Consider the following 55479-nt stretch of genomic DNA (forward strand, 5'->3'; position numbering starts at 1 on the left):
TCCCAGCTCCCAGCCATATCAACGCCGCGTGGGATTCCTATTCCAAACACATGCAGCAGAAGGGATTGACTGCCGACCCAATGGAGTTCACCTACCGATTTGTAGATACCAACCTGATCGCTAATTAAGACGTCCGCTTTTGGGCTGGCCTCGATCATCCGACCGGCCGCTTCGGGCCGATTCGTGCCCGTCACGACAGGCAGTAATCGGCCATAAGCAGCCAGTCGGAAATGTCCACGAAACCATGTGCGATTCACTCTGGGGCACACAGGCATTCAGCTTCCCTCCGCCCTCGGTTCCCGACTGGGAGCGCGGCGCCTACAAAGTTGCCATTATCATTTGTCGTCCATCTTTGTTGACGATTGTGGCCGGCGCTCAGTGCTCTCTTCGGCGTTGGGCGCTTCTGGAAAACTCCCTGGCGTGAACACATGGGTCTGCAAGTCGCTGGCATCGACTTCGGCGACACCATGAACCGAACGGGCCAGACCAATGGCCTGTTCACACTGTCTATGAGTGTTGACGCGGCCGCTTAACCCCACTATGCCCGCATGGGTTTTGACATTGATATGCAGGCTAAGGGTCGGATCGGAAAATGCCAGGGCCGACTTCACCTTGGCGGTAATCCATGCATCGTGAACGGCCATTTCCAGACCATGAGAGTAATGCTGGAAGGAGTGAATTTTCATGGCTGAACCCTCTCTCGCGTAATCAGACGTACTGTCCATCCCATTTGCTGCGCCGCCCTCTGCCTGTCAGGTGAACGCTATGGATACCTGATTCGTTTTGGAGCGCTCGCCACGCAAACATTGACAGAAATTAATTATAGTACGGCCGTTGCCTGCGGTCAGAGCGCTGTCCCCGTGAACGTCCGCCTTGGTCGCTCTGTGCCAGGCGCAACACCTACAGAGCACTCCAAACAGTCCTTATTGCGATCAGCCCTGATCAACCCATAGCTGCCGATCTCGACCGACAGAAAACGGCCGATTCTGTTGAAAAAGTCGGTTCGCCCAAACAGCCTGGTCATTGACTGGTTATAACGCCTTTTTTGCACACTGCTACGTGAAATCTGAGTCCGGAAGCCTCTGCCGAAAGTAAAGATTTCAATCTCGGACGCATACTTTTCTGCTGCGCAAACCATGGTCGACTTTTTCAACAGAATCGGTCGATAGCTACCGGTGAGCGTGGACGCTCGGTTGAGCCATTCCCCGCCCGGCGTATTGATCGAGCGCGGAACCTGATTGCTTTCGTAGGGCGGATAACGCGCCAGCGTTATCCGCCGTGGAGGGGCCGGCGTATTACCTATTCCGGGTTATGCGCCCTACGGTACTAGCGATGGTTGCGATATCGTTCGGTCAAGGACTGCACGAGGGTGACGTAGGATTGCGTCTCGGCGTAGGGAGGCACCCCGTTGTACTCGACCACAGACGCTTCGCCGGCGTTGTAACCTGCCAACGCCAGCACCTGGTTGCCGTTGAAGCGCTTGAGCAGCCAGGCCAGGTAGCGCACGCCGCCACGAATGTTCTGTCGTGCGTCGAACGGATCGTCCACGGCGAAGCGCTCGGCGGTGGCGGGCATCAACTGCATCAGCCCCTGGGCGCCGGCTTCGGAAATGGCATTGGGGCGAAACGCCGATTCGGCATGTATCACTGCGCGGACCAGCGCCCTGTCGACACCATAATGACCCGAAGCGGCTTCGATCTCCCGCCGATAGGAATGGGTGTCCAGGCGCAGTGAGGCGACCTTGAAATCCTTCGGCGCCATGCACAGATAGCAGCCCTTGATGTAATAGAGCTCAAGGACATCGACCCGTGCGGAGATCCCGGTGGGGCGCCGGCTCACAAATTGACGAATACCCTTGTGGATGAAGGTGTACACCCGAATCCGCACCGCGCCTGAGTCGTCGTCCCGCACAACTCGTGGCAGGGCCATTGCCTTGGCGCCGACACCGGCGCCCGCCATGCCATTCAGGCGAGTGCAGCGGGCGCTGGCGATGGCTTGGCTGGTGTAGCTGATGGCGCCGTCCCTGGCTTGGCACTTGAACATGGCGCTGGCGCACAGTGGAGCGACCAGCAAGGCCAGCTCGATGCAGCCAAGAAGGCTCTTGCGAGCCCATCGCCATGCTCTGGAACTCATCACATCGCTCCGCGCCGCAGGCGCCGATCAGGCCTGGGGCGCCTGGCCCGGGCGCTGCCTTTGGAGGGCCTATTCTGGGTGACCCGCCTTTTGTTCTGATAGTTATACCCCTTGTAACCGGCCTTGGAACTTGCGTTGACGTACGGGCTGCCGGCGTTCCCAGGCGAGGCGCAGGCCTGATTGCTCGCACGACGCGTCGTCCCGGCTTGCCAGGGCCGGGCGCAAGTCCGATCCGCGGGTGACGGACCCGGAGCCGGGGCGGGACAGGCCCAGGTAGGCGACGGCAAAGTTGTCATCGTTATCCGCCCGGGCCGAACTCATCCGGGAATGAAATACACCTTGCGCACCGGCGTGATGTTTTCCCAGGTTCCCTTGAACCCCGCCGCCACCACGAACGAATCCCCCGGCCCGAAGGTCTTCGCCACGCCGTCCGCATCGGTCAGGCGCACGGTGCCTTCGAGGATGTGGCACATCTCGTCGTAGTCGCACTCGCAACTCGGTCTACGCACTGACCGAAACACGGCTGCTTCCTGCGAAGACCCAGCGGTTCATCGAGTTCATACGCGACCATCTCAACAGTGCTTAATGCCTGACGACTGGATAGGGGGCATCCCGACGCAAACGAATGTCTCCTTCTGGCCCAGAGTGTGTAAAAACGCTTCACCAAAATTGAAGTACGCGCATCTACGTTAAATCTGAAATTTATCGGCACGTCAGCAGATGTGGATTTCGCGTAGAAACGCGATTTCCAGTCCGATTTTGAGTACCTGCCGCGCTCAAAACCGTTTTTACACAGCCTCGGCCGATGGCAGCCGTTCATGAATGTTCCCTGTTAGTCAGAAGCAATCAATAGCATGAGCACACTGACCATCGGCAAGGCATTGCAACATCCGCGGCACGATATGGGGGGTGGACATTTTCTTTAGCTGCAAAATGGCCATCTAACAAATTTCTTATTCAAACTTCCCCCGTAGGCGGCAACCGCTGCATAAGGGAATGACTTAGCGCATCACGCAATCCCGTCGGGATGTTCGGTGGCCCCTGCCGTAAAATCGGGCTCACCATCTGCCCATCAAACTCATTGCGAATGGTGTCGATGATGTCATCCGGTACCTTCGTCATATCGTATTGAACGATGGGGGTCGTGCCAGGGAACAATGTATGTATTGCCATGAGTTGTGCCAGCTCGGCCAGCTTCTGTTCATGCGTCGCCACAAAGGCTATTTCGACATGACCGCCACTCACTGGCGGCTTCAATAGCAGTTCCGGCGTTCTCAGCAGCAGCAAGTCCCACGCTGTAGCGGAAATGTTTCTGAGCGCCTTTTTACGTGAGGTGTTCTCCTTGATTCCGAGCAGAGAGCCTGCTTGTCCGCTGAAATAGTGCAATGCCAACTGGCTTTCCCGGGCAAGCGAAACATTCACCGTAGCGCTGATGAAGCGCTGATAAGCAATGTACTGGTCCGCAGCCGGCGCGCCTCGCATTTCAAATTCGCGTAACAGAACCATCTTCAGCAATGCGATCTCGGTGACTTCAACTGTCTCCAGAGCCTCACGCTGGGTATGGTTTGCGATAAATGAATGCACGTGCTGCTCGGCAATCTCATCAAGGGAATCTACGCCTTCCTTCGCAAGATAGTGCGCGACGGCGGCCGGGAGCAGGCGGACGTTGCCCGTCGCCAGAAAATAACCGGTGTCCATGGCTAGGAACCGATAAAGCAACCGTAAGCGCCGTGTGGCATGAAGTAAGAAATTCGCGCGCGTTGATTTTGCATACTGCTCGGTCAAAAAGAAGCCGGCGTTGATATCCCAGCCTTCGCGTGAGACGAACTCAATAAAGCCTCGCATGCCATCATCTATCTCCGCACCGGACATCAATGCTGCGATGCCGTCCAACAAATTGGAGTCGACCACGGCCTTGGCGCAGGCTGGATAACTCAACTCGCCCTCTTCCCAGTACTGTTGGTTAATCAGGTACGGTTGTTTACCGCCGAACTGATCGATCAACATGACGGGCTTATTGACCCCAAAAGTCTTCGTGCCGCGCAGCCAGGGCGACTCAATTGGGGAATCCTTCACCAGCCATTGGAATGCCGTCATAGTGCTGTCCCCTTTTCCCAAGAAAAATTTTGAACAACTGCATTCCGAGCTTCGTGCAGCGCGAAGTGAGCAATGATCAACCCGATACTAATGGCCATTAAGATGTCCATGTCCTACGACACGCGACTCTCTCCTGCGCAGCCGCTTCACCGCCTGCCTGCCAAGTCGAGAGCAGGTCCACGACCCGTCTGATGGGCAAGTTTCGACCCATAGCGGTCTTTGGCGGACCTCAAGAGTTAATCTCTGGCTGTCCGCATTTGGCTGCTGATCACGATTGGCTGTTCTCGAAGCCAAATGGTCCTTAACGGCGGCGAGTAAATGTTACGGAACTGAATCTGAGCTGCATCTCGTATTCATCGTGGCGATAAGACGTACAAATAACGCGCACGATCTTAGCTGCGCAAGGGGATGCTGGCTTATCGTGATCTACACTCCCTGGGCGTGTGAGTTGGCGCTTCGCCACAGGATTTACTCAGTCGCTAAGTAAAGAGACAGACCTGAATTTCAGTGGGTCGCGGTCTGGGTGGGGGCACGCCAGTCGATCAGCAAAAAACCTTGTCTGGCAATCGTGTATCAGGCGAGTTCGACAACACCTGGATTGAAGCCCTGATCGCCCACATGACCTGGCACTACTGAAAAAAGTCGGGAGGGTTTCAAGCATTCAAATTATTTCACCGTGGCCATGAACGCTCACGGTGCCAGCTTGCTCAAAACTAACGAGGTGGAAATGAACAGGAAGTCTAACCGGGGCTGGACAATGGCTGCGGCACTCGTCGTAGTGGGTTCAACGCTTTTTGCGGGGTGTGCGAGCAAGAACGATCCGATCACGCAGGCAGACAAGACGGATGCGACCAAGGGCGTACCCGCGCCGAGTCTCGAGCAGACCAAGGCGATCGCCGAGGAAGGCTTTATTTACGGCTTACCGCTAGTCATGAACTACGCCGTGATGAACGAATATGCTGTGGACAAGGGCGGCCCGCAATACAAGGCGCCGTTCAACCAGATCAAGAACGAGCCTCGCGTCTTCACCTACCAAGACACGGCCATCATCACTCCGAACAGCGACACCCCGTACTCGTTTGTCTGGCTGGACCTGCGCGCGGAGCCGATGGTGATCTCGGTGCCGGCAGTGGACAAGCGGCGTTACTACTCGGTGCAGATGATCGACGGCAACACTTACAACTACGGTTACATCGGCAGCCGTGCCACCGGCAGCGAGCCAGGCCAATACATGGTGGTCGGTCCCGATTGGAAAGGCGCGCCCCCTCCCGGTATCAAAAAAGTCTTCACCTCGACCACTCCCTTCGCCGTGAGCGCCATTCGGACTCAGCTCTACAATGCCAAGGACATGCCGAATGTCGAGAAGGTGCAAGCGGGCTACAAGGTCCAGCCGCTGTCCGCCTTCCTCCATCAACCCGCGCCGCCCACTGCGCCGAAGATTGATTTCGTGCCGGCTACGACGGAAGGCATCAAGGCCAACTTCTTCGAGTACCTGTCGGCCGCGATGGAGTATGTGCCGCCATCGGCTGACGACCAGGAGATCCGGGCCAAGCTGGCGAGCATTGGGGTGGGACCCGGTCGCACATTCGAATTTAAGGATCTCTCGCTCGAGCACAAGGCCGTGGTCCTGCTCGGGATGAAGGCCGGTGACGAGAAGGTCGACAAGTTCCTCGCGAGCGGGACGAAGATAATCAACGGCTGGAGCGTAGGCGCGTACTTCGGCGACCAAACGTTCTACAAGGCCGACTGGCTGAAGCGTGCTGGTGCCGCGAAAGGCGGCCTCTACGGCAACGACGCCGTCGAGGCGATGTATCCCAACACGCGCACCGACGGCACCGGCCAGACGCTGGATACCAGCAAGCGCAAGTACACGCTGACTTTCCCGGCCGGCAAACTGCCGCCAGTCAATGCCTTCTGGTCGGTGACCATGTACGACGGCAAGAGCCAGCTGCTGGTCAAGAATCCGCTCAACCGTTACCTGATCAATTCGCCGATGCTGTCGGCGATGAAGAAAAACACGGATGGTTCACTGACGCTGTACATCCAGAAAGACTCCCCCGGCAAGGCTAAGGAGGCAAACTGGTTGCCCGCGCCTGACGACACGGTCTTTCTGGTAATGCGCCTCTACTGGCCGAAGACCGCACCGCCTTCGATTCTTCCCGCTGGCGACGGCAGCTGGCAGCCACCGGCGCTGGTGGTCACGAAGTAAATCTTGCGGCCCATTGCTGACACTCGCCGTAGGTCGGTGTCGGCTTGTGCTGCCTTTTTGCCAATAGCAGCCAATCATCAAGGGCTGCTATTGGCCGGTTTCTGCCCTTCACGGAGGGCTGCTATGGTTCGTTTACCGCCGGTCATAGCCATAAAGCGCGGTAGTCAACTCCATACAAATGGTTGCTCAGGTCGAATGCAATCAGGTGAGCAAGTCTATGCAATTCCCCATCACGCCTTGACCCAACGCTGGCGACTCCAGCTGCTCAGGCCATCGACGGCAAACACCAGCAGCAACATGGCGAGGATAACCGTGCTGGCCTGGGCTTCCTGGAACAGGCTGAGGCTGACATAGAGCATCTGGCCCAAACCGCCGGCTCCGACAAATCCCAGCACGCTGGCCATGCGGATGTTGTTTTCCCAGCGGTACAGGATGTACGCCAACAGTTGTGGGAACAGGTTGGGCAGGGTGCCGTAGCAGAAGGCCCAGACGACGTTGCCGCCCTGCAAGCGGATGGCTTCGGCCGGTTGCGGCGGGGTGTTTTCCAGTGCTTCGGCGAACAATCGGCCCAGCACCCCGGTGGTGTGCATGGCCAGTGCCAGGGTCCCGGCGTTGGGGCCGAGCCCGGCTGCCAGCACCATCAGCGCGGCCCACACCAGTTCGGGAATCGCGCGCAGGGCGTTAAGCACGAGACGCGATGCACTCTGCAACGGCCAGCCGAAACGCCCGGCCGCCGGCAGTGCCAGCACCAGCCCGAACACCGCCGCGAGCAGGGTGCCGAGGGCCGACATGGCCATGGTTTCCACGGCGCCACGGCCGATGGCTTGCAGATGGCCGGCGCTCAGGTCCGGGTTGAGAAAACGCAGCACGTAGGCGCCCATCTGCTTCAGGTTAGCGCTGCCGGTCAGTTCGCCGAGATCGATGCCCAGATAGCGGAACGAAGCGACGACCGCCGCACCGATGCACAGGATCAGCAGCAGGTTGATCAGGCGATTCATGCGAACCTCCAGCGCAGCAGGCGGCTGATCTGATCGGCGAACAGCACCAGGACGAAAAAGGTCAGCAGCATGCTCGCCACTTCACCACCGGCGAACATGCGCAACGACAAGTCAATCTGCTGGCCCAGCCCGCCGGCACCGACGAAGCCCATCACCACCGACGCGCGGATCGCGCACTCCCAGCGGTACACCGTGTACGACAGCAACTCCGCCGCGACATTGGGCAGGATGCCGTAGCAGAACGCCGCCAACCGGCTGCTGCCGGCTTGCAGCAATGAGTGGGCGGGACGCTGGTCGACCGACTCGAAGATTTCCGCGTAGACCTTGCCCAGCATGCCGCTGTAGGTGATGGCAATCGCCAGCACCCCGGCTGTCGGGCCAAGGCCGACGGCGCGCACGAACAGCAAGGCCCAGACGATTTCCGGCACGCTGCGCAGGAAGATCAGCAGCCCGCGCACCGGCCAGCGCAACAGCCGCCCGAGTGCGCTCGGACGACCACTGCGAGAGGCTGCGGACAACGACAGCGCCCGGCTGGCCAACAAGCTGGCAGGCACGGCCAACAGCAAAGCCAAAGCCATGCCGGCGGTGGCGATGGCCAGTGTCTGCAACGTGGCTTGCCACAGCAACTGAAGGAACTCTTCGCCATGGGCCGGTGGCCAGAAGGCTGAGACAAACCGGCCCATCTCACTCTGGCTGTCAGCCTTGAGCAGGACACCCAGGTCCAATTCGCTGAAATGAATACCGGGCCACAGCAGGGCAAGCGCCAACAGACTGAGCAACAGGCGAGGCAGGGTGGCCGGGTCTCGTGTATCGCGCGTCAGCATCGTGGAATCTGCAGGCTCAAGGGCGCCACCGGAACGGGCGGCGATAGCAGTTGCTCGTTGGCATAGAGCTTGTCGAGCAATTCGTGGTCGATGTCGCTGGCGGGAAGGTCGAACAGGACCTGCCCTTCACGCAATCCGATGATGCGTGAAAAGTGTGTCAGGGCCAGTTCCACCGCATGCAGGCTGGCGACCAGCGTCACGTTGTGCTCCCGGGCGTGGCGGCAGAGGATCGACAGGGTGTGCCCGGCCAGTACGGGGTCCATCGCCGACACCGGCTCATCGGCCAGCAGCACTTCGGGCGCCTGGTACAGCACCCGGGCAATGCCCACGCGCTGCAGTTGGCCGCCGGACAATTGCTGGCACTGGGCGAACAGCTTGTCACCCAGGTCCAGCTTGACCAGTGCCGCCCGCGCGCCCGGAACATCCAACGGATGCAGCAGGCTCAGCAGGCTTTTGGCAAAACTCCATTGCCCCAGCTTTCCGGCCAGCACCGCCGTGACCACCCGCTGCCGCGGTGGCAGGGGTGGCGCCTGGTGCACTAGGCCGATGCGCGCCCGCAGCTGCTGACGCCGATGTGCGCCAAGCTGCCAGGCGTGCTCGCCGAGCACCTCGATTGCGCCGTTGTCCGGGCGCAGGGCGGTGGCCAGCACGTTGAGCAGACTCGACTTGCCGGCACCGGACGGACCGATGATTGCGACCTGCTCACCGGCAGCGATGTGCAGGTCGACCTCATGCAGCGCACGCACGCCATTGCCGTGGGTGAGGCTGACCCGGTTCAGATGCAAGGTCATTTCAGCAGGTCGGCAGCGCGCGCGGCTTCCTCGATGCCCTTGTAGTTCTCAGGCTTGGTCTCGATGAAGCGGCTGGCGGCTTGCAGGTCCAGAATCGCTTTTTGCTCCGGGTTGGCCGGGTCGAGCGCGAGGAAGGCCGCCTTGATTTTGTTGGCGAGGGCCGGGTCGAGGGTGCCGCGCACGGTCCAGTTGTAGTCGAAGTAGGCCGGCGTGGTGGCGAAGACCTTGACCTTGTCGGTGTCGACCTTGCCTGCCTTGACCAGTTTTTCCCAAACACTGGCATTCAGCACGCCGGCATCGACCTTGCCAGCCTGAACCCAGGCGACGGTGGCGTCGTGGGCGCCGGAGTAACCGACGCGGCTGAAATAGGTTTCCGGCTTGATGCCGTCCTTGAGCATGAAGTAACGCGGCATCAAGCTGCCGGACGTGGATGACACCGAACCGAAGGCAAAGGACTTGCCCTTGAGGTCGGCCAGCGACTTGACGGCCGGGTCGGCAGTGATGAATTTGCTGGTGAACTGCGCATCCTGCTCACGCTGTACCAATGGAATGGCATTGCCGGTTTTCAGTCGCGCCTGCACGAACGTGAAGCCGCCCAGCCAGGCCATGTCGATACGGTCTGTGGCCAGGGCCTCGACCACCGCCGGGTAGTCGGACACCGGTACGAACTCGACCTTCATGCCCAGTTGCTTCTCCAGATACTCGCCCAGGGGCGTGAACTTGCGCAGCAATTCGGTGGGGGCTTCATCGGGAATGGCGCTGACCTTGAGGGTCTCGGCGGCCTGTGCCAGCAGGGTGGAAAGGGACAGGGTCAGGCCAATGGCCATTGCCAGGGTACGTTTGAGCATGGAAGTTCTCCGGTTCAATAGCGGAAAAATGTCGATGCGCCCCGCACAAGCTGATTGCTGCACGACGCTTCGTGAGGGTAGACGAAAACGTCGCGATTATAGGGACTCCTGTTTGCTTGACCAGCCTTGCAACAAGACTTAAGGCCAAAAAAAGACCTGTGGGAGCGGGTTTTGCGGTGTCCCACAACTCCGGTGACTTACATCCTTGCCAACGCCTGCGCCAGATCCGCACGCAAATCCTCCACATCCTCAACCCCCACCGACAACCGCACCAATCCATCGCCGATACCCAGTTGCGCGCGGGTATCGGCCGGGATGGTGGCGTGGGTCATGATCGCCGGGTGTTCGATCAGGCTTTCCACGCCGCCCAGGCTTTCGGCCAGGGCGAAGATCTGCACGCTCTCAAGGAAGCGTTTGGTGCCAGCCAGGTCGCTGTTGAGGTCAAGGGAAATCATCCCGCCGAAACCGTGCATTTGCCGTTGGGCCAGTTCGTGTTGCGGGTGCGACGGCAGGCCGGGGTAGTAGACCCGTGAGACTTGCGGTTGGCGCTCCAGCCATTGCGCCAGCTCCAGCGCGTTGCTGCAATGCCGCTCCATGCGCAGCGCCAGGGTCTTCACCCCGCGCAGGGTGAGGAAGGCATCGAACGGGCCGGCGATGGCGCCGACGGCGTTTTGCAAGAAACCCAGGCGCTCGGCCAGTTCGGCGTTCTGCCCGACCACGGCGATGCCGCCGATCACGTCAGAGTGACCGTTGAGGTACTTGGTGGTCGAGTGCAGCACGATGTCGAAGCCCAGTTCCAGCGGGCGCTGGATCCACGGGCTGGCGAAGGTGTTGTCGGCCACGCAGATGATGCCGCGGGCGCGGCAGGTGCGGGCGATGGCGGCGAGGTCCGTAAGGCGCAACAGCGGATTGCTCGGTGTCTCGACCATGACCATGCGGGTGTCGTCTTGCAGGGAGGCCTCGAACGCCGCCAGGTCGGTCAGGTCGACGAAGCTGAAGCGGTGTCCGGCGCTGCGCTGGCGCACCTTGTCGAACAGGCGGAAGGTGCCGCCGTACAGGTCGTTGCCGGAGACGATGTGCGAGCCGGCGTCGAGCAGTTCGAGCACCGTGGAGATGGTCGCCAGCCCCGAGGCGAACGCAAAGCCTCGGGTGCCGCCCTCGAGGTCGGCCACGCAACGCTCCAGCGCCCAGCGCGTCGGGTTGTGCGAACGCCCGTAGTCCAGGCCTTTGTGCACCCCGGGGCTCTGCTGCAGGTAGGTGGAGTTGGCGTAGATCGGCGGCATCAAGGCCCCGGTGGATGGGTCCGGCGTTTGCCCGGCATGGATCACCCGGGTGGCGAAACCCCGTGGCGGGGCGTTTTCATCGTGCTGACTCATGGCAGGGATCTCCGCAAATGGTTGAGCATGTCGGTTCGGGTAATCAGGCCGTGGAAGCCCGAGGCATCCTGAATGATCGCCACCAGGCCACGGCCCAGTTCGGCTTCCAGATCCGCCAGTGAGGCGCCGGGGGACAGGGTTTGCAGTTTGTCGGTCATGGCGCTGGATACGGCCTTGCGAAAGTGCGCAACGTCTTCATGTACGCCCAGCAGGATGTCGGACTCGTCGATCACGCCGACCAGTTGTTTACCGTTCACCAGCACCGGTAGCTGCGAGACATCCGCCAGGCGCATGCGTTGAAAAGCCGTCAGTAGCGTGTCATCCGGGCCGACGCTGATCACCCGGCCATCCTCGAAACGCCGCGCGATCAGGTCGCGCAGGTCGCCGTAGTGCTTGCGTTGCAACAGGCCCTGATCGTTCATCCACTGGTCGTTGTAGACCTTCGACAGGTAACGCGTACCGGTGTCGCAGACGAAGCTCACCACCCGCTTCGGCTGGGTCTGTTCGCGGCAGTAACGCAACGCCGCTGCCAGCAAGGTGCCGGTGGACGAGCCGCCGAGTATGCCTTCGGCGCGCAGCAGTTGGCGGGCGTGATCAAAGCTTTCTTCGTCGCTGATCGAATAGGCGTGACGCACGCTGGACAGGTCGGCAATCGACGGAATGAAGTCTTCGCCGATGCCTTCCACCGCCCAGGAACCGGGGGTGGGGAGGGTGCCACCGCGGCTGTATTCAGCCATCACCGACCCCACCGGGTCGGCCAGGACCATTTCCAGGTCCGGCTGCACGCGTTTGAAGAAGCGGGTCAGGCCGGTGAGGGTACCGGCCGATCCGACGCCGACGACAATGGCGTCCACATCATGCTGGGTTTGCGCCCAGATCTCCGGCGCGGTGCTGCATTCGTGGGCCAGCGGGTTGGCCGGGTTGTTGAACTGGTCGGCGAAGAACGCATCGGGAATTTCCGCCGCCAGCCGTGCGGCGACGTCCTGGTAGTACTCGGGATGGCCCTTGCCGACGTCGGAGCGGGTGATGTGCACCTCGGCGCCCATGGCCTTGAGGTGCAAGACCTTCTCGGTGGACATCTTGTCCGGCACCACCAGCACCACGCGGTAGCCCTTGGCGCGGCCGACCAGGGCCAGGCCGAGGCCAGTATTGCCGGCGGTGGCTTCGACGATGGTGCCGCCGGGCCTGAGGCGACCATCGCGTTCGGCGGTATCGATCATCGCCAGACCGATGCGGTCCTTGATCGAACCGCCGGGGTTCTGTGATTCGAGTTTGAGAAACAGCGTACACGGGCCGGTATCGAATCGGCTGACGCGTACCAGAGGTGTATTGCCGATCAGTTCGAGCACGGCAGGACGGGAATTGTCGGGCATGTCATCACTCCTTGCGTGAATCCGCACTGGATGGACAGCAATCCGCGCCGGGTCTTCGCGCCGGTCGCGGTCATTGCATCGCTTGGACCATAGGCCGGGATCGGGTCGACCGCAACCTTGCACAGCCAACCGGTCGGCTCGACGCTTTTTCCTCGCCAGCGACCACAAAAAACATAATTTCGCTATTTCCCGACTCCGAACAGAATGCGGCCAACACCCTGACACCGATAGCCGCAGCAGAAGAACAACAGTGATCAGAATCGAGGCGGCAGCCATGACCGACCTGAATCAAACCACCTTTCAGAAGTGCACAGCCATGACAGTTGATAAAACCGCAATTGATACGCTTGTTGTTGGCGCCGGCCAGGCCGGCGTGGCCATGAGTGAACACCTGAGCAAGCTCGGTGTGCCTCACCTCGTTGTGGAGCGCAATCGTATCGCCGAAGCCTGGCGCACCGGTCGCTGGGATTCGCTGGTAGCCAACGGTCCGGCCTGGCACGATCGTTTCCCGGGGCTGGAATTCGACGGTCTGGACCCGGATGCCTTCGCCGGGAAAGAGCAGGTGGCTGAGTACTTCGAAGCCTATGCCAAGAAGTTCAACGCGCCGATCCGCACCGGCGTGGACGTGAAGAAAGTCGAACGCAATGCCGACCGTCCCGGTTTCACCATTGAAACCTCCGACGGCGTGATCGAGGCCCGGCATGTGGTGGTCGCCACCGGCCCGTTCCAGCGTCCGGCCATTCCGCCGATTGCTCCCGAAATCGCCGGCATCACCCAGATTCACTCCGCCCAATACTACAACCCGCAGCAACTGGCCGAAGGCGCGGTGCTGGTGGTGGGCGCCGGTTCCTCGGGCGTGCAGATCGCCGATGAACTGCAACGTTCCGGCAAACAGGTCTACCTGTCGGTGGGCGCCCACGATCGTCCGCCCCGTGCCTATCGCAACCGTGATTTCTGCTGGTGGCTGGGGGTGCTCGGCGAGTGGGATGCCGAGGCCATGCAGCCGGGCAAGGAACACGTGACGATCGCCGTGAGCGGCGCCCGTGGCGGCCACACCGTGGACTTCCGCCGCCTGGCCCATCAGGGCATGACGCTGGTCGGCCTGACCCAGGCGTTCAACGGCGCTGTGGTGAGTTTTGAAGACAACCTCGCCGACAACATTAAACGTGGCGATGAAAACTACCTGGCGCTGCTCGACAAGGCCGACGCCTACATCGAACGCAACGGCCTGGACCTGCCGCTGGAACCCGAAGCCCGGGCCATGCTGGCGGACCCGGACTGCGTGACAAATCCAATCCTGGAACTGGACCTGCTCGAGGCCGGCGTCACCACGATCATCTGGGCCACCGGTTACTCCACCGATTACAGCTGGCTGAAGGTCGATGCCTTCAAGGAAAACGGCAAACCGCAGCACCAGCGCGGCGTGTCGGCCGAGCCAGGGGTGTATTTCGTCGGTTTGCCGTGGCAGTCCCGTCGCGGCTCCGCATTTATCTGGGGCGTTTGGCACGACGCCAAGCACATCGCCAATCACATCGTTAAACAGCACACCTATCTCAACTATCGGGATGCGACCCAGCGTCAAGCCGAAGCCGCCCGTGCACCTATTCAGAAAGCCAGCCTCATGGGAGTTCGTTAATGCCTACTCATACCCGCATCCGCATGTTCAACACCAAAGACACCTACCCGAACCAGACGCTGGACAACGATTTGTGCCAGGCCGTGCGCGCCGGCAACACCGTGTATGTGCGTGGTCAGGTCGGCACCGATTTCAACGGCCAACTGGTGGGCCTCGGCGATCCGCGTGCCCAGGCCGAGCAGGCCATGCGCAACGTCAAGCAATTGCTGGAAGAGGCGGGCAGCGACCTGAGCCATATCGTCAAGACCACCACCTACCTGACCGACCCGCGCTATCGCGAGCCGGTGTACCAGGAGGTCGGCAAGTGGCTCAAGGGCGTGTTCCCGATTTCCACCGGCCTGGTGGTCAGCGCCCTCGGCCAGCCGCAGTGGCTGATGGAAATCGATGTGATCGCTGTAATCCCTGAATAAGGAATTCGCCATGACTTTTTCCATCGTGGGTCGCTGCGCCGAGACCGGCCAGCTGGGTATTGCCATCAGCTCTTCGAGCATTGCCGTCGGCGCGCGCTGCCCGTGGCTGCGTGCTGGTGTCGGCGCGGTGTCGAGCCAGAACATCACGCTGCCGGCCCTCGGCCCGCAGATCCTCGATGAACTGGCCAACGGCTCGGCGCCGCCCCAGGCGCTGGACCACTCGTTGACCCGCAACGGCTACAGCCAGTATCGGCAGGTGGCGGTGGTGGATGCCCAGGGGCGCACGGCGGTGTTCAGCGGCAACCATGCCCTGGGCATCAACAATGCCCTGGCCGGTGACCAATGCGTGGCGGCCGGCAACCTGCTGGCCAACAGAGGGGTGATCGAGGCGATGGTCGCGGCGTTCGAAAACAGCGAAGGCTGCCTCGCCACCCGGCTGATGAACGCCTTGCAGGCCGGGCAGGATGCCGGTGGCGAAGCCGGCGCGGTGCACTCGGCGGCGCTGTCGGTGGTCGGTGACCTGACCTGGCCGATGGTCGACCTGCGGGTGGATTGGGCCGATGAAAACCCGATTGGCGAGTTGGGCAAACTGTGGACGGCCTACGAGCCGCAATTGCAGGACTACCTGACCCGCGCCCTCAATCCGACCCTGGCCCCCGCGTATGGAGTGCCCGGCGATGAGTGAGTTGCGCAGCCGCGCCATGCTCGCGCGATTGATCGGGTTCGCCACGGTCAGCCGCGATTCGAACCTGGAGCTGATCGAGTTCGTGCGGGACTACCTGCACGAACTGGGCGTGGATTGCGAACTGATCTACAACGCCGAGCGGACCAAGGCCAATCTGTTGGCCACGGTCGGCCCGCGTGTGGCCGGCGGCATTGTGCTGTCCGGGCACACCGACGTGGTGCCGGTGGACGGCCAGGCCTGGACGGTCGAGCCGTTCAGCCTGAGCGAGGCGAACGGCAGGCTCTACGGCCGCGGCACCGCGGACATGAAGGGCTATCTGGCTTCTGTGCTGGCGGCGGTGCCGATGTTTCTCTCCAGCCCTTTGAAGCGCCCGGTGCATTTGGCGTTTTCCTATGACGAAGAGGTCGGTTGCCTCGGCGTGCGCGGCTTGCTGGAAGTGCTGCCCCAACGCATCCCGGCACCGGCGTTGTGTCTGATCGGCGAGCCGACCGAACTCAAGCCGGTGCTCGGCCACAAGGGCAAACTGGCGATGCGTTGCCACGTACGCGGCGCCGCCTGTCATTCGGCCTACGCGCCTTATGGGGTCAATGCCATCGAGCAGGCCGCGCGCCTGATCGGTCGGCTGGGCGACATCGGCGCCACCCTGGCCCGGCCGTCATTGCACGACAAACGCTTCGATCCGGCGTTCTCGACCGTGCAGGTCGGAGTGATCCAGGGCGGTACGGCGCTGAACATCGTTCCAGCGGACTGCCGTTTCGATTTCGAGATCCGCGCCTTGCCGGACTTCGCCCCGCAAGCGGTCGTCGATGAGCTGCAGGACTACGCCGAGCAGGCGTTGCTGCCGGCCATGCAGGCCGTGGACACCGATACCGGTATCCGCTTTGAAAAAATCTCGGCCTATCCCGGCCTGGCGACACCCGCCGACAGTGCGGCGGCCCGGCTGATTGCCCGGCTGTGCGGCAGCGACGAGTTCAGCACCGTGGCCTTTGGCACCGAAGGCGGGCTGTTCGATCAGGCCGGCATTCCTTCGGTGGTCTGCGGTCCCGGCAGCATGGACCAGGGGCACAAGCCCGATGAATTTGTCAGCGTTGTTCAGATGGCGGCCTGTGACCGCTTGATGGATCGCCTGGCGGCTTACTTGAGTGAATCCGAACACCCATAACAACAACGGGCCGACAAGCCCCGAGGAAGCGATCCATGTCCAGATCCTTGCGTTGCAGTGTTCCGTTTGCCCTGGCGTTGCTGAGTGCCAGTGTGTGGGCGGGCCCCCAGGACCTCACCGTGATTTCCTTCGGTGGTGCTACCAAACAGGCCCAGGATAAGGCCTATTTCCAGCCCTTCAACGCCAGCGGCGCGGGCAACATCATCGCCGGTGAGTACAACGGCGAGCTGTCGAAGATCAAGGCCATGGTCTCCGCCGGCCACACCAGCTGGGACGTGGTGGAAGTCGAAAGCCCCGAGCTGTTGCGCGGCTGCGAGGAGGGCCTGTTCGAGAAGCTCGATGCGGGACGCTTCGGTGATTCGGCGAACTTCGTGCCGGGTGCACTGACCGAGTGCGGGGTGGCCACTTACGTCTGGTCGATGGTCATGGCCTACGACCAGAGCAAGCAGGCCAAGGCGCCGCAGTCCTGGGCCGACTTCTGGAATGTCGCCGACTTCCCGGGCAAGCGCGGTCTGCGCAAGAGCGCCAAGTACACCCTGGAAATCGCTTTGCTGGCCGACGGCGTCAAGGCGGACGACGTGTACAAGGTCTTGAACACCCCGCAAGGCGTAACGCGGGCCTTTGCCAAGCTCGACCAGATCAAGCCGAACATCCAGTGGTGGGAGGCGGGCGCCCAGCCGGCGCAATGGCTGGTGGCCGGGGACGTGGTGATGAGCGCCGCCTACAACGGCCGGATTGCCTCGGCGCAAAAGGAAGGCATGAAGCTGAGCATCGTCTGGCCGCAGAGCCTGTACGACCCGGAATACTGGGCGGTGGTCAAAGGCACGCCGAACAAGGCGCTGGCGGAAAACTTCATCGCATTTGCCAGCCAGCCACAGACGCAAAAAGTCTTCTCTGAAACCATCCCCTACGGGCCGGTGCATCGCCAGACCCTGCCATTGCTGCCCAAGGACGTGCAGGAGCAACTTCCGACCGCCGAAGCCAACCTGGCCGGCGCCCGGGCTGTGGACGCGGAGTTCTGGGTCGACCATGGCGAGGAGCTTGAACAGCGCTTCAATGCCTGGGCTGCGCGCTGATACAGGCACCGCATAACCCTGTAGGAGCGAGCCTGCTCGCGAAAGCGGTATGTCAGTCACATCGATGTTGGATGTGCCGCCGTCTTCGCGAGCAAGCCCGCTCCCACAAAAAAGCCTGGTGAAAAACCTCGGGTTCAAGCTTTGCCGCCTGCGCGCAGTGGTGATGGTAGTCAGTTAATCGGCCTGATCGTCACCACACCGCTGTACTACTGGCTGGCCAATCGTGATACCGCGTACCGCTGGCGCCAGAACATGGCCGGTCTGATGCCGACCAACAGTTGATCGGGCCTGTGGAACGGGCGTACCGGGTTGAAATGATTGTGTAATTCGGGATGGTCGTTTGTCGGGCGTATGGCTATGCTCAGCGAGTTTGCCAATCGCCAAATAATAACAACCACAGTGAAACCATGAGCCAATCAGACACGCGTGCGACTGTTCTAGCGCAGTATCCGGAAGACTCCCGCGAGGCCGCGGCATTGCTCAAGCAGGCAGTGCCGCTGATGGTTCGTCACAACATTGCGCCCAACCCGGTGCACTACGCGCTCTGGTACACCTACAGCAAGGGCCAGGAGCCGGAGCTCAATCGGCACCTGGACCGGCTGGTCAACGACTTCGACTATTTCCCGCCGGATTCGGCCACCAAACTGTTTCGCGAGTACATCATCCGCGATGAGCTGGCGGACGCCCGCTCCGGGCAGCAGGACGCGATCAATCTGGTTGATGACATGGAGCGCGATGTTTCGCGCAGCGTGAAAGGCAATCAGAATTTCCAGGCCAGCCTCGGCCAATACCTGCAAATGCTCGAAGAGCCCGCCAGCGAGCGCTTGCCGAGCATCCTGGTCCAGCTGCAACAGAGCACCCGCCTGATGCAGGGGCAGCAGGAGCATTTCCTCGCCCAGTTGCAGTCGGCGCAGCATGAAATCAAAAGCCTGCGGGACAAACTGAAGCGCGCCCAATTGGCCGCGACCCTCGATGGCCTGACCGAATTGCTCAACCGCACCACCTTCAACCGCAAGCTTGAACAGGCGATGAACAATGCCTCGACAGGCGTGGCGCTGGTGATGCTGGATATCGACCACTTCAAGCAATTCAACGACCAGTACGGCCATCCCTTGGGCGACCGCGTGCTTCAGCATGTCGCCCGGGTGTTGCGCGATTCGCTGCCCGGCGAAGCGTTCGCGGCGCGTTATGGCGGTGAGGAGTTCTGCGTGGTGCTCAAGGATTGCCCGGATCTGGCGGCCGCGGGCGCTTTTGCCGAGCGCCTGCGCCTGAAAATCCAGGCGCTGCGGGTCAAGGCCCGGGGCACCGACACGGTGCTGGACACCATCACTGCCTCGTTCGGCGTGGCCCAGGTACAACCCGGCGACACACCGGAAAGCCTGTTGACCCGCGCCGACGACGCGCTGTACCAGGCCAAGCGCAACGGGCGCAATCAGGTACGTCAACAGCCTGAAGCAGCGGTCGGGGCCGTTTAGCCGAGGATGAAGTAGACCTTGCGCACCGTCGTGAGGTTTTCCCAGGTGCCGTTGAATCCGCTGGCGACCACGAAGGAATCACCGGGGCCGAACGTGCGTGCGACGCCCTCGGCATCGGTCAGGCGCACGCTGCCTTCAAGGATGTGACACAGCTCGTCGTAATCGCACTGGCAACGCTCGCGGTGCGGTCCCGCCTCCCAGATGCCGGCCACGGCGTTTTTCCCGGGTTGCACGAAGTGCCGCCAACTCTTGCTGCGGTAAGGCGCGTCGACCACGGCCGGGTCGTTGATTTCGGTTTCACGGGGGGCAAGCTCGCTGGCGAAGTCGATGACGTGCCGGGGCAGGGCTGTGGACATGGTGGTCTCCGGATCAGGAATCGAAACCGATGCCAAAGGCATCGAAGGTCTTGAGCAGCAGGTCGCGGTGACCGTCGTGGTCTTCTCGCGCCAGCGAACGCTGGGCCAGTTTCACGCCGACATAACGCAAGGGTTCGGGCGGAAAGCGGAATGGCGCCTTGGAGGTCATCAGCAATTCGGTGCGTTCGGTGCGCTCGCCGGACAACAGATCGAGCATGTTCAGCGCGGCGAAACGGCTGGCGGACACGCCTTGGCCGGTGAAGCCCAAGGCATAGGCGACGCGGCCCTGATGTTCGCAACCGGTGAACATCGTGGTGCGCGCCGAGGTGTCGATGATGCCGCCCCAGGCATGGCTGAAACGCACATCGCCCAGGGCCGGGAAAGTTTGTTGAAACTGCTCGGCCAGACGCTGAAAGCTTTGCGGGCGCTGGGTCAGGGCTTCGTCGCGGCGCCCGCCAAAATGGTAGATGGCATCAAAGCCGGCCCAGAGAATGCGGTTGTCGGCGGTCTTGCGCAGGTAGTGGAACTGGTTGCCGGCGTCGGCGATGCCGTAGCGGCCGGTCCAGCCGATGGCATGCAGTTGCGCATCGCTCAAGGGGTCGCTGACCAGGCTGTAGTCGTAGACCGGGATTACGCTCGATGCCAGATGGCCGAGCAGCGGCGGGGCGATGTTGGTGGCGAGGGCGATTTTTCCAGCGGTCACTTCGCCGCTTTCTGTACGCAGGCGCACGTTGTCTTTGTCCGCATCCAGTTGCAGGACCGGGCTGTTTTCGAACAATTGAATGCCTTGCTCAAGGCAAACGCGGCGCAGTTCAGCGGCCATTTTCGCCGGGTTGAGCAGGGCGTAATTGGCTTCGAACAGGCCGGCCGCATACGCCGGTGAATCAAGCTTGCGTGCCAGGTCGCTGCCTTCCAGCCACTGGCAGTCGATGCCGAACTGTGCATAGTTACGCTGCATCGAGCGCAGCCCGTCGACCTGCCACGGCTGGCTGGCGACGTTGAGTTTGCCCTGGCGTTCGAACTCGACGTGCATGCCAAAGCGTTGCAGGTCGGTGGCCAGTTCATCAAGGTTCTGCCGGCCGAGGCGGATCAGTTGCTCTGCTTCATCCGGCCAACGCTTGAGGGCGTTGGACACTCCATGGGAAATGCTTGGAGCACAAAACCCGCCGTTGCGCCCACTAGCCTCACCGCCGCAGCGTCGCGCCTCGATGATCGCGATGCTCAGCCCGGGGTTGCGCTGGCGCGCCAGTAACGCCGTCCACAATCCGGTAAAGCCACCGCCAACCACCGCCAGGTCGCACTGCACCGTGCCGGTGACGGAAGCTGCGACGGGCGGTGGGGTGACGGTGTCTTGCCAAAAGGGATGGGGCAGGACGTTGTCGAGGGAATCGAGACGCGGTGGGGCATTCATGCTGAAACTCCGGCGGTGTGTCGGGCAGCGACGATTGCGTTCGGTTGCCCGACGATTTTTTGTTGTTATGGCTAGAGGTCTGGAAGCGCCAGGATCGCGCGCGCGGCAATGTCGGTGCCGCGGGTCGCCTGCATGCGCTCGCTGAACGATTTGAGGCGTTGTTTCATCGGTTGGTCGGCCAGCAGCTGTTCGAGGGCAGCGGGCAGGGCGGCCAGGGGATCGGCAAAGCGCGGTAGGTAGCGGCCGACGCCGACTTCCTCGGCGCGGGCGGCGTTGTCGTGGCCGTCCCAGCAATAGGGAATGATCAGCGATGGCAGGCCAAAGTACAGCGCTTCGCAGAAGCTGTTGTTACCGCCGTGGTGGATGAACAACTGGCATTCCTTGAGCACCGCCGGCTGGGCAAACCAGCTGTCGAGGTACACGTTGTCCGGCACGGTGGTGTACATGTCGCGGTAGGCGCCGACGTTGACCAGGAAGCGGTACGGCAAGGTTTCGATTGTACTGATCAGGCGCTTCATCATTTCGGTATCGGCGGCACCGAGGCTGCCGAAGCTGAGGTAGATCAGCGGCGCGTCGTTGTGCCGTGGAAAGTCCGGGACGATGTACGGCGCTTCGCGGCGTACGCAACCGTCGAGGTACACGTAGCGTTGCGGGTCCAGCGGTTGCTGGCGCTCATAGCGCACTGGCGTCGGTGACAGCAGCAGGTTCAGCCATGGCGAGTCGGTGAGGAACTGTCCCGCTGGGCACGGCGCGGTGGCGTTGCCGAGGAGAAATTGCGAAAAACGTTCATGGGCCGGTGCGACAGCCTTCAGGTACTGCTTGGTGTAACGCTCGCAGGCCTGGGTGTCGCTGGCCAGGCATCCGGACAGGTAGGGTGGAACGGCCGCATCCGGCAGTTCGGTTTCGGCGCAGGACACCATCCGCACCCAGGGGCAACCGGCGTTGGCGATGGCCGGGAACATCACCACGTTGTCGAGCACGATCACGTCGGGCTTGAGGCGGCCGAGCAACTGCTGCAAGGGTTTTTCCGCTTCGATCGCGGTGTCGATGATGGCTTCCCAGGCCGGCGCCACGTAGCTGTCGATCTGTTCCAGCGGGTTCTGGTCGAAGTACGGAATGCTGCGCTCGATGAAACGCTCCCAGTAGTGCTGGTGTTCCGCCGCCGACAACGGGCTCGCTTGCGGAATCGGGTACTCGTCGAAACCGTATTCGGCGAACAACCCCTGGAAATGTTCATGGCAGATGAACACCGGCTTGGCACCCAGTTCACGCAGCGACTGAGCGATACCAATGCAGTTCAAGGCCGCGCCGAAACTGGCTTCCGGAAACAGGGCGATCAGTTTTTGTTTTTGCATGGCGAGGGACTGTCCATGGCGGGTCAGACCCGCCGCTCCTGAAGGTGTTTTTGATGCTGTCTTATTTTCAAAAAAAAATCATCATGTTTTTGCGAGCCGGTTAGCGCCGCCCGAACAGATGACTTTGCGGGATGCCACGGTTGGCGGTTTGCGGGCGTTGCGCAGCGCTCAAGCGCAGGTGCAGGCGCAGCAGGTCGGCGGCGATCTCCATCTGTCCGCGTTCGATCTGCGCGATGATTTGCAGGTGTTCGCGCAGGGCTTCCTGCAGGCGGTGCACGCTCACCGAGGGCAGCAGGTTCGGCAGGCGCCGCAGGCCCTGATGCTGGAGCAGGGCGTCGCTGATGAAGCGGTTGCCGCAGCTCTGGGCCAGCAGTTCGTGGAAGCTGATGTCCAGTTCGCGAAACTGTTGGATGTCGAAGTCTTCCACGGGGCGGGCGAGCAGGCTTTGCGTGGCGCTGCGCAACAGCGCCAGGCGTTGCGGGTCGGCGTTGAAGCTCGGGCTGAGCAAGGCTTCGGGTTCGAGAATCAGGCGGAATTTCAGGCTTTCTTCCAGAGCGGCCAAGCTGTTCAGCGACGGACGAAACAGCCAGGACTGGCCGGGGCCGCGCTCGATGGCCTGGTTTTCGCTCAATTGCTGCAGGGCCTTTTGTGCCGCCGGCCGGCCGATTTCGTAGCGGCGCATCAGTTCGCTGATGCTGATGCTGTCGCCCAGGCGCCCGGCCATGCGGTCGCGCAGTACCGAGGCGGCCAGTTCTTCTTCCTCGGCTTGCGGCAGGGCGGCGTTGAAGGCCTGGCCCGATGGCGAGGCCAGCAATCGGTAGCCCTTGCCGGCTTCGTGACTCAGCAGGTTTTCTTCCAGCAGCACTTTCAGCGCGCCGCGAATCAGCGTGCGCGAGACCTGGAACGTGCGGGCCAGGGCCTGTTCGGCCACCGGGTCGCCGGCCACCAGGCCGCTTTCCTGGGTGTGATCGAGGATGCGGCGGGCCAGTTCCAGGTGATTGGTGCGCGGTTTTTTTTCGGCTGTCGTGCTCAAGCGTCTTTTCTCGTGGTGATCCGCTGTCGGGCTCAGGTGCTCATCTTATGTCATGCGCTGGCCAATCGTCAGGCCGGAAAAAAGCGTTGACATCTTTTGATACTGGTCCTAATTTCTAAAAAAAAACACAAGCAATCGTTTCTCGTTTTGCCGTACTGCCTTCGAACACAACAATAAACAATCGTCGGGTGAGTATTTATGAGCAAGCTGAATGATCTTCTGTGCGTGGGATTGGCCGTTTCCCTGGCGATCGCTTCACAGGCTGCAAGTGCGAAAGACATGGTGATTTCCATCTGGGATGGCTACATGGCCCCGGATGCGCTGGAGAAGTTCAAGGCGGCCAGCGGTGTGGACGTCGACAAGGCGCTGCACGCCACCAACGAAGAAATCATGGGCAAGCTGATGGCGTCCGGTGGTGAAGGGTACGACGTGGTGTTCGTCTCCTCGCCCTTCGCCGAAGTCCTGCACAAACAGGGGCTGCTGGCGGACATCGATCCGGTCAAGGTCCCCAACCTGAAAAACCTCTACCCCGAAGCCACGCACCTGGAATATGACCAGGGCAACCGGTTCTCCGTGCCTTACACCTGGGGCACCACCGGCATCTGCTATCGCTCCGACAAGGTGACGCCGGCGCCACAGAGTTGGAACGAGTTGCTCAATCCGAGCGATGCCCTCAAGGGCAAGGTGACGATGCTCGCCACCGACCGCTGGATGCTCGGCGCCGGTTTCCTCGCCAAGGGCTGGTCGGTCAACGACAGTGACCCCGCGCAAATCGCTGCGGTTCGCGATCAACTGATCGCCACCAAAAAACGCATTCTCTCCTTCGACGACACCACCTTCTACTCCAAGCTGGCCTCCGGCGAATCGCTGATGGCCCACGCCTGGGACGGCTGGTGCAACTACGGCACCCAAGCCAACGCGGCGATCAAGTTCGTGGTGCCCAAGGAAGGTTCCGACCTGTGGGTGGACACCATGGTGGTGCTCAAGAATTCGAAGCACCAGGACGAAGCCTTCAAGTTCATCAACTTCATGCTGGCCAAGGAAAACCACGCCTGGGTCGCCGAAAACATCCTCTACAAAGTCCCCAACCAGGCGGCAATGGCCGGGTTGTCCGCTGACTTGCTCAAGCAATACCCCAACCTGACCATCGCCCCCGCCGAGTTGCTGAAAATGGAGCAATTGCGCGACCTGGGCGGCACCACGCAAAAGGCCTACACCCGCGCGGTCACCGAAATCATGGCAGCGCAGAACTAACGCCACGTCGACCCGAGGCATGCCTGGCGTGCCTCGCCACGCTCGCAAGCCGCCTCTGTCCTGAGGCGGGAGGATAGGGTTAATGAGTGCTTTGCATGCTGACAGGCGTCTGTCGGCCTGGCTTCTTGCGCCCGGCTTCGGCTGGCTGCTGATGTTTCTGGTGATTCCGTGCCTGCTGGTGCTGGTCTACAGCTTCGTCGAACGTGGCGCGTATGGCGGCATCGACTGGTTGTTCACCTGGGAAAACTACCAGCGCGCGTTCGATCCGCTGTACCTGGGCATCCTGCTCAAGTCGGCGAAGATCGCCGGGCTGGCCACGGTGTTTGCGGTGTTGATCGGCTACCCGGCGGCCTATGCGATTGCCCGCGCGCCACGGCGGCGTCAGGCGGTGTATCTGTTTCTGGTGATGCTGCCGTTCTGGAGCAATTACCTGATCCGCACCTACGCCTGGATCGTCTTGCTCAATCGCGAAGGCTTGATCAACCGCCTGCTGCAATTGTTCGGCTACAGCGGTGAACCCATCAGCCTGCTGTACACCGAAGCCTCGGTGGTGCTGGGGCTGGTCTACAACTACATCCCCTTTGTGATCCTGGCGATTTTCTCGTCGCTGTCACGGATCAACAACGAACTGTGGGACGCCTCGAAAGACCTCGGCGCCTCGGGCTGGATGACCTTTCGTCGGATCATCCTGCCGCTGAGCGTGCCGGGTATCGCGGCAGGCGCGGTGTTTGTCTTCGTGCTGAGCATCGGCAACTTCATCACTGCCGACCTGCTGGGCGGCAAGCAGGTGCAGATGGTCGGCAACCTGATCTATTCGCAATTCCTCACGGCGCGGGACTGGCCGTTCGGTGCGGCGCTGAGCTTCTTTCTGATCGCGATCATGTTGATCCTGCTGTTCATCCAGGCCCTGGTGGCCCGTCGAGCAGAAGGGGCGCGCTCATGAGTCAGTCTCGTTCTGTCAGCGCCACCGTGCTGGGTTCGCACCTGGGGCTGGTGTACGCCTTCCTTTATATACCGATCCTGGTGTTGATCCTGCTGTCGTTCAACAAGTCCGGGTTGCCCACCGCCTGGGGCGGCGTATCGCTGAAGTGGTACGCGGCACTGGCGCACAACACGGCGATTCTGTCGGCCGCGCTCAACACTTTGATTGTTGCCTTGTCGGCGACCTTCATTGCCTGCGTGCTTGGCACGTTCCTGGCGCTGGGCATCGAGTTGCGCCGCAAGGACAACCACAAAGGCCAGGTGGTCGACACCTTGCTGATGGCGCCGATGATCATTCCCGACATCGTGCTGGCGATTGCGTTGCTGAGCTTTTTCAACCTGCTCAAGGTCGGCCTGGGGCTGCACTCGATCATCATCAGCCACGCGGTGTTCAACATCGCCTTCGTCTGCGCGGTGGTGCGCACGCGGCTCAAGCACTTCGACTATTCGATCCTCGAAGCCTCGATCGACCTCGGCGCGAGCTGGTTCACTACCTTGCGCCGGGTGCTGTTGCCGGTGATTTTCCCCGGCGTGCTGGCGGGCGGTTTGCTCTCGTTCACCCTGTCGGTGGACGAATTCATCATCGCCTTTTTCAACTCAGGCTCCGGCCAGGCTTCGACCACGTTGCCCATGCAGATCTACGCCATGATCCGCTTCGGCGTCACCCCGGAAATCAACGCTCTGGCGACGCTGGTGATGCTGGTCAGCATCACCGCGCTGCTGGCTTCGCAGCGTCTCAACAAGGCTCCTCGCACCCATGAATAATTCTTCCGCGGTACTGATCCTGGACAAGGTCAGCAAGTCTTATGGCAACGGTCTGGCGGTCAACGAGGTGTCGCTGAGCATCCGCGAGAACGAGTTTTTCGCGCTGCTTGGGCCGTCCGGCTGTGGCAAGACCACGCTGCTGCGCATGCTTGCCGGTTTCGAGACCCCCAGCGGTGGCTGCATCTACCTGGACGGCAATGACATCTCGCCGCTGCCGGCCAACAAGCGTCCGCTGAACCTGATGTTCCAGTCCTACGCGCTGTTTCCCAACATGACCGTGCGCAAGAACATCGCCTACGGCCTGGAAATGGAACGCCTGCCGGAAAGCGAAATCCGTCGTCGGGTCGATGAAGTGCTGAGCACTGCGCAACTGGGTGAACTGGCCGAGCGCAAGCCCGATCAGCTTTCCGGCGGCCAGCGTCAGCGGGTGGCATTGGCCCGGGCACTGGTCAAGCGTCCGCGGGTGTTGCTGCTCGACGAACCCTTGGGCGCCCTCGACAAGAAGCTCCGGGAAAAGATGCAGCTGGAACTCAAGCGCCTGCAACACGAGAGCGGCATCACCTTCATCATCGTCACCCACGACCAGGAAGAAGCCCTGGTGATGTCCGACCGCATGGCGGTGCTCGATGGCGGCAAGGTGTGCCAGTGCGGCAGCCCGACCGAACTCTACGAAAACCCCAACAGCCGTTTTGTCGCCAACTTCATCGGCGTCAGCAACCTGCTCGAAGGCGTGCGCTCGGGCCAGCACTCGGTGCGGGTCAATGGCCAGGAGCTGAGCGTTGAAACCGACGCGCCGCTGGTGACCGGCCAATCCGTCGCCGTGGTGGTGCGCCCCGAACGCCTGCAAGTGCTGACGGAGCAGGGCGGCGATTGCGCCAATCAGGTCAGCGGCAAGATCGTCGAAGTCGCCTACCACGGCCTCGACACCAACCTGCACGTGCAGACCCCCCTCAGCGACAAACCGCTGATCGTGCGCGTGCCGTCCTCCCAGTTCGAATTCGCCCATTTTGCAATCGACACGACCATCCGGCTGGGCTGGCAGGCCCGGCATGCCCGCGTATTGACGCGCTGAACAATAAAAAGACCAGGCAGGAGCAGCACTCGATGAAACAGAAAGTGATCGCATTCTTCCCCGAAGCCGCCTACGGCCCGGCGCTGAACTCAGTGGGTATCGCCCAGGCCTGTGAAGCCCTGGGGCACAAAGCGGTGTTCCTCACCGACCCGGGCATGAGCGGTGTCTACGCCGGTTATGGTTTTGAAGAGCACATGGTGAATATGTCGGCGCCGATGCCGGCCGAAGAAATGGCCCGTTACTGGGTGGATTTCATCAACGGCCACATTCCGAATTTCCGCAAGTCGCCGCTGGAGCAGATCGACAACTACGTCAAGGAATGCTGGGCGGCCATCGTCGAAACCGCCAAGTGGGCACAAAAGGACCTGCCGGCGGTGCTGGACAAGGTCAAGCCCGACCTGATCTGCGTCGACAACGTGATCCTGTTCCCGGCGATCAAGCAATACGGCAAGCCGTGGGTGCGGATCATTTCCTGCTCGGAAAACGAGATCGAAGACCCGGATATCCCGCCGCACCTGTCGGGCATGAGCATTGACGACAAGGCCGGCCACGCGCAATTCCGCCAGCGTTTCGAGGAAGTGGTCGGGCCGATCCACGACGACTTCAACCAGTTCCTCCAGGCCCATGGCGAGCAGCCGTATCCGCTGGGAACATTCTTTGAAGCCTCGCCGTTCATGAACCTGTTGTTGTACCCGGATGCGGTCAAGTTCGACCGGCGCCATCCATTGCCCGCCGAGCGCTTCCATTACCTGCAAGGTTGCGTGCGCCAAGACACGCCCTACGAGATTCCGCCATTCCGCGCCCACAACGACAAGCCGCTGTTGTACGCCAGTTTCGGCAGCCTCGGTTCCGGCGATGTCGAGCTGCTCAAGCGCTTGATCGAGGCGGTGGGCAAGCTGCCTTACCGGGCGCTGTTCAACGTTGGCGAACACCTCGACCAATACCCGGACCTGCCGGACAACGTGCAGATTTCCAACTGGTTCCCGCAGCCGTCGGTGATTGCCCAGGTCGACGCGGTGATCCACCACGGCGGCAACAACAGCTTCACCGAGTGCCTGTTCTTCGGCAAACCGGCGATCGTCATGTCCTACGTCTGGGACGGCCACGACAACGCCATGCGCGCCGAAGAAAGCGGCCATGGCTTCAAGCTCGACCGCTATGAGTGGAGCGAAGAACAGCTCGCGGAAAAACTTCACGCTTGCCTCAACGACGAGGCGATGCGCCAACGCCTGCAGCGCACCAGCGCGCAAATGCAATCACGCAAGGGGCCGCAAGACGCGGCCGCGATTCTCGACAAGGTGCTCAACGATGCCTGATTCATCCACCACGGCGGGTATCACGCCGTACCTCGAAGCCGTCAGCAGCCGCACCGATCTGGTGGACTGGGGCGTGCAGAGCGACGCCATCGAAGGTGTCTCGCACTCCAGCGGCCGCTTGCTGTTCAAGGGCCCGAACAACAGCCCGGAAACCGGGTTGTGGGTGTGCACCCCCGGGCGCTGGCGGCTGTCGATTCCGCGGGACGAGCTGTGCCATTTCATCGCGGGGCACGCCACTTACCGTAACGACAACGGCGAAGTGATCGAAGTGCGCCCCAACACCCTGGTGCTGTTTCCGGCCGGATGGACGGGCGAATGCCACGTCCGGGAAACCCTGCGCAACGTTTACATGCTGGCCTGAGCCTGAAACCGGACCTGAACCTGAACCTGAATCTGAATCTGAATCTGAATCTGACACTGGACCTGTGGCGAGGGAGCTTGCTCCCGCTGGGCAGCGAAGCTGCCCCAACAATTGGGCCTGCTGCGCAGTCCAGCGGGAGCAAGCGCGTGATCCCGACCATGCTTGAAGGCGAATCCCGTGTCTCCGGCGTGGTGCTGCACAAAGGCCCCGAAGGCCAGTCCGAATGCGGTATCTGGATCTGCACCCCGGGCAAGTGGTTCTGCCATGTGACCAGCGACGAGTTCTGCCACTTTCTCGAAGGCCGCTGCACTTACGTCCACGAGTCTGGCGAAGTGATCGAGATCAAGCCGGATACCGCCGCCTTCTTCGGCAAGGACTGGAAGGGTGTGTGCACCGTCCACGAGACCATCAAAAAGGTCTACATGATCCGGTGACTGCCATGACAGATGCACTGGCGTCATTGCCAACCCGTGAAGCCCAGCGCGCCGCCTTTCTGGCCCGCGCCGGTTACGCCGGAGTCTTGCTGGTCGCCTTGCCGGCGGATGCTTCGACCCGGCGTTATTGCCGCCTGGACGGCGCCGGCCTGTTGCTGATGGATTCGCCGCCACACAGCGAGCCCATCGGCCCGTTCGTGCGGATCGCCCGGCAGTTGCAGGGGCTGGGCCTGTCCGCGCCGGCCTTGCTGGCGGTGGACGAGGTGGCGGGGCTGGCGTTGATCGAGGATTTCGGTCACGACACCTACACCCGGCTGCTGCTGGCCGGGCATTCGGAGTCGCAGCTGTATCACCTGGCGGTCGATACGCTGGTGGCCTTGCATCGCGCAGCGCCAGCCACGGAACTGGCGCCTTACGACGGTCATCGACTGGCGGACGAGTACGCGCTGTTTATCGACTGGTACGTGCCACTGCTGATCGGCAAGGACGCGGCGCAGAACGTGCGCGATGACTATCTGGCGTTGTTCGCCGACGCCTGCTGCGACGTCGCACAACGCCGCGAAGCCCTGGTGCTGCGCGACTTTCACGTCGACAACCTGATGCTGCTGCAAGGGCGTGAAGGTGTCGCCGCCTGCGGCTTGCTGGATTTCCAGGACGCCCTGGTCGGGGCGGCGGCCTATGACCTGATGTCGCTGCTCGAAGACGCCCGGCGCGATGTGCCCGAAGCGCTGCGGGCGGCACTGATCAGTCATTACCTGTTGCAGCGCCCGGAGCTGGATGCGCCGGGTTTTCTCGAAGATTACCGGTGCCTGGCCGCCCAGCGTCACGCCAAGGTGCTGGGGATTTTCGTACGCCTGGCCGGCCGTGACGGCAAGCACGGTTACCTGGCGCACCTGCCGCGCACCCTCGGTTTGTTCATCCGCGCCCTGGATGCCGAGGCCTTTGCGCCACTGCGGCAATGGCTCGACCGGCACGTGCCGGGCTGGCGTGAAGAACTGCCCGCCGAGACCCTGGCGACGTTGCGTGAAACCCCTTATCGATTGGTTCAAGGATCATCCCATGGCCACGTTCAACCCTGACACCGCATTGCGCTTCATCAATTCTGAATTCCTGCCGCTGACCGATGGCCGTGTGCGCGAAGTGCTCGACCCGGCGACCCTGCAACCGGTCGGGCAAGTCGGCGTGTGTGGCGAAGCCGACGTGCAAGCCGCCATCGAAGCCGCCACCACCGCGCAAAAACAATGGCGCGTAGTGGATGCCAAAAGCCGTGCCGCGCGCCTGCATCAACTGGCCAATGCCATCGAACAGAACGTGGCCTGCAACCGTGAAGTCGCACGCCTGATGACCCTGGAGATGGGCAAGCCGTTTCCCGAAGCCATGGGCGAATTGGCGAACTGCGCGCCGATCTTTCGCTACTACGCGGAAATGGCCCGGGACGATGCCGGCAAGGTCGCCGGCACTACGCAGATCGGCTCGTTCCAGCATGTGCGTTACGAGCCCTATGGCGTCAGCGTGCACATCATGCCGTTCAACTTTCCGATCCTGCTGATGTGCTGGACCGTCGCCGCGTCCCTGGCGGCTGGCAATGCCTGCATCATCAAGCCGGCGGAAGCCACGACCCTATGCACCCTCAAGTTCATGGAACATTTCACCGCGTTGCTGCCGGGGCTGGTGTCTTGCGTGCCGGGCGATGCGGTCACCGCGCAGTTGCTGGTGCAGTCGGCGCAGACCCACGCGGTGGCGTTCACCGGCAGTGTGGCGGCAGGCAAGGCGGTGGCCGTGGCCTGCGCCGAACGAATGAAACCGTGCGTGATCGAGGCCGGTGGCAGCGATCCGCTGATCATCTCCAGGCATGCACCGCTGGAAGTGGCAGCGGCGGGGGCGGTGACAGCGGCGTTCCACTTGAGCGGGCAGATCTGCACCTCGGCGGAACGCTTCTACGTCGTCGATGAAATCCATGACGAATTTGTCGCCAGGTTCGCCGAGCGCACCCGTGCCTTGCGCATTGGCCATGGCCTGGAACGTTCGGAGATCGGGCCGATGGTCAGCGAGGCGGCGCGCAATAAAGTCATGCGCCTGGTCGATGACGCCGTGGCCAAGGGCGCGACAGTGGTGTGTGGCGGGCGGATTCCGCCTGGGCACAGCGTCGGCTGGTTCTATGAGCCGACCATCCTCACCGGCGTGACCGGCGACATGGCGATTCTGCAGGAAGAGTGCTTCGGCCCGGTGGCGGCGATCTGCCGGGTCAGCGATTTCGATGAGGCGGTGCGCTTGGCCAACGATTCGCCGTTCGGCCTCGGTGCCTCGCTGTTTTCCACTGATCTGGCCGAAGCCATGGAAGCCGCCGAGCGTCTGGAGGCGGGGATGGTCTGGGTCAACAATCCGCTGATCGACAACGATGCGCTGCCGTTCGGTGGCTGGAAGATGTCCGGCCTTGGGCGCGAACTCGGGCGTCAGGGGCTGGAAGCATTCCGCCGTTCGAAAATGGTCATCATCGACCACCAGCCGAAGATTCAGGACTGGTGGTATCCGTACGCCGACGACGTGTTCTATCGCGATCCGGCCGGTTCGCTGAACCGGCAACTGACCCAATTCAAGGATTGAGCCAGTTGCCGATGCTGCCCGGTTAGTGGAACGGAAAGATGTAGTTCATCCAGGCGGCCATGCGCAGGAGGATCTTGCGCATCATCGCGATGTGATGGAAATGCTGGCTGTACAGCGCTGCCTGGCCGTAGGCGCCGCCGGGCATCTGGTCGGCGTACTGGGCATAGTCGGGATCGGTGATTTCAATGATTACCGGGACCCGGCCGGCCGGTGGTGAACCGGTGAAGCCGATCAGCGTGCCCGACGGTTGAATCTGGCCTTCGGCGATGACCGAAACGACAGTCTTGACCTTGCCTTCGAAAACCCTCCCTGGAATGCCGTCAAATGCGACTTCGGCCTCGTCGCCTTCTGATAGGCGCAGCAGGCTGTTCTGCCGCATCCACGCCGCGAAGTAATGCCCTTCGGCGGGAATGAAGACCATCGAAGGGCGCAGTGGCAACTTGGTCGCCATCATGCCCGGACGCAGTGACACATGGGTAACGAAGCCTTTGCTCGGCGCACGGACCGTGGTGTTGTCGAGTTCGTACTGCGCGCTGTCCAGTTGTGCCTTCAGGTCATCACTGCGAGCGACCACAATGTCCAGCTCCCGTTGGGTGCCGAAATTACGCTTGATCAGCTCGGTGATCCGGGCGCGATCGGCTTGGGCGGCAATCAGCTGTGCCTTGAGGGATCTGAGCCGGTATTCGAAAGGCGCGGGGTCGATGCGAAACAGCACATCGCCTTTTTCCAGGGGCTGGTTGGTCTTCACCGGCACATCGATCACCTGGCCGCTGACCACGGGTATCACCGGAACCGATACGAAATAGGAACGCGCCACCTCGGAGTAGGGGTGGTTGTAGTTCATCGTGAAAATCAGCGCGCCGATAATCACGATCCCGCCCAGCACCGCCGTGGGCACCGTCCATTTGTTCAGGGGGATGCGGAAGATCTTGAAGATGGCTACGCAGAGAGCTGCATACGTCAGAATGAGTAATAGATCCATGGCTCAAAGGCCCTCGCCGAGATTGTCCGTTGGTACCCGGTTCTGTGCCGTGCCCGTCGCTGCCTCCAGGCGCTCGATGCGGCCTTGCAGCTCGGCGACCTGTTGTTCGAGGTGAACCACATGACTTTTGGGTGAATGTCCGTCACTGAAACCCCAGCCCCGGTCCTCTCGATAGGCCATCGCCCAGATCCACAGGAACGGCCACAGCGCGTGCAGGGTGAAGAGGCTGACCCAGCCGGTGGCGTGGATCGCATCCTGGTGAGGGTGGTTGCGGTGGACGGCAATTTCATAGGGGATGTCGTGGAGCAGGATGATCCCGTAAAACAGAATAAGCCCGACAAAGACCAGCAGGCCCAAGGCGAAGTAATCAAGCATGAACCACTCCTTTTGAAGCAGATAACGTGTGCGCATGAGTGTAGCCGTTCAATCTACACTTGACGGGGATGCGGATATCCAGCCTGGGCAACCGGTGCCTGGCCGAAGCGTCGACCGGAATCGTGCAAGCACACTTCGACGAGGTGAAATCATGCCAACCAATGGTCAATTCGAGAGGGCGCCTGTACTTGACCCGGTCGAGCGCATTACCGAGGTGATCTTCGGCCTGCTGATGGCCATGACGTTCACCGGCACTATCAGCGTGGCCACGGCAGACCAGGCAGCCGAGCGCACGATGATGATTGCCGCACTCGGCTGCAATCTCGCCTGGGGACTGGCCGATGCTGTGATGTACCTGTTGCGCGCACTGGTCGAGCGCACGCGCAGGGTCAAGCTGTACCTGGCCCTGCGCAATGGCACGGACGCCACGGCCGGTCAGGCGCTCGTGGCGCAGGTGTTGCCATTGCAGTTCGCGATGGCAGCCGGCAGCGAGGGCCTGGAGTTGTTGCGCCGTCGGCTGCTCGAGCAGCCCCCCTTGCCGATCAGGGCCGGCCTCGGCTGGAACGACTTCAAGGGTGCTCTCGGTGTTTTCCTGTTGGTCGTGTGCTCGACATTTCCGCTGGTGGTGCCGTTCATACTGCTGGATCAGACGGCACTCGCCATCCGCCTGTCCAACCTGATCGGCCTCGTGGTCCTGTTCATCGCAGGCTGGCTGCTCGCCAGATACGCTGGCGCCACGCAATGGCAGGGTGGGGTGATCCTGGCCGCCACGGGGGGTGTGCTGATCCTTGCGATCATTGCGCTGGGCGGCTGACAGCCGGGCATAATTCAACACACTAAAGACTCATTCTCATTTACAATTGCCCTTCCATTTACGTCGGGCAGCTCGGTATGGATGTTCTTGCCACAATCCATCTTTATTTATCCCAGTGGGTGATCGAGCCGGTCACCCGGCAGTTCCTGGGCATTTTCGACTTCAACGGCAGGCTCGGTCTAGCCTTTCTCTGCATGTCTTACGGCGTCGCTTATTGCCTGTTCCGCCTGCGTAAATCCCGGGGTTTGACCGACGCGCGCTCATTCGGGCAGTTCATCGGCGGCCGCCGGGTGTACCTGCATCGCTCAGCGCTGCTCGACTACCGCTATTACTTTGTACTCGCCATCCTCAAGGTTGCCCTGGTGCTGCCCATCGTCGGGCTGGTGGATCCTTACGTCTTGCGTTCAGCGGACTACATCGGGTTCTTCACCCAGCTGTGGGGCGCGCGTACGCAAGTGGAGGAGCACCTGGCGCTGACCCTGCTCTATGGGCTGGGCGTATTTCTGGTCAAGGATTTCAGCCATTACTGGGGCCATCGCGCTTTCCATTCGCGGTATCTGTGGGCCTTCCACAAAGTCCATCATTCGGCGCCCGTGCTGGTGCCGGCGACGGCCAGCCGCGTGCACTTTCTGGAAGAGGTGGTCGAAAAGCTCACGGACATCATCTGCGTCGGCGCGTTTGCCGGTGTCTTCTGGTACGCCTGCGGGGGAGAGATCAGCCGCTATACCTTGTTTGGCGTGACCTACATGGTGTTCATCTTCAATGCCCTGGCGGCCAACCTGCGTCACAGCCATGTCTGGTTTTCCTTCGGGCCGGTGCTTGAGCGGGTGCTGAGCAGCCCGGCGCAACACCAGATCCATCACAGCGATGCGCCGCGACACTTCGACAAGAACTTCGGCATCAATCTGTCACTGTGGGACTGGATGTTCGGCACGCTCTACGTCACCCGGTCCACACCCGAGTCCATCCAATTTGGCATCGGTGAGCAGGATCACGAGCGATACCTGACGCTGCAGGGGTTGATCGTCACACCTTTCGTGGACATCGCCCGCAAACTCTTTCCTGGGAACCCCCCGAAAGCACAGCCTGAAAGCGGATCTGATCCGTATTTTTCAGCGCAATCTGCCTCTGTAACGGATACAGCCGCCAGCCCACAATAAGTCTTCGGTACGCCGTTCGGGCAGCGCAGGCTGCCCCTGTACCGCCAATTCATTGTGTGGGAGGCCCCATGGCCAAGATGACGATTTTTCTCGGCGGTTTTCTGCTGTTGACCATCCTGATCGGTATGCTGGCGACGATTCCGCCGGCGTGATTACACCTGTCGCTGTTCGTCAACGGCCAGGCGCAGTTCGCGGTACGCCGTGACCAGTTGCTCGAGGCTGAACCCACGATTTCTCCCGCTGGGGTTGGGCAGGATCCAGACCGAGGCATTGCCGAAAGTTTTGGTTTGCAGGCCCCAGGCAATCTCCCGCTGACCGGACAACGCGGCATACGCCGCCTTGCCTAGAAACGCCACGAAACGCGGCGCATGGCGTGCAATTTTCTGTTCGAAGTCGGCAGCGGCGGCGGTGAACTCGTGCAAGGACAGCTGATCCGCACTGGCCGTCGGCCGTTCCACCACCGCAGTCAATCCGCAGTGGTAGCGCAAGATCGTCCGATCGTTTTCCGCTTGCACAAGCTGCGGGGTAAACCCGGCGAGATGCAGCGTGCGCCAGAAACGATTGCCGCGCCCCGCAAAATGGTGCCCCTGGGCGGCGGCCGTCATTCCGGGGTTGATGCCGCAAAAGATCACGGCCAATTGCCCGGCGAGGATATCTTCGAGCTTTTCACTCACCGCAGATCACTCTGATCGCATTGCGTGCCAGTTCCGTCAACTCGGCTCGGGATTTACCGGCCCGGGCACGTATCGAAATGCTGTGCAGCAAAGACGAGGCGAGCACGGCCAGGGCGGCCGGGTCTGCGTTGTCTTTCAACTCGCCGGCCTCCTTCGCCGCTTGCAATCGAATTTCCAGATCGGCATCCAGTCGGCTCAAGCGGTCGGACAGCACCTCGCGAATTTCCGGGTCCTCGACCGCCTCGGTGGTTGCCGTGCCGATGGCGAAGCAACCGCGAGGCTGGCCGTCGCCCGAGAAGTAAATCGATAACTGCCCCTCGTAGAAAAGCTGCAAGGCCTCGGCCAACGGCAGGTCCAGGTCCGTCAGCGCCTCGCGCATGGACGCAGCGGCAAACTCCCAATATTGCTCCAGCGCTTTGATGTAGAGCGCGTGCTTGTCGCCGAATGCCGCATAGAGGCTGGGGCGATTCATGCCGGCGGCGGTGGCGATGCTGTCCAGGGACGCGCCGGAATAGCCGGTGTTCCAGAACACACCGAGTGCCTGCTGCAACGCTGTCTGCGGGTCGTAGGCCCGAGGGCGGCCGCGGCTTTTGCCCTCTGTCGATTTATTTTGTGCCATGTCGTACAAAATCCTTGTGGGAGGGTGGGTCGAGGGATATTCTTACACCATCGCACAAAATTAAGGAATCAGAAATTCCTTGTTCCAGGGTTTGTTGTAGCCGAGCGCGAACTGAGTGTTGCGGCGACGAAACCGACGCGCCGGGAGCGATCCTCCCGGCCGCGCACGGGCTTGCTTCCTTACAGCATTTATTGACCTGCGGGCCGCTGGCGATGTTTGCCGACGTCGGCCCGATTACCCGGCTAAAGGTGAACTCGATCATGACCAAATCGTTCGATATCCCGGCTTCACAGACCTTCGAGCAGCCTGGCCCCAACCCGGTCGGCGCGCCCACCAGAAAACCCCTGAGACAGACCTTGCGTCCCTGGCTGATGGTGGGTGTTCCCATCCTCTTCGCGGCGCTGGGCTATGCCCACCATGTGTCCGGGCAGGCTTATGTTTCGACCGATAACGCTTATGCCCGGGTGGCGAAGGCATCGATCAATGCGCGGATCTCCGGGCAAGTGGTAGAGATCGCCGTCGAGGACAATCAGCAGGTCCGCAAGGGCCAGGTGCTGTTCCGGATCGACCCGAAACCCTTCCAGATCGCCGTCGACCGCGCGCAAGCACAACTGAGCGTGGCGCGGCTGCGTATCGACGGGCTCAAGGCCAGCTATCGCCAGCAACAGGCGGAACTGCAATCGGCGAAAGAGTCGGCTGACTTCGACCAAAAGGATTTTGCCCGCAAGAAGGCCCTGATCGCGTCGGCGTTCGTGTCGAAGTCCATCTACGAACGCGCCGACACCGACGTGAAGGTGGCGCGGCAACGGATCGCCTCCATCGAGCAGCAGATCGCGAGCACCGTGGTTGCGTTGAACGGCAATCCGAACATCGATGCCGACAGTCACCCGACGGTACTGGAGGCCAGGGCGCAGCTCGACGAGGCGCAGTTGTACCTCTCGTACACCACGGTGTATGCGCCGCAGGATGGCATCGTGGCCAAGGTCGACGACCTGCAGGTGGGTAACCATCTCAACAGCGGCGCGCCGGCCTTTGCCTTGTTGTCCGGTCACGAGATCTGGATCGAGGCCAACTTTCGCGAGACCGACGTGACCCACATGCGCCCGGGCCAGGAAGCCACCATCCGCATCGATACCTATCCGGATCGCGTGTTCAAGGCCCACGTCACCAGCATGAGCCCGGGGGCCGGTTCGGATTTCGCATTGCTGCCACCGGAGAACGCCACCGGCAACTGGGTCAAGGTGACGCAACGGGTGCCGGTACGGCTTGAGCTCGACGAAGCGGACCCGGCGCTGCCGCTGTTCTCCGGGACCAGCGCCACGGTGCGGATCGACACCCGGTTTCAAAGCCCCTGGTGGCACCCGCTCAAGGCGTTGCTGAGCGCAGGTAACTCCTGATGAATACCCAATCGATGGTAAGCCCCGGTGGGGAGGGCGCGCGCTCGCTCAGGTTCGCCGCCTTGCTGGCAACCTACATGCAGTCGGCGAACCTGCCGCTGCCGAACGCGGCACTCAGGTTGATTCAGGGCAGCCTGTCGATGAGCGACGATCAGGCGGGCTGGATTTTCACCTCGTACCTGGCCGCGAGTGCGATCAGCATGCCGATTGCGCAGTGGCTGGCCGGGCGCTTTGGCTTGAAGTGGGTGTATCAGGCGGCGCTAGCGTTGTTTGTCCTTGGCTTGCTGCTCGCCACGGCGGCGACGACGCCGCTGGAGTTCGTCGGCGCGCGCATCGTTCAAGGCATCGCCAGTGGCGTGCTGGCACCGTTGTCGATGGCGATTGCCATGGAAACCTTGCCGCAGGATAAGCGTGCGAAGTTCGGCGCGAGCTGGACCGCCATCGTGCTGTTCGGCATCGTCAGCGGCCCGAGTATCGGTGGCTGGATCGCCGAGCATTTTGGCTGGCGACCGATGTTCTACCTCAGCGTGCCACTGTCGGCGTTTATCTTCCTGGTGGCGGCGCTGTTGCTGACCGAGAAGAAGGCCGAGAAACCGTCGGGGTTCGATTTCTTCGGTTTCGGCACCTTCACCCTCGGCATGATCAGCCTGCAAATGCTGCTCGACCGGGGGGAGCGCCTGGACTGGTTTGCCTCGCCCGAGATCTGGCTGGAAGCCGTGGCGTCTGCGCTGGGGATCTACCTGTTCGTGGTGCATGTGCTGACCTCGAACGTGCATTTCCTCAACAAGCGCCTGTTCAAGGACCGCAACTTCGTGTTGTCGACGGTGATCTTTTTCGCCCTCGGTTTCGTGCTGTTGTCGACCATGGCCCTGACCTCACCGATGCTGGACGAGATTCTCGGCTATCCGCCTGACACCACCGGCGCCTTGACGATTCCCCGTGGCATGGGCCTGGTTGGCGCTTTTCTGCTGATGGGGCGGCTGCCCGAGCGTTTCGACCGTCGTCCTTTCGTGGCGGCAGGCGTGGCGGTGGTGGTTTATGCCAACTGGCTGATGCTCGGCTATTCGCCGCTGATGGACGAGTGGCCCGTGGCCGTCGCCGGTGCGATCCAGGGCATGGGCCTGGGCATTCTGATGCCGGCGGTGAGCAAGGTCGCGTTCAGCACGCTCGACCCCACGCTGCGCCCCGAAGGTACCGGCCTGTTCAATCTGGCCCGTGTCTACGGCAGCACGCTGGGCGTGGCGATCGTGCAGCTGTTCTTCTTCAACAACACCCAGGCGATGCACTCGGCGCTGGCCAGCAACCTGACGCCCTACCGCGCGGCTGCGCATTCGCTGACCTCAGCGCCCTTGCAGGTGCTCGACGGGCTCAACGAAATGATCACCGGCCAGGCCGCGTTCATCGCCGTGATCGACCAGTTCAAGATCCTGATGGTGGTGATGCTGGTGGTGAGCCCGCTGGTGTTGTTTCTTCGCAAGCCCGTTGCGGCCAATTAGTTTTCGTGGAGTTTGCCAAATGAAACCTTATGCGCTGGTCATCAACAGATATCTGCTGCAAACGAAGATCGCGGCGTTGTCGCTGCTTGCATTCCTGACGGCCTGCACCGTTGGCCCCGACTATCAAGCACCGGCGGCGAGTGCGTCGCAGCACTATGACCCACAGGCCGAGCAGCGTCTTGCCCAGGGTGGCAACCCTCGTATCGACCTCGGCAGCAAGGTCAATGGCGATTGGTGGTCGGCCTTTGGCTCGCCGAAACTCGACCGCGTGGTGCGTCGTGCCATCGACGGCAACCTGGATCTGGTGGCAGCCGATGCAACGATCCGGCAAGCCGCTTCTTCTGTTGCGGCGGCGCAGGGTGCGCTGTATCCGCAGGTCGATTTCGCTGCCGTGGCCGGTCGTCAACGGCTGCACAACGCCAGGGAACCCGCCATCGCCAATTTCTACGCGATAGGACCGCGAGTGGGGTTCGACCTTGATGTGTTCGGCGGCAACAAGCGGCTGGTTGAACAACAGCAGGCGTTTACCGACCTGCAACGGCACCGCTACGAAGCGGCGTATCTGACCCTGACCGGCAACGTCGCCAGCCAGGCCTTGCTGGTGGCCTCCGCCAATGCGCAGATACAGGCCGTGGAAGAGCTGCTGGCCAATGACGCAAAAAACCTTGAACTGGTGCGCATGGCCCATCTCAACGGCTCCACTACGCAGATCGATGTATCACTGGCCGAGACCCGTCTCGCCCAGGACCGCACCTTGTTGCCACCCCTCGCTCAACAGCGCGATGCGGCACGCCACGCATTGTCGATTCTGACAGGGAAGGGGCCGGCGGACTGGATCGCTCCCGACTTCGACTTGAGCGAGTTTGCCTTGCCGTCGAACATGCCGGTGAGCCTGCCTTCGGAGATGGCCCACGACCGGCCGGATGTGCTGCAAGCCGAGGCGCAACTGCACATGGCCAGCGCGGCGGTGGGCGTGGCGACGGCGAACCTCTATCCCCACGTCACGCTGTCGGCGTCCCTGGCGCAGGCGGCTTCCGGTAATGGTGGCGCGGCACTCTGGGGTTTCGCTGCGGGGCTGGCAGGGCCGATCTTCGACGGCGGAACACTCAAGGCGCAGCAGCAGGCCGCCGTCGACGGTTACAAGGCGACGCTCGCCGGTTACCAGCAGACGGTCATTACCTCGTTCGGCCAGGTCGCCGACACCTTGCAGGCGATCAACCATGACGCCGAGGAACACCAGGCCCAGACCGATGCCTTGCGCGCGGCCGAATCCAGTTTGCAGTTGAACCAGCAAGCCTTTGCACAAGGCGAGAACAGCATCCTCCAGGTCCTGGAAGCGCAGCGTGCCTACGAGCAGGCGCTGCTGGGACAGATCCGCGTGAATACCGCGCAGTACCTCGACACCGTGCAGCTGTTCATTGCCCTGGGCGGCAACGCCGTCGGTGCCTTCGAGCAACGCGTGGCGTCCGGCGACGGGCAGAAACCTTCGTATCAATAACGGCTGCGGCCTGGAGTAATGACATGACCTATGAAGCCTTTCACGACGGACTGCGCGAGACCCGATTCACGCTCAACCATGGGGCGGTCGAGATGCCGGCGGTTGGATTCGGGACCTTGTTCCGTGATCTCGCCACCACGACTGAAGCGGTGAAGGAAGCGCTGGCCGCCGGTTTCCGCCATTTCGATTGTGCCGAGCGCTATCGCAACGAAGCGCAGGTGGGTGTTGCGCTGATGGAAGTGCTGGAGGCGGGCAAAGTCCGCCGCGAGGAGCTGTTCATCACCACCAAGCTGTGGAACACCAACCATCGTCCGGAGCGCGTCGAGCCCGCGTTCGAAGCCAGTTGCCAGCGCCTGCAAGTGGACTACATCGACTGCTACCTGATCCACACGCCGTTTGCCTTTCAACCCGGCGACAACCAGGACCCGCGGGACGAGCAGGGCAATGTCATCTACGACGACGGCGTGACGCTGATCGAGACGTGGCGGGCGCTTGAGCGGCTGGTGGATGAGGGACGGGCGAGGGCCATCGGTGTGTCCGATATCACGCTGCAGGCGCTGAAGACGCTGGTCGCCGCTGCCCGGATAAAACCCGCGGTGGTGCAGGTCGAGGCCCACCCTTATTTGCCGGAGTGGGAGTTGCTTGAGTTCTGCAAGGAGCACGGGATTATCGTGCTGGCGTTTGCGCCACTGGGGCATGGCATGGAACCGAACGTGCTGGCAGACCCGGTGCTTGCCGGCGTCGCCCGGCGCGTGCAGAAAACCCCGGCCCAGGTCGCGCTGGCCTGGTCGGTACAACGCGGGGTGGCGTTCCTGACCACCTCGGCTACGCCGAGCCATATCCGGGAAAACATCGATATCTCGACCTTGCCGCACAGGGCCATGGTGGAGATTCAACAAGACATCACAACCCGTATACGCTTCAACTCGGTGGTTGAAACCGGTGTCCCCGGATTCATCCCGCGCAAGCAGTAGTTGCTGACGCCAGGGCGGTCCGTCACGGGGCCGTCCTGTTTGCCTATCCCTTGAGGTGAAAACGATGGATGTGTTCCAGACCCTGCGCTGTTTCGCGGCGGTGGCCCAAAGCGGCAGCTTCACCGCGGCGGCCGCGATGTTGGACACCACCACGACCAACGTTTCAAAAGCCGTTTCCAGCCTGGAGGCCCGGCTGCAGACGCGGCTGATCAACCGCACCACCCGGCGCCTGGCACTGACCGAAGCCGGTGTGCGCTATTTGCAGCGCTGCGAGCGGATTCTGCAGGACATGCGCGAGGCCGACGAAGAGGCGGGCACGGCCCAGGTCATGCCCGCAGGCCGGCTGAAAATCCATGCCATGTCGGCCATCGGCAACCATTACGTGATCGGCGCCATTGCCCGCTACAGAGAAACCTATCCTTCGGTTCTGTTTGACCTGACCGTGACCAATCGGCTGCCGGATTTGCTCGAGGAAGGCTATGACATGTCGATCGTGCTGGCGCGGGATCTGCCCGATTCCGGATTTGTTGCCCAGCGGCTGGGTATCACCTACAGCATTCTCTGCGCCTCGCCGGCGTACCTGAGCAAACGCGGGACTCCCGAGTCGCCGAGTGATCTTGGCAGCCATGATTGCCTGCGAATCGTCAACACGGTCATGCCGGCCGAGAACTGGGTATTCGAAGGTTCCCAGGGGATAGAAACGTTCAGCACGCCGGCGTCGCCCTTTCACGTCAACACGGCTGACGCCATGACATTCGCGATCAAGAACGGGATGGGGATTGGCATTCAGCCGATTGCTTCGGCCGTCGAGGGCCTGCGGGCGGGGACTCTGGTGCGGGTACTGCCGGGGTATCGGCTGGAGGAGCTGAACCTGTTTGCGATCTACCCGTCACGCAAGTTCGTGGATGCAAAAATAAAAACCTGGGTGGAATTTCTGAAGCATTCCATTCCGGGGTTGCTCGCCGCTGATGAAAAAATTGTCGGTGCATCTGTGTAGCGATGTGGCTGGCGCTGTACCCATGGAGTGTCGACCCTCCATCGTCCGTACCTTGCTCAACCGTTCGAGCACCCGCTGCCCATGACTTGATATTCGATGGTGCGGCGTTGACCCTGGGAATCTTCATAGGTCATGCGCGCCGGGACCGGTCCGCATTCATTGGCTATTTCTGATACATCGATGACGCGTTTGATATCTAGCCTGGTGCCGTATGTGTAGGTTTCAACGGGTGTTTGGCCGGTGGCGGCAGTCGAGTGGCTGTCGTCTGCAAAGGCCTGGGTGCCGGCGGTGCCAAGGGCAACAAAGAGTGCAATGTTCAACAGTTTCATGATCTTCACCTCGTGGTTGAAGCGTTGTCCTGCAAGGGGTGTTCAGCCTTGTGAGCGGGTTGCATCTGACCGGGTTTGCTCACTTGGGTAGGGCCGATATTAGGCGTTTGTCAGGGGCGCAAATATCGGCCCTCGGGATAAACACTGTTGCCGGATTGCTCATTAATCGAGGGGGAGTTCATTGACGACGCGGGGTCTCCCAGACCCAGCCGGCGCTGATGGACAAGCGGGCGGACCTCTTCATCGGCGGCCAGTGACACCGCTGTCGCTCACTGGTACTCATCATGCCGACGCCACCAGGGCCCCGTTTCATTACGTCCCTTGGGCGCGCGGTCGAGCCATTGGTACATTCCCCACAATCCGTCCAGGCCCCGCGCGTAGGTGGAGTAGGTGTGATAGATCTCGCCGTCTTCCAACACGAACGTACTCAACCCCGGCCTGTCGCGGGTGTAGGTCGGCGCATCGGTGCCACAGGTCGCGGCGAACTGTTTCACCGGTTCCGGGATCTGACTGGCGTCCATGGCATGGCCGCCTCGCTGATAGTTGTACTCGACCAGCCCTTCACGCTGCTGCTCTTCGGTGAAGTAGACATTGAAGTCGGCGGTGAAATCGCTGTCGGCGGCCGAGGCCCAGGGGAAGGTCCAGCCCATTCGGCGCTTGTAGGCCTGCAGTTTCGCCAACGGCGCGCGGGATATCGCCATCAGGGTCACGTCGTGGTTCGCCAGGTGGACGATGAGGGGGTCGAAGCCATCGGCGATGGCTGAGCAGGACGGGCAGCCGGCGGTGTAGTCGGGGCCGAACATGAAGTGGTAGACCAGCAGTTGCGAGCGCCCTTGAAAGAGTTCGGCCAGGGTTGCGCTGCCGGTGTCGGTATCGAAGCGGTACGCCTTGTCGAGGCGAACCCATGGCAATGCCTGGCGTTGCCTGGCCACTTCATCGCTGCGTCGGGTCAGGGCCTTTTCCGCTTCGAGCAGTTGCAGGCGTGCCGCCAGCCATTGGTCCCGGGACGCGGTTTTGTGGGTGTTCATCGTTCTACGCTCCTGGTGAAAGGTCGTGATTTAGACTAAACCCGGGTATCGAATGATGGGAGTGACAAGCGTGGCGGGATTTCCATGGACTCGATGATCGCGGCAGCCGCGCAGGCGCTGGCGGCGGGTAATCCGCTGGGCGCACTGGACCGTGTGGCCTTGCGCGACGATGCGCCGGCGCTGGCCCTGCGCGGTATCGCCATGGCGCAACTGGGTGATCTGGTGCGGGCCAGGGCGCTGGTCAAGCGTGCGCAACGGGCCTTTGCGCCCAAGGAAGTGCTGGCCCGGGCGCGCTGTGTGGTGGCCGAGGCCGAAATTGCCCTGGCTTCGCGGGAGCTCGGGTGGCCGGTCAAGGCGCTTGAATTGGCGCGGGTCACCCTTGAACACCACGGTGACCGGGTCAATGCCGCCCATGCGCGTTATCTGCAAATCCGCCGTTTGCTGTTGATCGGCCAGCTCGATGAGGCGCAGCAGTTATTGGCCGAACTCGACCCCGACCCATTGCCGCCGGCCTTGCGCGCAACCCATGAACTGGTGCTGGCGGGGATCGCCATTCGGCGCGTGCAATCGCACGCGGCGCGGGAGGCATTGAACAGGGCCGGGCAGGCTGCCGGTCAAACCGGGATTACCGCGCTGATCGCTGAGGTCCAGCACGCTGCGTATCTGCTGGATGCTCCAGCGGCACGCCTGATTGCCCAGGGTGAAGTACGGCCGCTGTTGCTCGATGATGTTGAAGCGTTGTTCTGTTCAACGTCACTGGTGGTGGATGCCTGCCGGTACGTTGTGCACGGCTGTGGCATGTCGGTGCCGCTGGCGACGCGGCCGATCCTGTTCGTGCTCGCCCGTGCGTTGGCCGAAGCATGGCCCGCCGACGTTACGCGGGAAGTGCTGATCGCCCGGGCATTCCGTCTGAAGCTCTCGGATGAGTCCCATCGCGCCCGGCTTCGTGTGGAAATCGGCAGGCTGCGCAAGGCACTCAAGCCGTTGGCCGACGTCATCGCGACGACCCGCGGTTATGCCCTGCAATCGCCGGTGTGCACGGAGGTGGTGGCGCTGGCGCAACCGATCGAGGAAAAATTTGCCGCGGTATTTGCCTGCCTCGCCGATGGCGAGTCGTGGTCGAGTTCCGCCCTGGCACTGGCGCTGGGTACCAGCCAGCGTACAGTGCAACGGGCGCTCGATACGCTGGCGGAGCAGGGCAAGGTGCAGTGGTTTGGCCGTGGCCGCGCGCGGCGCTGGATGACGCCACCGGTGCCGGGATTCGCGACGACCTTGTTACTCCCGGCGCCGTTGCCCGGTGGCTAGGATGAACGCCACCAACCCCCATCGAGGAATGCCAGATGAAACACGCAACTGCTGAAATCATTCGTGAATATGGCCCGTTTGCCGATGTCGATCATGTGTGCGGCGTCACCTGGGACGGCGAAAAGGTCTGGTTCGCCAGCAACAGCAAAATCAACGCCCTGGACCCGGAAAGCGGCAAGGTACTGAGTTCGATCGATGTCGCGGCCCATGCCGGTACCGCGTTTGACGGGGAGCACCTGTTCCAGATCGCCGAAGACCGCATCCACAAGATCGACCCCCGCACCGGCCGCATCCTCTCGACGATTCCTGCTCCCGGTGCAGGCACCGATTCGGGTCTGACCTGGGCCGAAGGGACGTTGTGGGTGGGCCAGTACCGCGAACGCAAGATTCACCAGATCGACCCCGAGACCGGCAAGATCCTGCGCACCATCGAATCCAACCGTTTCGTCACCGGCGTGACCTGGGTGGACGGTGCGCTGTGGCATGGCACCTGGGAGGGCGACGAAAGTGAACTGCGGCGCATCGACTCGCAAACCGGTGAAGTGCTGGAAAGCCTCAAGATGCCGGAAGGCGTCGGCGTGTCGGGGCTGGAGTCCGATGGCGGCGAGCGGTTGTTCTGTGGTGGCGGCGATAGCGGCAAGGTGAGGGTGGTGCGTCGGCCTGCATGAGGCACCGATGTTGGATGTGCCGGCCCCTTCGCTGGCAAGCCAGCTCCTACAAGGTTATGTGTCGCTTCCGGCATTAGCGTCTGGCAACGATCCCTGTAGGAGCGGGCTTGCCCGCGAAGGCGGCGTGTCAGGCACCATCAATGTTGGATGTGCAGCCCCTTTTGAACCGCGCTGCGGGCTTAGTTTTTTTCCGTCCAGCCATGTTTTCTGCTGGTCGAAATCGGTCTAAAAGCCCGGTTGGAAATTGTGTCTGTTTTGCTATCCTCAACCATGTAGGTGAAGACGCAGACTGATGCGCAAAAGGATAGCAAGGAGACGTGGGGCGCGTTCCGAAGGGTACACGGTTAGAAAGATCCCCGCGCTGGGATCCAGCCCTTATGCCGTGTGAAGCAGAAGAGTTCCATTACAGTTTCACAACTCTTTTGTGGGAGGCCTGATAAACCTTGTAAGCCGGAGACCAGCGCCGGCCACCTACTTATTACATTCACCCACGAAGCCCGCTCAGTGCGGGCTTTTTAATGCCCGCAAGGTGGGTCCGGTCAGCGGCTCAAGGCGCGCCAAACAGCATCGTCCAGTAAACACCGTTGTCGCTGCGCGCGTTGGCGGCGTACGCGGCACCGACCTGAGTGAACATCGGGTTCATCAGGTTGGCGCAGTGCCCGGGGCTGGCGAGCCAGCCGGCCATGGCCTTGCTCGGTGAACCTTGCCCGGCGGCGATGTTTTCACCGATTTGCCGGCCACGGTAACCGGCGGCCTTGGCGCGGTCGGAGGGCATGTCACCGTCGGGGTCCTGGTGGGCGAAATAGTTGCCGTAGGCCATGGCCTTGCTATGGCCCTGGGCGGCGGCACCGAGGGCAGCACTCCAGGACAGCGGCCGCGCGGCGGCGAAACGCTGGCGACCGCACAGGCGCGGCTTGGCCCGGGCGGCGTTGACCTGCGCCAGCAACGCCTGTGCGGCGCTACGTGGATCGCCGGTTTGCCCGTCGAGCACCGGCCGCGCCAGCACCACTTGCCACTCACTTCCGGCGCGGCTGACGCCGATGTCGGCGTATTGGTTGTCGAGCAGTGCGGCGCAGTGCTCGTCCTGGAACATATCGAAGGCTTCTTCGGCATCCCGCGCACCCACCACGCGGATGGATCGCACCATGGTGGCCTGATAGCCGGAAGCCTTTAACCGGTCCCGCAATCCACCGCCATAGCCAACGGGCAGGGCCAGGTTCGATTTGAGCGTCAGGGGTGATAAACGTTGCGTCGGCCGCCGGTCGCAGCGTTGCGGATGGGCACGATAGTCGTTGATGGCGTCCACCAGTTGCCGTTGCCCATCGGCGTGGGCGGGGCTTGCAAAAACGGGGAGCAGGGAAAACAGGCACAGCGAAGAAAAGCGCAAGGCAACGGCGGTTTGGCGCATGGACGGACAACTCTGATGAGATGACAACGAAGAAAGTGGGGAAAAGCGCTGGGCTATGACTGGTGCCTTGAAACAAGGTTCACGGCGGACACCTGTCTATTTGCGGGCGTAGCCATGAGTCCGACGAAGGGTGTCGGCAGGTCTGTATGATGGGGATTTTTCACCCCAGACAAGGATCAACCCATGGGTTTGAGCAAACGCGATCAGGCGCACATCGAACGGCGTCTGGTCGCCACCCTGACCGAAGCGTGCGAGACGGCCAAAGCGGAAATCGTCGGGTTTCAGTGGTTGACCCATATCGTCGACTACGCCCGGTTTCCGACCAGCCTCAAGGTGGTTTGGGTCTTCGACACCCAGGCCAACAGGGAGCAGGCGCTGGCCAAAGGGCAGGGCGAACGCATGGTCGAATTCACCGCCATGGCCTTGGGTGAGGCACAGGTTCAACTCAGCCCGGTCGCGGCCCATGTGCAGTTCGATTCTGAAGAAGCCTGCCAGCGGGACAACGCCGGAAACTGGCAGCAACGGCTGTCACGCAAGCGCTAGGCTGGCTGATCGGTATCGGCTGGAGCAGCGTCAGTCGCGACGTCCGGGGTTTCGCTCGGTCGCAGCCTGAAACGACAGACATGCCCGCCGCGCACCATGCATTCGCTGTGCTCGACTTCACCACCGCCCAACGCGCCGATCAAGGCCAGGTCCAGTTCGCAGACCACCGGGTGCTCGGCGGCCAGGCGATGGAATACGCAGTTATGCGCGACGATTTCCGGGGTGTCTCCTGAGCGAAAAAACACCTCGGCTTCGTAGCCCGCCTGGTTCATGTGCTGCACGATCCTGGCTTCATCCACGACCTTTTGTTCTCGGTCCGAAGCCAGTTTGCGACCCATGCTGCGCATCAGTGAAGTCAGGGCTTCAGGACCGATGATGCCCGCCACTTCATCGATCAATACGCTGGCCAGTAGCTGATAGTGGCGAGGGAACTGCTCCCGCGCGTGGTCGGTGAGCCGATACAGCTGCTCCGGACGACGGCCCGTCGGACGGGTGTCGCCGCGCAACACCAGACCGTCACGCTCCAGCGCCGCCAGGTGTTGGCGGATCGCCGTGCGCGTGACGGCCAGGTGTTCAGCCAACTCGTCAATGCTCATGCCGCCCCCATGGTGCAGCAGTGCATTGAGCAGGTCCTGCTGTGTTCGGCCCAGTCCTTCCAGCATGGTGTGCCCTCGCGCGATATCAGAACTTGTCCGGGAATTGCTTGACCAGCGCGCCGGTCAACGCGTCGGCCAGGGCCAGGATGTGCGTGCGCATCATCGCCCAGGTACGGGCTTCGCCAGCGTAATCGTGCGCGGCGAATTCATCGATTTGGGCGACGTGATGACCGCCATGGGCTGACAACATCGTCACCAGTGTCGCCTCAGGCAGATTGGGGTTCGCCGTAGCCAGAAATGCCGCAATCGCCTTGGCATTGCTGGTCAACTCGGTGACGGCAGCCTGCTTGCCCTTGGCGTCTTTGGCGACGGTCGCATCGCTGTAGTGTTTCACCGCGCCCCAGTGACCGGCAAGCAGCTTGAGCAGTTGATCCGCCGCCGGTTGGCCGTAGAGCGGGGCGATGCTGTTGGCGATTTTGGTGGCGTTGTCGACCACCTGGTCCGCCGCGACTTTGGCTTGCTTTTTGTCGGCGGATTGATTGGCCAGCGCGTAGTTTCTGATCCAGAAAATGTGTTCGACCCAAAGGTCACGCTCGGCCAGGCGCGTGGTCAGCGCGGGGCTGTCGGCAGCGGCGGGTGAAGCGGCAGGCGTCTGGCTCCAGACCGGTTGCGCACACAAAGCCAGCAGGAGCAAAGCCAGGGTTTTGATATTCATGACGGCACCCTCTGAGAGTGGGAACATTCGACAATATCAATATAGGCATAAAAATATGTTTTTATTGGGCGAAGACATAATCTCGGACCAATGGTCGCGACTTAAGGGCTTGTCTGTGGCGAGGGAGCAAGCTCCCTCGCCACAGGCGGATGATCAAACCAATTTTGGTTACACCCCCCATCCCTGCCGCACCGCCCGCCGAATTCCCTCCAGCAACATCGCAAACGCCGGGTTGTCGTTGTTCTCGCGCCAGATCAGGTGCAACTCGCTCTGCACGCCTTCGCCCAAATCGATATCGCGGAACACCACGTTCTTGAACACCACGCTGGTCGCGCAACGCGGCACCAGGGCCAGGCCCATGGCGGCGTTGACCAGTGCCAGGATCGTCAATGACGAACCGAGCCATTGCACGTAATCCGGGGCGACGCGGGCCGAGCGCAGCATGCCGGTCAGCAGTTCGTTGAACGGCGGGTAAGCCGCGTGTGAGTACATCAGGAACGGCTGCCCATCGAGGTCCTGGACTGATACTGATTCGGCACTGGCCAGGCGGTGCGTACTCGGCACCGCCAGCACGAACGGCTCGCGCACCAGGCATTCGGTGGAGTAGCCCGGTTCCAGCAACGGCGCACGGGCAATGCCGAGGTCGATGCGGCGTGCGCGCAGGGCTTCGTGTTGCTGGTAGGTGTTCATCTCCGACAGGTCGATTTTGACGTGGGGCTGTTTGAGTCGCGCTTCGGCGATGACCTTGGGCAGGAACTCGTACACCGCGCTGCCGACGAAGCTGATATTGACCGAACCGATGTCGCCCTCGGCGAACCGCCGGGCCGTCACTGCCGCTTGCTGGGCGCGCTCCAGCAGGTTCTGGGCTTCGATAAAGAAAGCCCGACCGGCGGCGGTGAGCGCGACGCTGCGGGTACTGCGGGTAAACAGTTCGACGCCCAGGTGATGTTCCAGCAGCTGAATCTGGCGGCTGAGAGGCGGTTGGGTCATGTTCAGCCGTTCGGCGGCGCGGCGAAAATTCAGTTCGGTTGCCACGGTGGTGAAACATCGCAGTTGAGTCAGTTCGAACATTGATCTAATCCAGGTATCAATCGAATGCCAAGTTAGATTAGACGGGATCAATGCTCGCGTCCATGATCGAGCCACGCCTCAAGCAATCCCCCTAAAAAAACAATGATCGGGAGTCGCCCCTTGAAAACCCTCCAGAGTCCGCCAGACCCGAATGTGCTCGCCCGCGCCGCCGCCAAGGTCAAGCGCCATGTACTGCCGCTGTTCGTGGTGATGTTCATCGTCAACTACATCGACCGGGTCAATATCGGCTTCGTGCGCAGCCACTTGGAAACCGACCTGGGCATTGGCGCCGCCGCCTATGGCCTGGGTGCAGGGCTGTTCTTCATCGGTTATGCGATCTTCGAAGTACCGTCCAACATGCTGTTGCAACGATACGGTGCCCGCGCCTGGCTGACGCGGATCATGTTTACCTGGGGCACCGCCGCGATGGCCATGGCGTTTGTTCGTGGCGAAACCAGTTTCTACGTTCTGCGCTTCATACTCGGCGCCGCCGAAGCGGGTTTTTTCCCCGGCATCATTTACTACTTCACCCAATGGCTGCCGTCGACCGAACGCGGCAAGGCGATGGCGATTTTCCTCAGTGGTTCGGCCATTGCCTCGGTGATTTCCGGTCCGGTGTCCGGTGCACTGCTCCACGTCAGCGGCTTGAGCCTGCACGGTTGGCAGTGGATGTTCATGATCGAAGGCTTTGCTTCCATCGTGCTCTGCGGGTTCGTCTGGTTCTGGCTGCAATCCCACCCACGGCAAGCCAAGTGGCTGAGCGACGAAGAACAAACCGCGCTGATCGGCGCCATTGCTCAGGAGCAACAGGCTCGCGAAGCCACACAGGGCGTCAAACCCTCGATCTTCAAACTGCTGGCCGACCGGCAGATCCTGCTGTTCTGCTTCATCTACTTTTCCATCGCCCTGACCATCTACGGCGCCACGTTCTGGCTGCCGAGCATGATCAAGAAAATGGGCAACCTCGGCGATTTCGAGGTCGGCCTGTTCAACTCGATTCCGTGGATCATTTCCATCGTCGCGATGTATGGCTTCGCGGCCATGGCCAGCAAATGGAAGTACCAACAGGCCTGGGTCGCGGTGACATTGGTGATTGCCGCGTTCGGCATGTTCATGTCCACCACGGGCGGTCCGGTCTTTGCCTTCGTCGCAATCTGTTTTGCCGCAATCGGTTTCAAGGCAGCCTCGGCGTTGTTCTGGCCGATTCCCCAAGGCTATCTCGATGCCCGGATCGCCGCGGCGGTGATCGCCCTGATCAACTCCATCGGTAACCTCGGCGGCTTCGTCGCGCCGACCACCTTCGGTTTCCTGGAGCAGACCACCGGCTCCATCGAAGGCGGGCTCTACGGCCTGGCCGCCACCTCGCTGGTCGCCGCCATCGTGATCTTTTTTGCCCGCACCGCCCCGCGTGGCGATGCCCTCCGTGCGCTGACCGACCAACCGGCCGAAGGCACGCCAGCAAAAAAGCCCAGCAGTCATCCAGCCCTGAAATCTGATCCAACGGGAGCCGCCTCTTGAAAATCAAACGAGTCACTGTCACGCCCATCGCCTTCCGTGATCCGCCCTTGCTCAACGCCAGCGGCATCCACGAACCCTTCGCGTTGCGCTCGATCATCGAGATCGAGAGCGACAACGGCTACATCGGCCTGGGTGAAAGTTATGGCGACGCTCCGGCGCTGGCGATCCAGCAGCAATTGCAAACGCAACTGATAGGTCTTGATCCGTTCAATCTCAATCAGTTGCGTGCCATCGTCCAGGCCACGGTGGCGGCGAACAAACCGGCGAGTATTGCCGGTGCCGAACTGGCGCCGGGCTCCCATGCCAGCAAAGCCGTGAGCAATGCTTATTCGGCTTTCGAAGTCGCCTTCCTGGATTTGCAGGCCCACTACCTGAATGTGCCCTTGGTGGACTTGCTGGGCGGGGCCATCCGCGAGGAGATTCCGTTCAGCGCCTACCTGTTTTTCAAGTACGCGCAGCACGTCGATTCACCCTACAAGCCCGACAGTTGGGGCGAGGCCCTGAACGAGGAGCAGATCGTTGCCCAGGCGCGACGGATGATCGAGGTCTACGGCTTCAAGAGCATCAAGCTCAAGGCCGGCACCTTGGCGCCGGAGCATGAAGTGTCATGCATCAAGGCACTGAAAAAGGCCTTCCCCGGTTACCCGCTGCGCATCGATCCGAACGGCAACTGGTCGCTGGAAACCTCGATCCGCATGGCCGAACTGCTCGGTGATGACCTGCAGTATTACGAAGATCCGACGCCGGGCCTGGAGGGCATGGCCGAACTGCACAAGCGCACCGGCCTGCCCCTGGCGACCAATATGGTGGTCACGGATTTCGACGAGTTTCGCCGCAGCGTGGCGCAGAACAGTGTGCAGATTGTCCTCGCCGACCACCATTATTGGGGTGGTCTGCGTGACACGCAGGTGTTGGCGAAAATGTGCGAAACCTTTGGTCTTGGGGTGTCGATGCATTCCAATTCACACCTTGGCATCAGCCTGATGGCCATGGCGCATGTCGCCGCTGCGGTGCCGAATCTGGATTTCGCCTGCGACACCCATTACCCCTGGCAGGAGCCTGACGAAGAGGTGATCAAGGGCGGCAAGCTGCCGATTGTCGATGGCTGCGTGAAAATCACCCGCGCCCCGGGCCTGGGGCTGGAACTTGACCACGACCAGTTGGGCAAGCTGCACGACCAATACCTGACGTGCGGCATTCGCCAACGCGATGACGTGAAGCAGATGCAGCGATACAAACCGGAGTGGAAGGCGGTCAAACCGCGTTTTTGATCTGCGAGACGCGCAAGCTCCCTCGCCACAGATCACAGATCACAGGTCACAGGTCACAGGTATGTTCTACCTTGCTTGCTACAACCCATCCCCCAGCACCTTTAAGTATTCAGGGCTTTCGCTGATCGAGTTATGCCCCATCCCCGGTATCACCTGCAGTGACGCCACGCCTTTGGCGAAGTGTGTATACAAACGTTCTGTGCTCGGGCGCGGAATCACTTCGTCATGCTCGGCCGCGATCAACAATGTCGGCACCGTGATGCGGGCGGCGTAGCGCCAGGACGGGTATTTGTCCTTCAACAACCAGCGCACCGGAAACCAGCGGAACTGACGGGCGGCGAGCCCTTCGAGGCTGTTGTAGGGCGTGATCAGCACCAGTCGCGCGGCCGGGCGTTCGCTGGCCAGGCGCACGGCAACCCCGGAACCCAGGCTGCGTCCGACCACCGCCACATGCGGATGGGTGGCATACACCTGGTCGAACAAGGTGATGGCATCGCGGGCAATGGCCTCTTCGGAAGGCGAGCCGGAACTCCCGCCATAACCACGGTAATGCAGCAGATACAGCGCGTAGTCAGGGAACGCTTGGGTGAACTCGGGCAGGTTGCGCGAGACGTCTTCGGCATTGCCGCCGAAATAAATCAGCGCGTTCGGGCCATCGTGAGGACGGACGGAGACCAGCACCTGTGCGTCGGCGACCGGCAGGGTGAGCAGCGTCCCGGCGGTCCCGACGGCGCGCGGTTGTGGGTAGTAGATCAGCGCCCGTTGAAACACGAACAGCGCCACGCACAGCGCCAGGTACAACGCAGCGACGATGACGACGAGTAACACCAGGGTGCGCGACATTCGACTAACGTTAGTGGGCGGCATTGACTGCTCGGGGTTTGAAAGTGGCTGGCGCAAGGCTTTCTGAGTGTAGACAATCGACCCTTGGCGCGGGTTATCCGGGTTGTCGGCGCAACGGGCCGGACCCGAGCGACTGGTGAGAAGCGTTTTATGAGCCATCCTGAGGGTTACACCCGTAGAGAAGTACTCACGCTGGCTGCCGGTGCTTCGGCGGTCTTCACGTTCGGTCCGGCGGGTGCACAACCCGAGCCGTCGACGGGAACAGGAGGCAAGACCATGCAGACCCGCGCCATTCCTTCCAGCAACGAGTCCTTGCCGATCGTAGGGTTGGGCACTTATCGCGGATTCGATGTCGAGCCTTCGCAACCGGCTTACAAGGACTTGCCCGCGGTGCTGGATGCGTTGTTCGACAAAGGTGGCAAGCTGATCGACAGCTCGCCGATGTACGGTCGCGCCGAACAGACCATCGGCGAGCTGCTGTCGATCCATGAGCCGCGCTCGCCGGCCTTCCTGGCCACCAAGGTGTGGACCCGGGGCCGCGAAGAAGGCATTGCGCAAATGGAACAATCCTTCGCCCTGTTGCAGACCAACCAGATCGACCTGATGCAGATCCACAACCTGCTGGACTGGCAGACGCACCTGCCGACCCTGCGCCACTGGAAGGAAGCAGGGCGCATCCGCTACATCGGCATCACCCATTACACGGCGTCGGCCTATGAAGAAGTGGAAGCGGTACTCAAGGCCGAGCCAGTGGATTTCTTGCAGATCAACTACGCCCTGGATGATCGCGGTGCCGAGAATCGCCTGCTGCCGTTGTGCCGCGAACGGGGGGTGGCGGTGATCTGCAACCGGCCGTTTGGCGGTGGTGGCTTGCTGGCCAAACTCAAGGATAAGCCGCTGCCAGGCTGGGCGGCGCAAGTCGGGGTCAAGAGCTGGCCGCAACTGGCACTGAAGTTCCTGCTGTCGCATTCGGCGGTGACCTGCGTGATTCCGGGCACCGGCAATCCGCGCTACATGGCGGAAAATGCCCGGGCCGGTTTCGGCCCGATGCTGACCGATGCCCAGCGTCAGCAACTGATTGCGCTGGTGGGCTAGCGACTTGTTCAACGCGGTGCGGCGAGTCGTCGAACCTCTCCTATACTGTCTCGCGTCCATGCCGTTTA

The 55479-nt window shown here is 61.7% G+C and carries 55 protein-coding genes; 30 read left to right on the top strand and 25 right to left on the bottom strand.

The window, feature by feature from the left end; translation table 11 throughout:
- Positions 1–335 precede the first annotated feature (335 nt).
- The 4 genes from AC1DVE_RS23400 to AC1DVE_RS23415 all read right to left on the bottom strand — a co-directional run bounded on the left by AC1DVE_RS23400 (position 336) and on the right by AC1DVE_RS23415 (position 4230).
- Positions 336–686: a BON domain-containing protein gene (locus tag AC1DVE_RS23400; RefSeq protein ID WP_150812540.1), complete on the bottom strand. Its 351-nt coding sequence runs from the start codon at positions 684–686 to the stop codon at positions 336–338.
- Between the two features lie 640 nt (positions 687–1326).
- Positions 1327–2133 carry a lytic transglycosylase domain-containing protein gene (locus tag AC1DVE_RS23405; protein WP_223455656.1) on the bottom strand — a complete coding sequence of 269 codons (807 nt, stop codon included), beginning with the start codon at positions 2131–2133 and terminating at the stop codon, positions 1327–1329.
- Positions 2134–2450: 317 nt separating this feature from the next.
- Positions 2451–2654, bottom strand: a complete 204-nt coding sequence (locus tag AC1DVE_RS23410) for a cupin domain-containing protein (protein ID WP_223455657.1) — start codon at positions 2652–2654, stop codon at positions 2451–2453.
- A 436-nt stretch (positions 2655–3090) separates the two neighbouring features.
- Positions 3091–4230, bottom strand: a complete 1140-nt coding sequence (locus AC1DVE_RS23415; protein WP_223455658.1) for a hypothetical protein — start codon at positions 4228–4230, stop codon at positions 3091–3093.
- Between the two features lie 757 nt (positions 4231–4987).
- Here AC1DVE_RS23415 and AC1DVE_RS23420 point away from each other — a divergent pair.
- Entirely contained in the window at positions 4988–6439 is a 1452-nt protein-coding gene (locus tag AC1DVE_RS23420; RefSeq protein WP_223455689.1) for a DUF1254 domain-containing protein, read from the top strand.
- Between the two features lie 230 nt (positions 6440–6669).
- Here the strand turns inward: AC1DVE_RS23420 and phnE are convergent, their stop codons facing one another.
- The 6 genes from phnE to AC1DVE_RS23450 all read right to left on the bottom strand — a co-directional run bounded on the left by phnE (position 6670) and on the right by AC1DVE_RS23450 (position 12649).
- On the bottom strand, positions 6670–7437 hold the full coding sequence (gene phnE, locus AC1DVE_RS23425; protein WP_223455659.1) for a phosphonate ABC transporter, permease protein PhnE: 768 nt from the start codon (positions 7435–7437) through the stop codon (positions 6670–6672).
- Positions 7434–8261 (bottom strand): PhnE/PtxC family ABC transporter permease, encoded by an 828-nt coding sequence (locus tag AC1DVE_RS23430; protein WP_223455660.1) that lies wholly within the window; start codon positions 8259–8261, stop codon positions 7434–7436. The genes phnE and AC1DVE_RS23430 overlap by 4 nt, the downstream gene beginning before the upstream one ends.
- Positions 8255–9052 carry a phosphonate ABC transporter ATP-binding protein gene (locus tag AC1DVE_RS23435; protein WP_223455661.1) on the bottom strand — a complete coding sequence of 266 codons (798 nt, stop codon included), beginning with the start codon at positions 9050–9052 and terminating at the stop codon, positions 8255–8257. The genes AC1DVE_RS23430 and AC1DVE_RS23435 overlap by 7 nt, the downstream gene beginning before the upstream one ends.
- Complete coding sequence (locus tag AC1DVE_RS23440) at positions 9049–9900, bottom strand: putative selenate ABC transporter substrate-binding protein (protein WP_223455662.1); 852 nt, start codon at positions 9898–9900, stop codon at positions 9049–9051. Before AC1DVE_RS23440 ends, AC1DVE_RS23435 begins: the two co-directional genes overlap by 4 nt.
- Before the next feature lie 197 nt (positions 9901–10097).
- Positions 10098–11276 (bottom strand): trans-sulfuration enzyme family protein, encoded by a 1179-nt coding sequence (locus AC1DVE_RS23445; protein ID WP_223455663.1) that lies wholly within the window; start codon positions 11274–11276, stop codon positions 10098–10100.
- Complete coding sequence (locus tag AC1DVE_RS23450; protein WP_046042477.1) at positions 11273–12649, bottom strand: pyridoxal-phosphate dependent enzyme; 1377 nt, start codon at positions 12647–12649, stop codon at positions 11273–11275. The genes AC1DVE_RS23445 and AC1DVE_RS23450 overlap by 4 nt, the downstream gene beginning before the upstream one ends.
- A gap of 274 nt (positions 12650–12923) precedes the next feature.
- On the opposite strand from AC1DVE_RS23450, the gene AC1DVE_RS23455 reads away from it, so the two are divergent.
- The 7 genes from AC1DVE_RS23455 to AC1DVE_RS23485 all read left to right on the top strand — a co-directional run bounded on the left by AC1DVE_RS23455 (position 12924) and on the right by AC1DVE_RS23485 (position 19093).
- Positions 12924–14285 (top strand): flavin-containing monooxygenase, encoded by a 1362-nt coding sequence (locus tag AC1DVE_RS23455; protein WP_223455664.1) that lies wholly within the window; start codon positions 12924–12926, stop codon positions 14283–14285.
- Entirely contained in the window at positions 14285–14695 is a 411-nt protein-coding gene (locus AC1DVE_RS23460; protein WP_045185416.1) for a RidA family protein, read from the top strand. The genes AC1DVE_RS23455 and AC1DVE_RS23460 overlap by 1 nt, the downstream gene beginning before the upstream one ends.
- Positions 14696–14705: 10 nt before the next feature.
- Positions 14706–15380, top strand: coding sequence for a DUF1028 domain-containing protein (locus AC1DVE_RS23465; RefSeq protein WP_223455665.1), 675 nt, complete (start codon positions 14706–14708; stop codon positions 15378–15380).
- Positions 15373–16542 (top strand): acetylornithine deacetylase, encoded by a 1170-nt coding sequence (gene argE, locus AC1DVE_RS23470; protein ID WP_223533144.1) that lies wholly within the window; start codon positions 15373–15375, stop codon positions 16540–16542. The genes AC1DVE_RS23465 and argE overlap by 8 nt, the downstream gene beginning before the upstream one ends.
- Before the next feature lie 35 nt (positions 16543–16577).
- Positions 16578–17618 (top strand): ABC transporter substrate-binding protein, encoded by a 1041-nt coding sequence (locus tag AC1DVE_RS23475; RefSeq protein WP_223533141.1) that lies wholly within the window; start codon positions 16578–16580, stop codon positions 17616–17618.
- Between the two features lie 141 nt (positions 17619–17759).
- The gene (locus AC1DVE_RS23480; protein WP_223455691.1) at positions 17760–17900 is read left to right on the top strand and encodes a hypothetical protein; all 141 of its coding nucleotides are present in this window, start codon (positions 17760–17762) and stop codon (positions 17898–17900) included.
- Between the two features lie 125 nt (positions 17901–18025).
- Positions 18026–19093: a GGDEF domain-containing protein gene (locus tag AC1DVE_RS23485; RefSeq protein ID WP_223455668.1), complete on the top strand. Its 1068-nt coding sequence runs from the start codon at positions 18026–18028 to the stop codon at positions 19091–19093.
- Here AC1DVE_RS23485 and AC1DVE_RS23490 read toward each other — a convergent pair.
- The 4 genes from AC1DVE_RS23490 to AC1DVE_RS23505 all read right to left on the bottom strand — a co-directional run bounded on the left by AC1DVE_RS23490 (position 19090) and on the right by AC1DVE_RS23505 (position 23248).
- The gene (locus AC1DVE_RS23490; protein WP_223455669.1) at positions 19090–19449 is read right to left on the bottom strand and encodes a cupin domain-containing protein; all 360 of its coding nucleotides are present in this window, start codon (positions 19447–19449) and stop codon (positions 19090–19092) included. The genes AC1DVE_RS23485 and AC1DVE_RS23490 overlap by 4 nt on opposite strands.
- 13 nt (positions 19450–19462) lie before the next feature.
- Positions 19463–20860, bottom strand: coding sequence for an NAD(P)/FAD-dependent oxidoreductase (locus AC1DVE_RS23495; protein WP_223455670.1), 1398 nt, complete (start codon positions 20858–20860; stop codon positions 19463–19465).
- Between the two features lie 71 nt (positions 20861–20931).
- Positions 20932–22215: a nucleotide disphospho-sugar-binding domain-containing protein gene (locus AC1DVE_RS23500; protein WP_223533135.1), complete on the bottom strand. Its 1284-nt coding sequence runs from the start codon at positions 22213–22215 to the stop codon at positions 20932–20934.
- Between the two features lie 100 nt (positions 22216–22315).
- Positions 22316–23248 (bottom strand): GntR family transcriptional regulator, encoded by a 933-nt coding sequence (locus AC1DVE_RS23505; RefSeq protein ID WP_223455672.1) that lies wholly within the window; start codon positions 23246–23248, stop codon positions 22316–22318.
- A gap of 198 nt (positions 23249–23446) precedes the next feature.
- Here AC1DVE_RS23505 and AC1DVE_RS23510 point away from each other — a divergent pair, with 198 nt between their 5' ends.
- The 9 genes from AC1DVE_RS23510 to AC1DVE_RS23550 all read left to right on the top strand — a co-directional run bounded on the left by AC1DVE_RS23510 (position 23447) and on the right by AC1DVE_RS23550 (position 32035).
- Entirely contained in the window at positions 23447–24502 is a 1056-nt protein-coding gene (locus AC1DVE_RS23510; protein WP_223533133.1) for a polyamine ABC transporter substrate-binding protein, read from the top strand.
- 82 nt (positions 24503–24584) lie between these two features.
- Positions 24585–25445, top strand: a complete 861-nt coding sequence (locus tag AC1DVE_RS23515; protein ID WP_223533131.1) for an ABC transporter permease — start codon at positions 24585–24587, stop codon at positions 25443–25445.
- Positions 25442–26248: an ABC transporter permease gene (locus AC1DVE_RS23520; RefSeq protein ID WP_223455674.1), complete on the top strand. Its 807-nt coding sequence runs from the start codon at positions 25442–25444 to the stop codon at positions 26246–26248. The genes AC1DVE_RS23515 and AC1DVE_RS23520 overlap by 4 nt, the downstream gene beginning before the upstream one ends.
- Entirely contained in the window at positions 26241–27320 is a 1080-nt protein-coding gene (locus AC1DVE_RS23525; RefSeq protein WP_223455675.1) for an ABC transporter ATP-binding protein, read from the top strand. Before AC1DVE_RS23520 ends, AC1DVE_RS23525 begins: the two co-directional genes overlap by 8 nt.
- 32 nt (positions 27321–27352) lie before the next feature.
- Positions 27353–28636, top strand: a complete 1284-nt coding sequence (locus tag AC1DVE_RS23530) for a nucleotide disphospho-sugar-binding domain-containing protein (protein ID WP_223455676.1) — start codon at positions 27353–27355, stop codon at positions 28634–28636.
- Entirely contained in the window at positions 28629–28997 is a 369-nt protein-coding gene (locus AC1DVE_RS23535; RefSeq protein WP_223455677.1) for a cupin domain-containing protein, read from the top strand. The genes AC1DVE_RS23530 and AC1DVE_RS23535 overlap by 8 nt, the downstream gene beginning before the upstream one ends.
- Positions 28952–29431, top strand: coding sequence for a cupin domain-containing protein (locus tag AC1DVE_RS23540; RefSeq protein WP_477784254.1), 480 nt, complete (start codon positions 28952–28954; stop codon positions 29429–29431). Before AC1DVE_RS23535 ends, AC1DVE_RS23540 begins: the two co-directional genes overlap by 46 nt.
- Before the next feature lie 5 nt (positions 29432–29436).
- Positions 29437–30510 carry an aminoglycoside phosphotransferase family protein gene (locus AC1DVE_RS23545; RefSeq protein ID WP_223543614.1) on the top strand — a complete coding sequence of 358 codons (1074 nt, stop codon included), beginning with the start codon at positions 29437–29439 and terminating at the stop codon, positions 30508–30510.
- Entirely contained in the window at positions 30491–32035 is a 1545-nt protein-coding gene (locus tag AC1DVE_RS23550; RefSeq protein WP_223543615.1) for an aldehyde dehydrogenase family protein, read from the top strand. The genes AC1DVE_RS23545 and AC1DVE_RS23550 overlap by 20 nt, the downstream gene beginning before the upstream one ends.
- A gap of 22 nt (positions 32036–32057) precedes the next feature.
- Here AC1DVE_RS23550 and AC1DVE_RS23555 read toward each other — a convergent pair whose 3' ends face one another.
- Together AC1DVE_RS23555 and AC1DVE_RS23560 are read right to left on the bottom strand one after the other, a co-directional pair.
- Positions 32058–33017 carry an HlyD family secretion protein gene (locus AC1DVE_RS23555; RefSeq protein WP_223455681.1) on the bottom strand — a complete coding sequence of 320 codons (960 nt, stop codon included), beginning with the start codon at positions 33015–33017 and terminating at the stop codon, positions 32058–32060.
- A 3-nt stretch (positions 33018–33020) separates the two neighbouring features.
- Positions 33021–33392 (bottom strand): DUF3302 domain-containing protein, encoded by a 372-nt coding sequence (locus AC1DVE_RS23560; RefSeq protein WP_223455682.1) that lies wholly within the window; start codon positions 33390–33392, stop codon positions 33021–33023.
- Between the two features lie 151 nt (positions 33393–33543).
- On the opposite strand from AC1DVE_RS23560, the gene AC1DVE_RS23565 reads away from it, so the two are divergent.
- Both AC1DVE_RS23565 and AC1DVE_RS23570 read left to right on the top strand, forming a co-directional pair.
- A complete protein-coding gene (locus AC1DVE_RS23565) occupies positions 33544–34206 on the top strand; it encodes a hypothetical protein (RefSeq protein WP_223533125.1) in 663 nt (220 codons plus the stop codon).
- 77 nt (positions 34207–34283) lie between these two features.
- Positions 34284–35366, top strand: a complete 1083-nt coding sequence (locus tag AC1DVE_RS23570) for a sterol desaturase family protein (protein ID WP_223455684.1) — start codon at positions 34284–34286, stop codon at positions 35364–35366.
- 152 nt (positions 35367–35518) lie between these two features.
- On the opposite strand, the gene mug is transcribed toward AC1DVE_RS23570, so the two are convergent.
- Both mug and AC1DVE_RS23580 read right to left on the bottom strand, forming a co-directional pair.
- On the bottom strand, positions 35519–36040 hold the full coding sequence (mug, locus tag AC1DVE_RS23575) for a G/U mismatch-specific DNA glycosylase (RefSeq protein ID WP_223543616.1): 522 nt from the start codon (positions 36038–36040) through the stop codon (positions 35519–35521).
- Positions 36033–36659 carry a TetR/AcrR family transcriptional regulator gene (locus AC1DVE_RS23580; RefSeq protein WP_223543617.1) on the bottom strand — a complete coding sequence of 209 codons (627 nt, stop codon included), beginning with the start codon at positions 36657–36659 and terminating at the stop codon, positions 36033–36035. The genes mug and AC1DVE_RS23580 overlap by 8 nt, the downstream gene beginning before the upstream one ends.
- A 260-nt stretch (positions 36660–36919) precedes the next feature.
- On the opposite strand from AC1DVE_RS23580, the gene AC1DVE_RS23585 reads away from it, so the two are divergent.
- The 5 genes from AC1DVE_RS23585 (at position 36920) to AC1DVE_RS23605 (ending at position 43021) form a co-directional block, all read left to right on the top strand.
- On the top strand, positions 36920–38056 hold the full coding sequence (locus AC1DVE_RS23585) for an HlyD family secretion protein (protein WP_223456573.1): 1137 nt from the start codon (positions 36920–36922) through the stop codon (positions 38054–38056).
- Positions 38056–39552: a DHA2 family efflux MFS transporter permease subunit gene (locus tag AC1DVE_RS23590; RefSeq protein WP_223456575.1), complete on the top strand. Its 1497-nt coding sequence runs from the start codon at positions 38056–38058 to the stop codon at positions 39550–39552. The genes AC1DVE_RS23585 and AC1DVE_RS23590 overlap by 1 nt, the downstream gene beginning before the upstream one ends.
- Positions 39553–39571: 19 nt before the next feature.
- Positions 39572–41050: an efflux transporter outer membrane subunit gene (locus AC1DVE_RS23595; protein ID WP_223456577.1), complete on the top strand. Its 1479-nt coding sequence runs from the start codon at positions 39572–39574 to the stop codon at positions 41048–41050.
- Positions 41051–41073: 23 nt separating this feature from the next.
- Positions 41074–42024 carry an aldo/keto reductase gene (locus AC1DVE_RS23600; protein WP_223533521.1) on the top strand — a complete coding sequence of 317 codons (951 nt, stop codon included), beginning with the start codon at positions 41074–41076 and terminating at the stop codon, positions 42022–42024.
- 64 nt (positions 42025–42088) lie between these two features.
- Positions 42089–43021 carry a LysR family transcriptional regulator gene (locus AC1DVE_RS23605; RefSeq protein ID WP_223456580.1) on the top strand — a complete coding sequence of 311 codons (933 nt, stop codon included), beginning with the start codon at positions 42089–42091 and terminating at the stop codon, positions 43019–43021.
- Positions 43022–43077: 56 nt separating this feature from the next.
- Here the strand turns inward: AC1DVE_RS23605 and AC1DVE_RS23610 are convergent, their stop codons facing one another.
- Positions 43078–43350 carry a DUF2790 domain-containing protein gene (locus AC1DVE_RS23610; protein WP_223456582.1) on the bottom strand — a complete coding sequence of 91 codons (273 nt, stop codon included), beginning with the start codon at positions 43348–43350 and terminating at the stop codon, positions 43078–43080.
- Positions 43351–43619: 269 nt separating this feature from the next.
- Positions 43620–44378: a DUF899 domain-containing protein gene (locus tag AC1DVE_RS23615; RefSeq protein WP_223533520.1), complete on the bottom strand. Its 759-nt coding sequence runs from the start codon at positions 44376–44378 to the stop codon at positions 43620–43622.
- 84 nt (positions 44379–44462) lie between these two features.
- Here AC1DVE_RS23615 and AC1DVE_RS23620 point away from each other — a divergent pair, with 84 nt between their 5' ends.
- Together AC1DVE_RS23620 and AC1DVE_RS23625 are read left to right on the top strand one after the other, a co-directional pair.
- Positions 44463–45683 carry a helix-turn-helix domain-containing protein gene (locus tag AC1DVE_RS23620; protein ID WP_223456586.1) on the top strand — a complete coding sequence of 407 codons (1221 nt, stop codon included), beginning with the start codon at positions 44463–44465 and terminating at the stop codon, positions 45681–45683.
- A gap of 35 nt (positions 45684–45718) precedes the next feature.
- On the top strand, positions 45719–46351 hold the full coding sequence (locus AC1DVE_RS23625; protein WP_223456587.1) for a Vgb family protein: 633 nt from the start codon (positions 45719–45721) through the stop codon (positions 46349–46351).
- Positions 46352–46898: 547 nt separating this feature from the next.
- On the opposite strand, the gene AC1DVE_RS23630 is transcribed toward AC1DVE_RS23625, so the two are convergent.
- A complete protein-coding gene (locus AC1DVE_RS23630) occupies positions 46899–47759 on the bottom strand; it encodes a CAP domain-containing protein (RefSeq protein WP_223456589.1) in 861 nt (286 codons plus the stop codon).
- A gap of 183 nt (positions 47760–47942) precedes the next feature.
- On the opposite strand from AC1DVE_RS23630, the gene AC1DVE_RS23635 reads away from it, so the two are divergent.
- On the top strand, positions 47943–48302 hold the full coding sequence (locus AC1DVE_RS23635; protein WP_223456591.1) for a hypothetical protein: 360 nt from the start codon (positions 47943–47945) through the stop codon (positions 48300–48302).
- Here AC1DVE_RS23635 and AC1DVE_RS23640 read toward each other — a convergent pair.
- The 3 genes from AC1DVE_RS23640 to AC1DVE_RS23650 all read right to left on the bottom strand — a co-directional run bounded on the left by AC1DVE_RS23640 (position 48299) and on the right by AC1DVE_RS23650 (position 50684).
- Positions 48299–48964, bottom strand: coding sequence for a helix-turn-helix transcriptional regulator (locus tag AC1DVE_RS23640; protein WP_223456593.1), 666 nt, complete (start codon positions 48962–48964; stop codon positions 48299–48301). The two genes, AC1DVE_RS23635 and AC1DVE_RS23640, sit on opposite strands and share 4 nt — an antisense overlap.
- 19 nt (positions 48965–48983) lie before the next feature.
- Positions 48984–49613, bottom strand: coding sequence for a hypothetical protein (locus tag AC1DVE_RS23645; protein ID WP_223456595.1), 630 nt, complete (start codon positions 49611–49613; stop codon positions 48984–48986).
- Positions 49614–49781: 168 nt separating this feature from the next.
- Positions 49782–50684 carry a LysR family transcriptional regulator gene (locus AC1DVE_RS23650; RefSeq protein ID WP_223456596.1) on the bottom strand — a complete coding sequence of 301 codons (903 nt, stop codon included), beginning with the start codon at positions 50682–50684 and terminating at the stop codon, positions 49782–49784.
- 120 nt (positions 50685–50804) lie between these two features.
- Between AC1DVE_RS23650 and AC1DVE_RS23655 the strand changes: the two genes are divergently transcribed.
- Entirely contained in the window at positions 50805–52202 is a 1398-nt protein-coding gene (locus tag AC1DVE_RS23655; protein WP_223456598.1) for an MFS transporter, read from the top strand.
- Positions 52199–53473, top strand: a complete 1275-nt coding sequence (locus AC1DVE_RS23660) for a glucarate dehydratase family protein (protein WP_223456600.1) — start codon at positions 52199–52201, stop codon at positions 53471–53473. The genes AC1DVE_RS23655 and AC1DVE_RS23660 overlap by 4 nt, the downstream gene beginning before the upstream one ends.
- A 78-nt stretch (positions 53474–53551) precedes the next feature.
- On the opposite strand, the gene AC1DVE_RS23665 is transcribed toward AC1DVE_RS23660, so the two are convergent.
- Complete coding sequence (locus AC1DVE_RS23665) at positions 53552–54340, bottom strand: alpha/beta hydrolase (protein WP_223456602.1); 789 nt, start codon at positions 54338–54340, stop codon at positions 53552–53554.
- 126 nt (positions 54341–54466) lie between these two features.
- On the opposite strand from AC1DVE_RS23665, the gene AC1DVE_RS23670 reads away from it, so the two are divergent.
- Positions 54467–55411, top strand: coding sequence for an aldo/keto reductase (locus AC1DVE_RS23670; protein ID WP_223456604.1), 945 nt, complete (start codon positions 54467–54469; stop codon positions 55409–55411).
- Positions 55412–55479 lie beyond the last annotated feature (68 nt).

The sequence above is a fragment of the Pseudomonas sp. P4_B4 genome (assembly GCF_056402255.1).

Bases quoted from the DNA above. Each gene is read 5' to 3' on its own strand.
- AC1DVE_RS23400 (WP_150812540.1), bottom strand. From the start codon at position 686: ATGAAAATTCACTCCTTCCAGCATTACTCTCATGGTCTGGAAATGGCC.
- AC1DVE_RS23405 (WP_223455656.1), bottom strand. From the start codon at position 2,133: ATGAGTTCCAGAGCATGGCGATGGGCTCGCAAGAGCCTTCTTGGCTGC.
- AC1DVE_RS23415 (WP_223455658.1), bottom strand. From the start codon at position 4,230: ATGACGGCATTCCAATGGCTGGTGAAGGATTCCCCAATTGAGTCGCCC.
- AC1DVE_RS23420 (WP_223455689.1), top strand. From the start codon at position 4,988: ATGGCTGCGGCACTCGTCGTAGTGGGTTCAACGCTTTTTGCGGGGTGT.
- phnE (WP_223455659.1), bottom strand. From the start codon at position 7,437: ATGAATCGCCTGATCAACCTGCTGCTGATCCTGTGCATCGGTGCGGCG.
- AC1DVE_RS23430 (WP_223455660.1), bottom strand. From the start codon at position 8,261: ATGCTGACGCGCGATACACGAGACCCGGCCACCCTGCCTCGCCTGTTG.
- AC1DVE_RS23435 (WP_223455661.1), bottom strand. From the start codon at position 9,052: ATGACCTTGCATCTGAACCGGGTCAGCCTCACCCACGGCAATGGCGTG.
- AC1DVE_RS23440 (WP_223455662.1), bottom strand. From the start codon at position 9,900: ATGCTCAAACGTACCCTGGCAATGGCCATTGGCCTGACCCTGTCCCTT.
- AC1DVE_RS23445 (WP_223455663.1), bottom strand. From the start codon at position 11,276: ATGAGTCAGCACGATGAAAACGCCCCGCCACGGGGTTTCGCCACCCGG.
- AC1DVE_RS23450 (WP_046042477.1), bottom strand. From the start codon at position 12,649: ATGCCCGACAATTCCCGTCCTGCCGTGCTCGAACTGATCGGCAATACA.
- AC1DVE_RS23455 (WP_223455664.1), top strand. From the start codon at position 12,924: ATGACCGACCTGAATCAAACCACCTTTCAGAAGTGCACAGCCATGACA.
- AC1DVE_RS23460 (WP_045185416.1), top strand. From the start codon at position 14,285: ATGCCTACTCATACCCGCATCCGCATGTTCAACACCAAAGACACCTAC.
- AC1DVE_RS23465 (WP_223455665.1), top strand. From the start codon at position 14,706: ATGACTTTTTCCATCGTGGGTCGCTGCGCCGAGACCGGCCAGCTGGGT.
- argE (WP_223533144.1), top strand. From the start codon at position 15,373: ATGAGTGAGTTGCGCAGCCGCGCCATGCTCGCGCGATTGATCGGGTTC.
- AC1DVE_RS23475 (WP_223533141.1), top strand. From the start codon at position 16,578: ATGTCCAGATCCTTGCGTTGCAGTGTTCCGTTTGCCCTGGCGTTGCTG.
- AC1DVE_RS23485 (WP_223455668.1), top strand. From the start codon at position 18,026: ATGAGCCAATCAGACACGCGTGCGACTGTTCTAGCGCAGTATCCGGAA.
- AC1DVE_RS23490 (WP_223455669.1), bottom strand. From the start codon at position 19,449: ATGTCCACAGCCCTGCCCCGGCACGTCATCGACTTCGCCAGCGAGCTT.
- AC1DVE_RS23495 (WP_223455670.1), bottom strand. From the start codon at position 20,860: ATGAATGCCCCACCGCGTCTCGATTCCCTCGACAACGTCCTGCCCCAT.
- AC1DVE_RS23500 (WP_223533135.1), bottom strand. From the start codon at position 22,215: ATGCAAAAACAAAAACTGATCGCCCTGTTTCCGGAAGCCAGTTTCGGC.
- AC1DVE_RS23510 (WP_223533133.1), top strand. From the start codon at position 23,447: ATGAGCAAGCTGAATGATCTTCTGTGCGTGGGATTGGCCGTTTCCCTG.
- AC1DVE_RS23515 (WP_223533131.1), top strand. From the start codon at position 24,585: ATGAGTGCTTTGCATGCTGACAGGCGTCTGTCGGCCTGGCTTCTTGCG.
- AC1DVE_RS23520 (WP_223455674.1), top strand. From the start codon at position 25,442: ATGAGTCAGTCTCGTTCTGTCAGCGCCACCGTGCTGGGTTCGCACCTG.
- AC1DVE_RS23525 (WP_223455675.1), top strand. From the start codon at position 26,241: ATGAATAATTCTTCCGCGGTACTGATCCTGGACAAGGTCAGCAAGTCT.
- AC1DVE_RS23530 (WP_223455676.1), top strand. From the start codon at position 27,353: ATGAAACAGAAAGTGATCGCATTCTTCCCCGAAGCCGCCTACGGCCCG.
- AC1DVE_RS23535 (WP_223455677.1), top strand. From the start codon at position 28,629: ATGCCTGATTCATCCACCACGGCGGGTATCACGCCGTACCTCGAAGCC.
- AC1DVE_RS23540 (WP_477784254.1), top strand. From the start codon at position 28,952: ATGCCACGTCCGGGAAACCCTGCGCAACGTTTACATGCTGGCCTGAGC.
- AC1DVE_RS23545 (WP_223543614.1), top strand. From the start codon at position 29,437: ATGACAGATGCACTGGCGTCATTGCCAACCCGTGAAGCCCAGCGCGCC.
- AC1DVE_RS23550 (WP_223543615.1), top strand. From the start codon at position 30,491: ATGGCCACGTTCAACCCTGACACCGCATTGCGCTTCATCAATTCTGAA.
- AC1DVE_RS23555 (WP_223455681.1), bottom strand. From the start codon at position 33,017: ATGGATCTATTACTCATTCTGACGTATGCAGCTCTCTGCGTAGCCATC.
- AC1DVE_RS23560 (WP_223455682.1), bottom strand. From the start codon at position 33,392: ATGCTTGATTACTTCGCCTTGGGCCTGCTGGTCTTTGTCGGGCTTATT.
- AC1DVE_RS23565 (WP_223533125.1), top strand. From the start codon at position 33,544: ATGCCAACCAATGGTCAATTCGAGAGGGCGCCTGTACTTGACCCGGTC.
- AC1DVE_RS23570 (WP_223455684.1), top strand. From the start codon at position 34,284: ATGGATGTTCTTGCCACAATCCATCTTTATTTATCCCAGTGGGTGATC.
- AC1DVE_RS23580 (WP_223543617.1), bottom strand. From the start codon at position 36,659: ATGGCACAAAATAAATCGACAGAGGGCAAAAGCCGCGGCCGCCCTCGG.
- AC1DVE_RS23585 (WP_223456573.1), top strand. From the start codon at position 36,920: ATGACCAAATCGTTCGATATCCCGGCTTCACAGACCTTCGAGCAGCCT.
- AC1DVE_RS23590 (WP_223456575.1), top strand. From the start codon at position 38,056: ATGAATACCCAATCGATGGTAAGCCCCGGTGGGGAGGGCGCGCGCTCG.
- AC1DVE_RS23595 (WP_223456577.1), top strand. From the start codon at position 39,572: ATGAAACCTTATGCGCTGGTCATCAACAGATATCTGCTGCAAACGAAG.
- AC1DVE_RS23600 (WP_223533521.1), top strand. From the start codon at position 41,074: ATGACCTATGAAGCCTTTCACGACGGACTGCGCGAGACCCGATTCACG.
- AC1DVE_RS23605 (WP_223456580.1), top strand. From the start codon at position 42,089: ATGGATGTGTTCCAGACCCTGCGCTGTTTCGCGGCGGTGGCCCAAAGC.
- AC1DVE_RS23610 (WP_223456582.1), bottom strand. From the start codon at position 43,350: ATGAAACTGTTGAACATTGCACTCTTTGTTGCCCTTGGCACCGCCGGC.
- AC1DVE_RS23615 (WP_223533520.1), bottom strand. From the start codon at position 44,378: ATGAACACCCACAAAACCGCGTCCCGGGACCAATGGCTGGCGGCACGC.
- AC1DVE_RS23620 (WP_223456586.1), top strand. From the start codon at position 44,463: ATGGACTCGATGATCGCGGCAGCCGCGCAGGCGCTGGCGGCGGGTAAT.
- AC1DVE_RS23625 (WP_223456587.1), top strand. From the start codon at position 45,719: ATGAAACACGCAACTGCTGAAATCATTCGTGAATATGGCCCGTTTGCC.
- AC1DVE_RS23630 (WP_223456589.1), bottom strand. From the start codon at position 47,759: ATGCGCCAAACCGCCGTTGCCTTGCGCTTTTCTTCGCTGTGCCTGTTT.
- AC1DVE_RS23635 (WP_223456591.1), top strand. From the start codon at position 47,943: ATGGGTTTGAGCAAACGCGATCAGGCGCACATCGAACGGCGTCTGGTC.
- AC1DVE_RS23640 (WP_223456593.1), bottom strand. From the start codon at position 48,964: ATGCTGGAAGGACTGGGCCGAACACAGCAGGACCTGCTCAATGCACTG.
- AC1DVE_RS23645 (WP_223456595.1), bottom strand. From the start codon at position 49,613: ATGAATATCAAAACCCTGGCTTTGCTCCTGCTGGCTTTGTGTGCGCAA.
- AC1DVE_RS23650 (WP_223456596.1), bottom strand. From the start codon at position 50,684: ATGTTCGAACTGACTCAACTGCGATGTTTCACCACCGTGGCAACCGAA.
- AC1DVE_RS23665 (WP_223456602.1), bottom strand. From the start codon at position 54,340: ATGCCGCCCACTAACGTTAGTCGAATGTCGCGCACCCTGGTGTTACTC.
- AC1DVE_RS23670 (WP_223456604.1), top strand. From the start codon at position 54,467: ATGAGCCATCCTGAGGGTTACACCCGTAGAGAAGTACTCACGCTGGCT.